The 57,671-nt window shown below is 53.0% G+C and carries 51 protein-coding genes, 3 tRNA genes and 3 rRNA genes (2 of these 57 running past the window's edge); 25 read left to right on the top strand and 32 right to left on the bottom strand.

The features are described from left to right. Window positions 1-302, top strand: the 3' portion of a protein-coding gene (gene yieH, locus LCS67_RS22500) for a 6-phosphogluconate phosphatase (RefSeq protein WP_000078081.1). The gene continues 364 nt to the left of window position 1, outside the view; the window shows 302 of its 666 coding nt (coding positions 365-666); the start codon falls outside the window, past its left edge; it ends in the stop codon at window positions 300-302. Between the two features lie 94 nt (window positions 303-396). Here the strand turns inward: yieH and phoU are convergent, their stop codons facing one another. The 7 genes from phoU to LCS67_RS22465 form a co-directional block, all read right to left on the bottom strand. After that, a complete protein-coding gene (phoU, locus tag LCS67_RS22495; protein ID WP_000377800.1) occupies window positions 397-1,122 on the bottom strand; it encodes a phosphate signaling complex protein PhoU in 726 nt (241 codons plus the stop codon). Between the two features lie 14 nt (window positions 1,123-1,136). After that, a complete protein-coding gene (gene pstB, locus LCS67_RS22490) occupies window positions 1,137-1,910 on the bottom strand; it encodes a phosphate ABC transporter ATP-binding protein PstB (RefSeq protein WP_000063118.1) in 774 nt (257 codons plus the stop codon). 110 nt (window positions 1,911-2,020) lie between these two features. Continuing rightward, on the bottom strand, window positions 2,021-2,911 hold the full coding sequence (gene pstA, locus LCS67_RS22485) for a phosphate ABC transporter permease PstA (RefSeq protein ID WP_000212196.1): 891 nt from the start codon (window positions 2,909-2,911) through the stop codon (window positions 2,021-2,023). Then, window positions 2,911-3,870: a phosphate ABC transporter permease PstC gene (gene pstC / locus LCS67_RS22480; RefSeq protein ID WP_000741630.1), complete on the bottom strand. Its 960-nt coding sequence runs from the start codon at window positions 3,868-3,870 to the stop codon at window positions 2,911-2,913. Before pstC ends, pstA begins: the two co-directional genes overlap by 1 nt. A 135-nt stretch (window positions 3,871-4,005) precedes the next feature. Continuing rightward, window positions 4,006-5,046 carry a phosphate ABC transporter substrate-binding protein PstS gene (pstS, locus tag LCS67_RS22475; protein ID WP_000867132.1) on the bottom strand — a complete coding sequence of 347 codons (1,041 nt, stop codon included), beginning with the start codon at window positions 5,044-5,046 and terminating at the stop codon, window positions 4,006-4,008. Between the two features lie 165 nt (window positions 5,047-5,211). Further along, window positions 5,212-6,585: a fructose-specific PTS transporter subunit EIIC gene (locus tag LCS67_RS22470; protein ID WP_000162546.1), complete on the bottom strand. Its 1,374-nt coding sequence runs from the start codon at window positions 6,583-6,585 to the stop codon at window positions 5,212-5,214. Between the two features lie 48 nt (window positions 6,586-6,633). Continuing rightward, window positions 6,634-7,452, bottom strand: a complete 819-nt coding sequence (locus tag LCS67_RS22465; protein ID WP_000166716.1) for a shikimate 5-dehydrogenase — start codon at window positions 7,450-7,452, stop codon at window positions 6,634-6,636. Window positions 7,453-7,546: 94 nt separating this feature from the next. Between LCS67_RS22465 and LCS67_RS22460 the strand changes: the two genes are divergently transcribed. Continuing rightward, on the top strand, window positions 7,547-9,304 hold the full coding sequence (locus LCS67_RS22460) for an SgrR family transcriptional regulator (RefSeq protein WP_000213157.1): 1,758 nt from the start codon (window positions 7,547-7,549) through the stop codon (window positions 9,302-9,304). 150 nt (window positions 9,305-9,454) lie between these two features. Here the strand turns inward: LCS67_RS22460 and glmS are convergent, their stop codons facing one another. The 16 genes from glmS to asnC all read right to left on the bottom strand — a co-directional run bounded on the left by glmS (window position 9,455) and on the right by asnC (window position 25,578). Continuing rightward, window positions 9,455-11,284 carry a glutamine--fructose-6-phosphate transaminase (isomerizing) gene (gene glmS, locus LCS67_RS22455; RefSeq protein WP_000334068.1) on the bottom strand — a complete coding sequence of 610 codons (1,830 nt, stop codon included), beginning with the start codon at window positions 11,282-11,284 and terminating at the stop codon, window positions 9,455-9,457. 188 nt (window positions 11,285-11,472) lie between these two features. Next, a complete protein-coding gene (gene glmU, locus LCS67_RS22450; protein ID WP_000934840.1) occupies window positions 11,473-12,843 on the bottom strand; it encodes a bifunctional UDP-N-acetylglucosamine diphosphorylase/glucosamine-1-phosphate N-acetyltransferase GlmU in 1,371 nt (456 codons plus the stop codon). A 320-nt stretch (window positions 12,844-13,163) separates the two neighbouring features. Continuing rightward, on the bottom strand, window positions 13,164-13,862 hold the full coding sequence (locus LCS67_RS22445; RefSeq protein ID WP_000009908.1) for a Bax inhibitor-1 family protein: 699 nt from the start codon (window positions 13,860-13,862) through the stop codon (window positions 13,164-13,166). A gap of 229 nt (window positions 13,863-14,091) precedes the next feature. Next, window positions 14,092-14,511, bottom strand: coding sequence for a F0F1 ATP synthase subunit epsilon (locus LCS67_RS22440; RefSeq protein ID WP_001251971.1), 420 nt, complete (start codon window positions 14,509-14,511; stop codon window positions 14,092-14,094). A 20-nt stretch (window positions 14,512-14,531) separates the two neighbouring features. Further along, window positions 14,532-15,914, bottom strand: coding sequence for a F0F1 ATP synthase subunit beta (atpD, locus tag LCS67_RS22435; RefSeq protein WP_000190499.1), 1,383 nt, complete (start codon window positions 15,912-15,914; stop codon window positions 14,532-14,534). A 26-nt stretch (window positions 15,915-15,940) separates the two neighbouring features. After that, window positions 15,941-16,804 (bottom strand): F0F1 ATP synthase subunit gamma, encoded by an 864-nt coding sequence (gene atpG, locus LCS67_RS22430; protein ID WP_000896506.1) that lies wholly within the window; start codon window positions 16,802-16,804, stop codon window positions 15,941-15,943. A gap of 50 nt (window positions 16,805-16,854) precedes the next feature. Then, window positions 16,855-18,396 (bottom strand): F0F1 ATP synthase subunit alpha, encoded by a 1,542-nt coding sequence (gene atpA / locus LCS67_RS22425; protein WP_001176751.1) that lies wholly within the window; start codon window positions 18,394-18,396, stop codon window positions 16,855-16,857. Between the two features lie 12 nt (window positions 18,397-18,408). Further along, window positions 18,409-18,942, bottom strand: coding sequence for a F0F1 ATP synthase subunit delta (atpH, locus tag LCS67_RS22420; protein ID WP_001288957.1), 534 nt, complete (start codon window positions 18,940-18,942; stop codon window positions 18,409-18,411). Between the two features lie 14 nt (window positions 18,943-18,956). Further along, window positions 18,957-19,427 (bottom strand): F0F1 ATP synthase subunit B, encoded by a 471-nt coding sequence (gene atpF / locus LCS67_RS22415; RefSeq protein ID WP_001052212.1) that lies wholly within the window; start codon window positions 19,425-19,427, stop codon window positions 18,957-18,959. A 59-nt stretch (window positions 19,428-19,486) separates the two neighbouring features. Beyond that, window positions 19,487-19,726 carry a F0F1 ATP synthase subunit C gene (gene atpE, locus LCS67_RS22410; RefSeq protein ID WP_000429386.1) on the bottom strand — a complete coding sequence of 80 codons (240 nt, stop codon included), beginning with the start codon at window positions 19,724-19,726 and terminating at the stop codon, window positions 19,487-19,489. Window positions 19,727-19,772: 46 nt separating this feature from the next. Beyond that, window positions 19,773-20,588: a F0F1 ATP synthase subunit A gene (gene atpB / locus LCS67_RS22405; RefSeq protein ID WP_000135632.1), complete on the bottom strand. Its 816-nt coding sequence runs from the start codon at window positions 20,586-20,588 to the stop codon at window positions 19,773-19,775. A gap of 8 nt (window positions 20,589-20,596) precedes the next feature. Beyond that, entirely contained in the window at window positions 20,597-20,977 is a 381-nt protein-coding gene (gene atpI / locus LCS67_RS22400; protein WP_000116685.1) for a F0F1 ATP synthase subunit I, read from the bottom strand. 615 nt (window positions 20,978-21,592) lie between these two features. Next, window positions 21,593-22,216, bottom strand: a complete 624-nt coding sequence (gene rsmG, locus LCS67_RS22395) for a 16S rRNA (guanine(527)-N(7))-methyltransferase RsmG (protein WP_001614677.1) — start codon at window positions 22,214-22,216, stop codon at window positions 21,593-21,595. Between the two features lie 102 nt (window positions 22,217-22,318). Next, window positions 22,319-24,208 carry a tRNA uridine-5-carboxymethylaminomethyl(34) synthesis enzyme MnmG gene (gene mnmG, locus LCS67_RS22390; protein ID WP_000499876.1) on the bottom strand — a complete coding sequence of 630 codons (1,890 nt, stop codon included), beginning with the start codon at window positions 24,206-24,208 and terminating at the stop codon, window positions 22,319-22,321. 378 nt (window positions 24,209-24,586) lie between these two features. After that, window positions 24,587-25,030 (bottom strand): FMN-binding protein MioC, encoded by a 444-nt coding sequence (gene mioC, locus LCS67_RS22385; protein WP_001518982.1) that lies wholly within the window; start codon window positions 25,028-25,030, stop codon window positions 24,587-24,589. A gap of 89 nt (window positions 25,031-25,119) precedes the next feature. Beyond that, window positions 25,120-25,578: a transcriptional regulator AsnC gene (asnC, locus tag LCS67_RS22380; RefSeq protein WP_000433016.1), complete on the bottom strand. Its 459-nt coding sequence runs from the start codon at window positions 25,576-25,578 to the stop codon at window positions 25,120-25,122. 150 nt (window positions 25,579-25,728) lie between these two features. On the opposite strand from asnC, the gene asnA reads away from it, so the two are divergent. Continuing rightward, a complete protein-coding gene (gene asnA, locus LCS67_RS22375; RefSeq protein WP_000845114.1) occupies window positions 25,729-26,721 on the top strand; it encodes an aspartate--ammonia ligase in 993 nt (330 codons plus the stop codon). A gap of 4 nt (window positions 26,722-26,725) precedes the next feature. Here the strand turns inward: asnA and viaA are convergent, their stop codons facing one another. Together viaA and ravA are read right to left on the bottom strand one after the other, a co-directional pair. Next, window positions 26,726-28,177 carry an ATPase RavA stimulator ViaA gene (gene viaA / locus LCS67_RS22370; RefSeq protein WP_000956580.1) on the bottom strand — a complete coding sequence of 484 codons (1,452 nt, stop codon included), beginning with the start codon at window positions 28,175-28,177 and terminating at the stop codon, window positions 26,726-26,728. Beyond that, complete coding sequence (gene ravA / locus LCS67_RS22365) at window positions 28,171-29,667, bottom strand: ATPase RavA (protein ID WP_000940987.1); 1,497 nt, start codon at window positions 29,665-29,667, stop codon at window positions 28,171-28,173. The genes viaA and ravA overlap by 7 nt, the downstream gene beginning before the upstream one ends. 348 nt (window positions 29,668-30,015) lie before the next feature. Between ravA and kup the strand changes: the two genes are divergently transcribed. From kup to rbsR, 7 genes are all read left to right on the top strand, one after another. Beyond that, window positions 30,016-31,884 carry a low affinity potassium transporter Kup gene (gene kup / locus LCS67_RS22360; protein ID WP_000102338.1) on the top strand — a complete coding sequence of 623 codons (1,869 nt, stop codon included), beginning with the start codon at window positions 30,016-30,018 and terminating at the stop codon, window positions 31,882-31,884. Window positions 31,885-32,080: 196 nt separating this feature from the next. Further along, the gene (gene rbsD / locus LCS67_RS22355) at window positions 32,081-32,500 is read left to right on the top strand and encodes a D-ribose pyranase (protein WP_000715944.1); all 420 of its coding nucleotides are present in this window, start codon (window positions 32,081-32,083) and stop codon (window positions 32,498-32,500) included. A 7-nt stretch (window positions 32,501-32,507) separates the two neighbouring features. Beyond that, window positions 32,508-34,013 carry a ribose ABC transporter ATP-binding protein RbsA gene (rbsA, locus tag LCS67_RS22350; protein ID WP_000339368.1) on the top strand — a complete coding sequence of 502 codons (1,506 nt, stop codon included), beginning with the start codon at window positions 32,508-32,510 and terminating at the stop codon, window positions 34,011-34,013. A gap of 5 nt (window positions 34,014-34,018) precedes the next feature. Continuing rightward, the gene (gene rbsC / locus LCS67_RS22345; protein WP_000211345.1) at window positions 34,019-34,984 is read left to right on the top strand and encodes a ribose ABC transporter permease; all 966 of its coding nucleotides are present in this window, start codon (window positions 34,019-34,021) and stop codon (window positions 34,982-34,984) included. 24 nt (window positions 34,985-35,008) lie between these two features. Next, window positions 35,009-35,899 carry a ribose ABC transporter substrate-binding protein RbsB gene (rbsB, locus tag LCS67_RS22340; protein WP_001056260.1) on the top strand — a complete coding sequence of 297 codons (891 nt, stop codon included), beginning with the start codon at window positions 35,009-35,011 and terminating at the stop codon, window positions 35,897-35,899. 133 nt (window positions 35,900-36,032) lie between these two features. Next, window positions 36,033-36,962: a ribokinase gene (gene rbsK, locus LCS67_RS22335; protein ID WP_000844733.1), complete on the top strand. Its 930-nt coding sequence runs from the start codon at window positions 36,033-36,035 to the stop codon at window positions 36,960-36,962. 3 nt (window positions 36,963-36,965) lie between these two features. Next, the gene (gene rbsR / locus LCS67_RS22330) at window positions 36,966-37,964 is read left to right on the top strand and encodes a ribose operon transcriptional repressor RbsR (protein ID WP_000224487.1); all 999 of its coding nucleotides are present in this window, start codon (window positions 36,966-36,968) and stop codon (window positions 37,962-37,964) included. Here the strand turns inward: rbsR and mdtD are convergent. Together mdtD and LCS67_RS22320 are read right to left on the bottom strand one after the other, a co-directional pair. Next, the gene (gene mdtD / locus LCS67_RS22325; RefSeq protein ID WP_000202071.1) at window positions 37,930-39,357 is read right to left on the bottom strand and encodes a multidrug transporter subunit MdtD; all 1,428 of its coding nucleotides are present in this window, start codon (window positions 39,355-39,357) and stop codon (window positions 37,930-37,932) included. The genes rbsR and mdtD overlap by 35 nt on opposite strands. An 11-nt stretch (window positions 39,358-39,368) precedes the next feature. Next, window positions 39,369-40,073 carry a FadR/GntR family transcriptional regulator gene (locus LCS67_RS22320; protein WP_001131144.1) on the bottom strand — a complete coding sequence of 235 codons (705 nt, stop codon included), beginning with the start codon at window positions 40,071-40,073 and terminating at the stop codon, window positions 39,369-39,371. A 480-nt stretch (window positions 40,074-40,553) separates the two neighbouring features. Here LCS67_RS22320 and LCS67_RS22315 point away from each other — a divergent pair. From LCS67_RS22315 to LCS67_RS22290, 6 genes are all read left to right on the top strand, one after another. Continuing rightward, window positions 40,554-42,095, top strand: a 16S ribosomal RNA gene (locus LCS67_RS22315). Between the two features lie 170 nt (window positions 42,096-42,265). Continuing rightward, window positions 42,266-42,341: transfer RNA gene (locus LCS67_RS22310), tRNA-Glu, on the top strand. A gap of 193 nt (window positions 42,342-42,534) precedes the next feature. Continuing rightward, window positions 42,535-45,539 (top strand): 23S ribosomal RNA (locus LCS67_RS22305). A 197-nt stretch (window positions 45,540-45,736) separates the two neighbouring features. Then, window positions 45,737-45,852 (top strand): 5S ribosomal RNA (rrf, locus tag LCS67_RS22300). Together the 16S, 23S and 5S rRNA genes with 3 tRNA genes alongside form the textbook arrangement of a ribosomal RNA operon. 53 nt (window positions 45,853-45,905) lie before the next feature. After that, window positions 45,906-45,982, top strand: a tRNA-Asp gene (locus LCS67_RS22295). Window positions 45,983-45,990: 8 nt separating this feature from the next. Further along, window positions 45,991-46,066, top strand: a tRNA-Trp gene (locus LCS67_RS22290). Between the two features lie 100 nt (window positions 46,067-46,166). Here LCS67_RS22290 and hdfR read toward each other — a convergent pair. Further along, window positions 46,167-47,015 carry an HTH-type transcriptional regulator HdfR gene (hdfR, locus tag LCS67_RS22285; RefSeq protein ID WP_001657826.1) on the bottom strand — a complete coding sequence of 283 codons (849 nt, stop codon included), beginning with the start codon at window positions 47,013-47,015 and terminating at the stop codon, window positions 46,167-46,169. Window positions 47,016-47,121: 106 nt separating this feature from the next. Here hdfR and maoP point away from each other — a divergent pair, with 106 nt between their 5' ends. Then, window positions 47,122-47,460, top strand: coding sequence for a macrodomain Ori organization protein MaoP (maoP, locus tag LCS67_RS22280; protein ID WP_000840996.1), 339 nt, complete (start codon window positions 47,122-47,124; stop codon window positions 47,458-47,460). Window positions 47,461-47,484: 24 nt separating this feature from the next. Here maoP and LCS67_RS22275 read toward each other — a convergent pair whose 3' ends face one another. After that, on the bottom strand, window positions 47,485-49,005 hold the full coding sequence (locus tag LCS67_RS22275; protein ID WP_000050215.1) for a YifB family Mg chelatase-like AAA ATPase: 1,521 nt from the start codon (window positions 49,003-49,005) through the stop codon (window positions 47,485-47,487). A gap of 351 nt (window positions 49,006-49,356) precedes the next feature. On the opposite strand from LCS67_RS22275, the gene ilvL reads away from it, so the two are divergent. From ilvL to LCS67_RS22235, 8 genes are all read left to right on the top strand, one after another. Continuing rightward, on the top strand, window positions 49,357-49,455 hold the full coding sequence (ilvL, locus tag LCS67_RS22270) for an ilv operon leader peptide (RefSeq protein ID WP_001311244.1): 99 nt from the start codon (window positions 49,357-49,359) through the stop codon (window positions 49,453-49,455). A gap of 86 nt (window positions 49,456-49,541) precedes the next feature. Then, window positions 49,542-49,592 carry a peptide IlvX gene (gene ilvX / locus LCS67_RS22265; RefSeq protein WP_192930503.1) on the top strand — a complete coding sequence of 17 codons (51 nt, stop codon included), beginning with the start codon at window positions 49,542-49,544 and terminating at the stop codon, window positions 49,590-49,592. 2 nt (window positions 49,593-49,594) lie between these two features. Continuing rightward, entirely contained in the window at window positions 49,595-51,241 is a 1,647-nt protein-coding gene (ilvG, locus tag LCS67_RS22260) for an acetolactate synthase 2 catalytic subunit (protein WP_001012553.1), read from the top strand. Further along, entirely contained in the window at window positions 51,238-51,501 is a 264-nt protein-coding gene (gene ilvM / locus LCS67_RS22255) for an acetolactate synthase 2 small subunit (protein WP_000983260.1), read from the top strand. Before ilvG ends, ilvM begins: the two co-directional genes overlap by 4 nt. 17 nt (window positions 51,502-51,518) lie before the next feature. Then, window positions 51,519-52,448 (top strand): branched-chain-amino-acid transaminase, encoded by a 930-nt coding sequence (ilvE, locus tag LCS67_RS22250; RefSeq protein ID WP_000208532.1) that lies wholly within the window; start codon window positions 51,519-51,521, stop codon window positions 52,446-52,448. A gap of 159 nt (window positions 52,449-52,607) precedes the next feature. Next, the gene (gene ilvD, locus LCS67_RS22245; RefSeq protein WP_031570762.1) at window positions 52,608-54,458 is read left to right on the top strand and encodes a dihydroxy-acid dehydratase; all 1,851 of its coding nucleotides are present in this window, start codon (window positions 52,608-52,610) and stop codon (window positions 54,456-54,458) included. Between the two features lie 2 nt (window positions 54,459-54,460). Beyond that, window positions 54,461-56,005, top strand: a complete 1,545-nt coding sequence (gene ilvA, locus LCS67_RS22240) for a threonine ammonia-lyase, biosynthetic (protein ID WP_023212407.1) — start codon at window positions 54,461-54,463, stop codon at window positions 56,003-56,005. Window positions 56,006-56,110: 105 nt separating this feature from the next. Then, complete coding sequence (locus tag LCS67_RS22235) at window positions 56,111-56,812, top strand: DUF2461 domain-containing protein (protein ID WP_001609033.1); 702 nt, start codon at window positions 56,111-56,113, stop codon at window positions 56,810-56,812. Window positions 56,813-56,822: 10 nt separating this feature from the next. Here the strand turns inward: LCS67_RS22235 and LCS67_RS22230 are convergent, their stop codons facing one another. The 3 genes in view from LCS67_RS22230 to ilvY are tightly spaced (at most 13 nt apart) and all read right to left on the bottom strand, a layout consistent with a single transcriptional unit that may run on beyond the window. Beyond that, entirely contained in the window at window positions 56,823-57,197 is a 375-nt protein-coding gene (locus LCS67_RS22230) for a hypothetical protein (RefSeq protein ID WP_000937045.1), read from the bottom strand. A gap of 13 nt (window positions 57,198-57,210) precedes the next feature. Next, entirely contained in the window at window positions 57,211-57,600 is a 390-nt protein-coding gene (locus LCS67_RS22225) for a hypothetical protein (protein WP_001259309.1), read from the bottom strand. Between the two features lie 12 nt (window positions 57,601-57,612). Next, on the bottom strand, window positions 57,613-57,671 hold the end of the coding sequence (ilvY, locus tag LCS67_RS22220; protein ID WP_001530887.1) for an HTH-type transcriptional activator IlvY. The gene runs 829 nt beyond the window's last position; 59 of the gene's 888 nt are visible here — the last part of the coding sequence; its start codon lies off the right edge, out of view; it ends in the stop codon at window positions 57,613-57,615.

Here is a 57,671-nt window from a genome sequence, read left to right as displayed (position 1 = left end):
TGGGCATGTTGCATCATTTTCCCGATTTGCTGTTTAGCGGTTACGATATTCAACGCTGGAAGCCCGATCCGGCGCTGATGCTCCATGCGGCGAACGCCATGAAGGTCAATGTTGAGAAGTGTATTCTGGTGGATGATTCCAGCGCAGGCGCGCAGTCAGGAATTGCAGCGGGAATGGAAGTGTTTTATTTCTGCGCCGATCCGCATAACAAGCCGATCGATCACCCTAACGTGACGACGTTTACCGATTTGGCGCAGTTGCCGGGATTGTGGAAAGCGCGCGGGTGGGAGATTACGCGTTAACTGAAATGCCGGATGGCGCTGACGCTTATCCGGCCTACAGCATCTGTACCTGTAGGCCCGGTAAGCGCAGCGCCACCGGGCAAAAGAATGAGATTTACTCTTTCGGATCTTTCCCCGCCAGCAGCTTATCCAGCTCATCTCCGCCCACGTGACGGAAATCCTGCCCCTTCACGAAGTAGAAGATGTATTCGCAAATATTCTGGCAACGGTCACCGATACGCTCGATAGAGCGCGCGCAGAATAACGCGGTCAGCACGCTGGGAATGGTGCGCGAGTCTTCCATCATGTAGGTCATCAGCTGACGCACGATGCCTTCATATTCCTGGTCAACTTTCTTGTCTTCACGGTAGATACGCACCGCTTCGTCGAGATCCATCCGCGCGAACGCATCCAGAACGTCGTGTAGCATCTGCACGGTGTGGCGACCCAGCGACTCCAGGCTGACCAGCAGTGGCTGGTGCTGCTGGGAGAATTTCTCCAGCGCGGTACGGCAGATTTTATCCGCCACGTCGCCAATGCGCTCCAGTTCGGCGATGGTTTTGATAATCGCCATTACCAGACGCAGGTCACTCGCCGTCGGCTGGCGCTTGGCGATAATACGCACACAGGCTTCATCGATGGCGACTTCCATCATATTAACCTGATGATCGCCTTCTACCACGCGCTTCGCCAGCTCGCTGTCCTGGTTGTGCATGGCGGTGATAGCGTCAGAAAGCTGCTGCTCCACCATGCCGCCCATGGTCATTACCTGAGTGCGGATGCTTTCCAGTTCTGCGTTGAACTGGCCGGAAATATGTTTATTAAGGTTCAGACTGTCCATTACGCACTCCTGAATTAACCGTAACGACCGGTGATATAGTCTTCTGTTTGTTTCTTCGCGGGCTTGGTGAACAGATCGTCCGTGTTGCTGAACTCAATCAACTCGCCCAGGTACATAAACGCCGTATGATCGGAGCAACGTGCCGCCTGCTGCATGTTGTGGGTCACGATCACCACGGTGTAATCCTGTTTCAGCTCGGTGATCAGCTCTTCAATACGCCCGGTGGAGATCGGATCCAGAGCTGAACATGGCTCATCCAGCAGCAACACTTCCGGGCGAATAGCGATACCACGCGCAATGCACAGGCGCTGCTGCTGACCACCGGAGAGAGAGTACCCGCTCTGGTGCAATTTATCTTTGGTTTCGTTCCATAATGCGGCTTTGGTCAACGCCCACTGCACGCGCTCGTCCATATCGGCGCGAGACAGCTTCTCAAACAGACGCACGCCAAAGGCGATATTGTCATAGATGGACATCGGGAACGGCGTCGGCTTCTGGAATACCATTCCCACTTTTGCGCGCAGCAGCGCGATATCCTGGGTGTTGGTGAGAATATTGTCGCCATCCAGCAGAATTTCACCTTCCGCGCGCTGCTCCGGATAAAGCGAATACATTTTATTGAAGGTACGCAGTAGCGTTGATTTACCGCAGCCGGATGGCCCGATAAATGCCGTTACCTGATTCTTCGCGATATCCAGATTAATGTTCTTCAGGGCATGGAATTTGCCGTAGTAGAAGTTCAAATCACGAACCTGAATCTTACTCGGGGCAGTTTCAACCATACTCATTTCACTCTTTTCCTCATCATGCCTGATGGCGCTTCGCTTATCAGGCCTACATATATGTCAACCGTAGGCCGGATAAGGCGTTTACGCCGCCATCCGGCAAGGTATTAAACTTAACCGTGTTTCTTCTTGGCGAAAATCACGCGCGCCAGAATATTCAGCAGCAGTACGCACAGGGTAATAATCAGCACGCCCGCCCAGGCTAATTGTTGCCATTCGGCAAACGGGCTCATCGCGAATTTAAAGATGGTCACCGGCAGGTTGGCGATCGGCTGCATCATGTCGGTGCTCCAGAACTGGTTCGAGAGCGCGGTAAACAACAATGGCGCCGTTTCCCCGGCGATACGGGCAATGGCCAGCAGAATACCGGTCATAATGCCGGAGATAGAGGCTTTCAGCGTAATCGCGGAGATCATCTTCCACTTCGGCGTACCCAGCGCGTAGGCGGCTTCACGCAGGCTATCCGGCACCAGCTTGAGCATGTTTTCAGTGGTACGGATAACGATCGGTACCTGCAACAGCGCCAGCGCAATCACCCCTGCCCAACCGGAGAAGTGCTGCATCTGCGCCACCACGATGGTGTAAACAAACAGCCCCACAACAATTGACGGCGCGGAAAGCAGAATGTCGTTAATAAAGCGAATGATTTCCGCCAGCCAGGATTTACGGCCATATTCCGCCAGATAGATCCCGGCCATAATCCCCAGCGGCGTACCCAATACGGTAGCCCAGAGAATCAATAATCCACTCCCTGCCAGGGCGTTCGCCAGCCCGCCGCCCGCCGTGTTCGGCGGCGGCGTCATTTCGGTAAACAGCGCCAGCGACATCCCGTCGATACCACGGGTGATGGTGGACATCAAAATCCAGATCAGCCAGAACAGGCCAAATGCCATTGTCGCCATTGAGAGCGTTAGTGCGATACGGTTCTTCATGCGGCGACGCGCCTGCATCTTGCGACGGGATTCCGCGAGCTGCGCGGTGTTCTGCATATCAAGCGTAGCCATTAACGTGCTCCCTCGTTCTTCGCCAGACGCATAATCATGAACTTAGACGCCGCCAGGACGATAAAGGTGATCACAAACAGGATCAGCCCCAGTTCCATCAACGCTGCCACGTGCAGACCCGATTCCGCCTCAGCGAATTCGTTCGCCAGCGCGGAAGTGATGCTGTTGCCCGGCATATACAGCGACGCGCTGTCGAGCTGGTAAGTGTTGCCGATGATAAAAGTGACCGCCATCGTTTCACCCAGAGCACGGCCCAACCCCAGCATAATGCCGCCGATCACGCCATTTTTGGTGAACGGTAGCACGATGCGCCAGATAACTTCCCAGGTAGTGCAGCCGATACCGTAAGCGGACTCTTTCATCATTACCGGCGTTTGCTCGAAGACGTCGCGCATAACCGCCGCAATGTAGGGGATGATCATGATGGCGAGGATGACGCCCGCCGCCAGAATGCCGATACCAAAGGCCGGGCCGGAGAACAGCGCGCCGACAAAAGGAATGTTGGAAAGAATATTGCCGACCGGCTCCTGGAAGTACGTCGCAAACAGCGGCGCGAAGATAAACAGCCCCCACATGCCGTACACGATACTGGGAATTGCCGCCAGCAGTTCAATGGCGATGCCGAGCGGACGCTTTAGCCAGCCTGGCGCCAGCTCGGTTAAAAACAGGGCAATGCCGAAACTGACCGGAACGGCGATCAGCAGTGCGATAAAGGAGGTCACCAGCGTGCCGTAAATGGGCACCAGTGCGCCGTAGATATCGTTTGGCGCGTCCCATTCCTTAGTCCAAAGAAATGAGAAACCAAATTTCTGAATACTTGGCCAGGAGGAGATGATCAATGAGACGATAATACCGCCCAACATCAATAGCACAATCAGCGCAGCCAGTTTTACCAGCGCGCTGAAAATCATGTCGCCTTTTTTACCCGGCGGGTTAAAAGCAGGCTTGGTTGCAGCCATAAATTACTCTTTCCATTAAACGCGTTTTACGACGTTGCCCCTGCCGGATGGCGCTACGCTTATCCGGCCTACAACGTGGGCCTGCGGTCGAAACCGTAGGGCGGATAAGCGTAGCGCCATCCGCCAATTCGTTAATTAATACAGCGCCTTACCGTTGCTGTCTTTTATACTGGTCTTCCAGGCGGTACGAACCTGCTCAACAACGTTATCCGGCAGGCTGGCGTAGTCCAGATCATTCGCCTGCTTAGCGCCATTTTTGTAGGCCCAGTCGAAGAACTTCAACACTTCAGCACCCTGCTCAGGTTTCTTCTGCGCTTTGTGGACCAGGATAAAGGTGGTGGAGGTGATTGGCCACACATCGTCACCTTTCTGGTTGGTCAGATCCTGCGCGAAGGTTTTGCTCCAGTCTGCGCCTTTCGCCGCATTAGAGAAGCTCTCTTCCGTCGGGCTTACCGGTTTGCCGTCGGCAGAAACCAGTTTGGTGTAGGCCAGGTTGTTCTGCTTGGCATACGCATACTCAACGTAGCCAATAGCGCCTGGCAGACGCTGTACAAATGCCGCGATACCGTCGTTACCTTTACCGCCCAGACCAGTCGGCCAGTTTACGGTAGAGCCCGCACCAATTTTGGATTTCCACTCTTCGTTGACTTTCGCCAGGTAACTGGTGAACACGAAGGAGGTACCGGAACCGTCAGCGCGACGCACCACAGCGATATTCTGAGAAGGCAGCTTCACGCCTGGGTTCAATTTGGTGATGGCTTCATCATCCCACTTCTTGATTTTACCGAGGTAGATGTCACCCAGCGTTTTACCATCCAGCACCAGTTCGCCGGATTTGAGGCCTGGAATATTCACCGCCAGCACCACGCCGCCGATCACAGTCGGAAACTGGAACAGGCCTTCCTGATTCAGTTTTTCGTCAGACAGCGGCGCATCGGAAGCGCCAAAATCAACGGTATTCGCGGTGATTTGTTTCACGCCGCCGGAAGAGCCTATCCCCTGGTAATTGACTTTGTTACCGGTTTCTTTCTGGTAGGTATCCGCCCATTTGGCATACACCGGTGCAGGAAACGTTGCACCGGCACCTGTCAGGCTTGCTGCTGCAAAGGCAGAGAACGCGCTCATCGATAAGGTCGCGGCGACAACAGTTGCGACAGTGGTACGCATAACTTTCATAATGTCTCCTGCACGGTTTCGGTAAATCATTGTTTGAGTTGCTACGATGAGCAAAATAGGACAAATTGATGACAGTTATATGTCTTGATTATGACGGTTTGATGACAATGGAAATAAAAAAGCTGGCCCGGGGAGACACCAGACCAGCCTGCAGGGGGAGATGAATTAAACTGTTTGCGCAACCACAGACGGTTTCAATAGCGCGTACATCAGGCCGCAGACAATCGTGCCCAGGGCAATCGAGAGCAGGTACTGCATCACATGTTCCACCGCATGCGGGATCGCCAGGACAAAGAGGCCGCCGTGTGGCGCCATCAGTGTACAACCGAAATACATGGATAGTCCCCCGGCGATTGCGCCACCGACCATCGTGGAAGGGATGACGCGCATCGGGTCTCGCGCGGCGAAGGGAATCGCCCCTTCAGAGATAAAGCACAGCCCCAGGATAAAAGATGCATTACCCGCTTCATGCTCAGCGGCATTGAATTTCGCTCTGGCCGCCCAGGTTGCGACGCCCATTCCTAATGCCGGTACCATCCCTGCCGCCATAATAGCCGCCATTGGCATATAAGAATGAGAAGCCAGTAAACCGACGCCGAAGGTATACGCAGCTTTATTCACCGGCCCGCCAAGGTCAAAACCTTGCATTGCGCCCAGCAACATTCCCAGCAAGATCGCATTCGTAGAGGTCATATTCCCCAGGAACGTCGTCAGCCCCTCCATCACCGCAGAAACGGGGCCACCCACCACGTAAATCATGATAAGGCCGGTAATCAGCGTAGACAGTAGCGGCAGAACCAGCACAGGTTTAAGCGCTTCCATCGACGCCGGCAGCTTAATATTTTGCGCCAGAAACCGTACGCTGTAACCGGCCAGAAAACCGGCCACAATCCCACCCAGGAAACCAGCGCCGCACAGGCTGGCCAACATCCCGCCAATAAGCCCCGGGGCCAGACCCGGACGATCGGCAATTGAGAAGGCAATAAACCCAGCCAGTACCGGCACCATCAGCGCAAAGGCCGCCTTACCGCCGATTTGAAATAACGCAGCCGCCAGCGTGCCCGGCTCGTTGAAGGCCTGGATACCGAAGACAAAAGAGAGTGCGATACACAATCCTCCCGCCACCACCAAAGGAAGCATATGGGATACGCCGGTCATTAAATGCTTATAAACGCCGGGTAGCTCTGTTTTACCAGCTGAAGAAGAGCGCCCGGCACTCCCCTGATAGACCTCGGCGCTATTGAAAGCATTATCCATTTCCTGCGCACTCTTTTTTAGCGCCGCGCCGGTACTGGTGCGATAGAGTCTTTTGCCAACAAAGCCTGACAGATCCAGCTCAATATCCGCCGCGATAATCACCACATCCGCCTGCGCTATCTCTTCCGCGGTCAGCGTGTTCTTCGCCCCGACGGAACCGCGGGTTTCAACCTTGATCCAGTCACCACGCTTGCGGGCTTCAATTTCCAGCGCTTCTGCCGCCATAAAGGTATGGGCGACGCCCGTCGGACAGGCCGTCACAGCAACAATTTTTTTAGTCATAGTAGGGTACCCTGTTCTTTTAATTTAAAGAAAAAGCGGGAAAAAATGTTACAGGCGTGACCAGGCCGCTGCTTTCTGGAACAGCGCGTCATCCGGGCGAATCCCGGTATAAAGGACAAATTGCTCCACGGCCTGAATAGCAAACACTTCGGAACCGGTAATCACGGTTTTACCGCGTTCACGGGCGTAGCGGATCAGCGGCGTGACGGGCGGTAGCGCCACCACATCAAAGATAACGCTCGCCTTATCCACTTCCTGTTCGGAATAAGAGAGTTTGTCGGCATCATTACCGCCAGCCATTCCGATAGGCGTGGCGTTAATTAACAAATCGGCTTCAATACCGTCGGTATCCGGGCGCCATTCATAGCCATAGAGTTCGGCCAGTTGTTTACCTGACGCTTCATCAATCGCGACAATATAACCACGGGTAAACCCCGCATCCTTCAGCGCGCAGGCCACCGCCTTTGCCATACCACCGCTGCCACGCAAAGCAAACACCAGGTCGGGAGAGACCTTGTAACTCGCCAGCAAGCGAGCTATTGCAATGTAATCGGTGTTGTACGCCTTCAGATGGCCATTGGTATTCACAATGGTATTAACTGAGTGAATGGCCTGAGCGGAAGCATCCAGTTCATCCACCAGCGGAATGCAGGCTTCCTTAAAAGGCATAGAGATCGCGCACCCACGGATCCCCAGACCGCGCACGCCGCTAATGGCCTGCGTAAGATCGGTCGGCGAAAAGGCTTTGTAGAGATAATTGAGATCCAGCGCTTCGTACAGATAGTTGTGAAAGCGTGTACCGAAGTTACTCGGGCGTGCCGCCAGGGACATGCAGACCTGAGTATCTTTATTAATGCGCTTTGTCATGATGAATCCTCATAGAAGTTGCGATAGAGAAAATCATCGGCTAAAAAGGGGATATTAAAAATTGCTCATTCCCGTTCGGGAAATTTCACCTTTTATGACAACCCGGCACACTGAACAAAAATACTTAAAGCTACTCCAGCACTATGGCGACAAGCCTGTTAGCGTGACATTACAGGAGCTGGCGGATGTGTTGTTCTGCACCCGGCGGCATATGCGTAATCTGTTGCTTCAGATGCAGGAGGCAAAGTGGCTCATCTGGCAATCACAGGCCGGACGTGGGCATCGCGCCCGGCTTCACCTGCGCTATAAACCAGAACAGCTGTTAAGCGAAAAGGCGGAGCAGTTACTGGAGTCTGGTCATATTGATCAGGCCATTCAGCTGCTGGGTAAAAATAAGCACCAGGTGGCGCAACTGCTGCGTTCAAAGCTGGGCTATAGCGTGCGGGCAGACTATCAGCGGCTGTGCATCCCCTATTATCGGACAATGCCGTCGCTGTGCCCCGGCATACCGTTGCGTCGCTCTGAGCAGCATCTGGTCAGGCAGATTTTTAGCGGCCTGACGCGCATAAATGAGGAAAAAGGTGAAATCGAAGCCGATCTTGCCCACCACTGGCGGCAGATTGATCCACTGCGCTGGCGTTTTTATCTGCGCCCCGCCGTCCTCTGGCATGATGGTCAGGAGCTGACGATCGACGCGGTTATCGCTTCACTGACCCGCAGCGCTAAGCTGCCGTTGTTCTCGCACTTGCAGACCATTCAGGCCACCGGGCCGCTGAGCCTTGAAATTACGCTGGCGCACCCGGATAACCGACTGCCGCTGCTGCTCAGCCATATTGATGCCATGATCCTACCGCCTGACCATACACAACGCGCTGATTTCCCGGCACATCCTGTGGGGACTGGCCCTTATGAGGTGGTGGAAAACAATGGCTTTCATCTGCAAATGAAGGCCTTTGACCACTACTTTGGTCTGCGCGGGCTGCTGGATGAAGTGGAGGTCTTCATCTGGCCGAATTTAACGGAGACAGACAACCTGGCGGAATCGCTGTCGGATAACGACACGGCAGCCTGGCTCAGCTCCAGCTTGAGCGATGAGGATTACGTTTCCGGACGGCTTAGCCAGGTATCAGGCAAACCATCTGACAGCCTGCGCGAGATGTTTCTTGAGCGTGGAGGATATTTTTTATTATGCGACAGCCGCTCCCCGCACTGGCATACCGCCGAACATCGCCGCTGGCTGCGGGAAACACTCAGCCCTTACGCCTTACTCCAGCATCTGAGTGAGGCAATTCGCCCCTTCTGGGTACCGGGCGGCAGCCTGCTGTCCTCCTGGTTTCATACTATTGAGGCTGGCCCGGCCTGTTCACCTTTTATCTCGTCGTCGCCCTACGCGAAACTGCGTCTGGCCTATCACGATCAGCACCCTGAATTTCCAATGCTTCTGGATATCATGCAAAAGATCATGCGCCAGCAGGGCATTTTACTTGAGGGCGTTGCACTGAATTATGATGACTGGGCAAGCGGCAAGGCCGAGGTTGATCTCTGGCTGGGGACAGTTAATTTCCCCATTCCCGAAGAGTGGAACGTCGGTACATGGCTGCTGGGCTCCCCTTTACTGCGCCACGCCATCAGCGGTGGGGATGATGCGCTGCTGGCCCAATGGGAAACCCAGTGGCATGCCGAAACAATCAGCGCGGAACAACTGGTCAGGGAAACCACCCGTTCAGGCTGGCTACAACCGCTTTTTCACCACTGGATGCGACTCAAAGGCCCCGACCGGGCCAGGGGGATCCACCTGAATAACCTGGGGTGGTTTGATTTCCGATCCACCTGGATTGAGCCAGGGCCTTAAAGAAGAGAATGTGACCGGGTGCCCGTAGCGCAGGCAGGCGTAGCACCTCTTAGTCGCTCTTCAGCCACCATAGAGAAAGAACAGCGCCTGTCACGGCGCACAAAAAAAGGCCGTCTATCGACGGCCTTCTGCCTGGTGCAACATTTGTACTTACTCTACGGTAACCGATTTCGCCAGGTTACGCGGCTGGTCAACGTCGGTGCCTTTAATCAGCGCCACGTGATACGCCAGCAGTTGCAGCGGAACGGTGTAGAAGATAGGCGCAATGACCTCTTCCACATGCGGCATCTCAATGATGTGCATGTTGTCACTGCTGACGAAACCCGCATCCTGATCGGCGAAGACGTACAACTGACCGCCACGCGCGCGAACTTCTTCGATGTTGGATTTCAGTTTCTCCAACAGTTCGTTGTTCGGCGCCACCACAATCACCGGCATATCGGCGTCAATCAGCGCCAACGGCCCGTGTTTCAGCTCGCCTGCAGCATAGGCTTCCGCGTGAATGTAAGAGATCTCTTTCAGCTTCAGCGCGCCTTCGAGCGCAATCGGATATTGATCGCCACGCCCCAGGAACAGCGCATGGTGTTTGTCAGAGAAATCTTCCGCCAGGGCTTCAATACGTTTGTCCTGCGACAGCATCTGCTCAATACGGCTCGGCAGCGCCTGCAGACCATGCACGATATCATGCTCAATGGACGCATCCAGACCTTTCAGGCGAGACAGTTTCGCCACCAGCATCAACAGCACGGTTAACTGGGTGGTGAAGGCTTTGGTAGATGCTACGCCAATTTCCGTACCCGCGTTGGTCATCAGCGCCAGATCGGATTCACGTACCAGCGAAGAGCCGGGCACGTTACAAATGGCGAGCGATCCGAGGTAGCCCAATTCTTTGGATAAACGCAGGCCCGCTAAGGTATCTGCCGTTTCGCCAGACTGGGAGAGTGTGATCATCAGGCTATTACGGCGCACGGCAGATTTGCGATAGCGGAATTCAGAGGCGATTTCAACGTCGCACGGAATACCTGCCAGCGATTCAAACCAGTAACGGGAAACCATACCGGAGTTGTAAGACGTACCGCAGGCGAGGATCTGAATATGCTCAACCTTCGACAGCAGTTCGTCGGCGTTCGGCCCCAGCTCGCTTAAATCCACCTGACCGTGGCTGATGCGCCCGGTAAGGGTGTTTTTGATCGCGTACGGCTGTTCGTAGATTTCTTTCTGCATGTAGTGGCGGTAAATACCTTTATCGCCCGCGTCATATTGCAGATTAGATTCGATATCCTGACGTTTTACTTCCGCGCCGGTGTTATCGAAGATATTTACCGAACGGCGAGTGATTTCAGCGATATCGCCCTCTTCAAGGAAGATAAAGCGACGAGTCACTGGCAACAGCGCCAGCTGGTCAGAAGCGATAAAGTTTTCGCCCATACCCAGGCCAATCACCAGCGGGCTACCAGAACGTGCCGCCAGTAGGGTATCCGGGTGACGGGTATCCATGATCACTGTACCGTACGCACCACGCAGTTGCGGGATAGCACGTAGAACAGCCTCACGCAGAGTACCACCCTGTTTCAGTTCCCAGTTTACCAGGTGTGCAATCACTTCGGTGTCGGTTTCAGAAACGAAGGTATAGCCACGCGCTTTTAACGCTTCACGCAGCGGTTCATGGTTTTCGATGATGCCGTTATGCACCACCACAATGTGTTCAGAAACATGCGGATGCGCGTTAGCTTCTGAAGGTTCACCGTGCGTCGCCCAGCGAGTGTGAGCAATACCTGTGCCGCCATGCAGAGGATGTTCTTCCGCTGCCTGAGCCAGCATCTGGACTTTACCGAGGCGACGCAGGCGGGTCATATGACCTTCTGCATCAACAACGGCCAGACCGGCAGAGTCATATCCGCGGTATTCCAAACGACGTAAACCTTCGAGAAGGATTTCAGCTACATCACGCTGCGCGATAGCGCCAACAATTCCACACATAGTTTTATTTCCTGATTATGGCATTACGCCATGCGTTGTCGCTGACCTGTATGCCCGTCGTTGCGGGCGCCCCGAGCCTTGTAGAGAGTGGGGTTATTTTTATAAGTACTGCTCATGGAGCGGAGGATTATTTTATCCTCTCATCTCCGGTCTGCCGGATGGCGCTGACGCTTATCCGGCTTACAAAATCACTTTTTCTTCACCGGACGCTGCCAGCCTTGCTTATGTACCTGTGGCACGCGGCTTAATACCAGTTCATTGTCGGCTACATTACGAGTGACGGTAGTCCCTGCGGCGATGGTAGCCCCTTTACCAACAGTAACCGGCGCCACCAGTTGGGTATCGGAGCCGACAAACACATCGTCGCCAATAACCGTTTTGAATTTGTTCGCGCCATCATAGTTACAGGTGATGGTCCCCGCGCCGATATTCACGTTGTCGCCAATTTCCGCATCGCCCAGATAGGTCAGATGACCGGCTTTAGAACCTTTACCCAGACGCGCTTTTTTCATTTCAACGAAATTGCCGACATGAGCGCCCGCTAACAGCTCCGCGCCGGGACGCAGGCGAGCAAACGGACCGATGGTGCAGGCCGCTTCCAGATGCGCATCTTCCACCACGCTGTATGGGCTAATTTCGCAGTCATCGCCAATAACGCTGTTTTTAATAATGCACCCCGCGCCGATCTTCACGCGGTGACCGAGCGTCACGTTACCTTCGATGATAACGTTAGCGTCAATTTCCACATCACGCCCGTGAGCCAGATTACCGCGCAGATCAAAACGAGCCGGATCGCGCAACATAACGCCGGATAACAGCAGTTTCTCCGCCTGTTCGGCCTGATAAATACGCTCCAGACGAGAAAGCTGTAGACGGTTATTCACGCCGTCCGTTTCGCTGATGCGAGCCGGATGCACCGCGGCGATTTCCCGTCCTTCCTGATAAGCCAGCGCAATGATATCTGTGATGTAATATTCACCCTGCGCATTATTGTTAGTCAGCTTAGACAACCAGCGTTTCAGGTCCGCGCCGTTGGCGATCAGAATACCGGTATTAATTTCCTGGATCTGACGCTGTTCATCAGTGGCGTCTTTATGTTCAACGATGCCGGTCACTTTACCGTTTTCACGCGTAATACGGCCATAGCCGCTCGGATCGTCCAGCTTCACGGTTAATAACCCAATACCACCCTGCGGTTTGGCATCACACAGGCGCTGTAAGGTTTCAACCGAAATCAGCGGCACGTCGCCGTAAAGCATTAAAATATCTTCATCGTCGCTAAAGAAGGGCGCGGCCTGCTGCATTGCGTGACCTGTTCCCAACTGTTCCGCCTGAAGCACCCAGTTCAGCTTGTCATCTTTCAGGGTCTTTTTTAACAACTCGCCACCGTGGCCATAGACCAGATGAACCTGTGCGGCCCCTAATTTAGTTGCTGCATCAATGACATGCTGCACCATGGGTTTACCCGCCAGCGTGTGCAGCACTTTAGGAATATCGGAATACATGCGCGTGCCTTTACCTGCGGCAAGGATCACTACGCTCATAGCACTATTTAACATACGCGTCCTGACTGTAATTTGAGAACGAATTTATACTGTTTCACGTTGAAAATACTACATTTTTTTCATCGTAAAATGGAAGAAGGATAAAACGCTCACCGGGATAACATCCCCGCCTGCTAATGAATCATTTTCGTTCATTACCGCGCCTCTTGTCTCCTGAAAAGTAAAAATACCCGCGTATTGGCAACGTAGTCCGATGTTTTTGCTGTTTTTTTACTCCATAAATAAAGAAGATAACGTAATAAAGCGCAGGGGAGCCAGAAAAGCAAAAACCAGCGACAGAGGCCGCTGGTTTTCCGTTGCGCGTATTTTTTTACTTAATTACGCGACATAAAAATCCGCAAAATATACCAGAACATGGTCGCGATAGAAGCGAACAGATGTAATGCCGCGCCAGCAGGGCGATCGGTAGGGTAATGGTGAATAATGTTAGAAGTATCGTAAAGTATAAACCCGGCGCACAGCAGTACCATTAGCGCAGAAAACCAGACACCCAGCGAGAAGCCGCAGATGACGCTGGCAATAATCGCGCCAAAAGCAATGAACCCAGCCATAGTCAGAAACGAGCGCAGAAAAGAAAAGTCTTTTTTTATGGAAAAAGCGGTAAACGTCAGACCGCCGACCAGCAACAGAGTCGTTATTGCCGCCGCGCCAATGCTCGACGGGTTAATATACGCCGCCACCGTTAACAGGGGGGCAAAAATCAGGGATTCTGCCAACACATAAATCCCCAGCCCGATAAGTTGCGTTTGATTAGTCCCCGCATTATCCGCCAGACGGGTCGCCAGCATTCCCACCAGCATAAAAGCGCCAAGAACAACCAACCAGCTATATCTTCCACCAGCCAGCAGCACATCAAGCGCATACTCCCCGACCCCTATAAAACTCCACGCTGCGCTCAACACGATAAAACCGACGATGGCGACGGCGAGATGAAGATAAGCGCGACGAATAAAGGTAGTACGATCAATCCTTGAGTCGGGTTGTGGACCCGCAAAGGATGGCTGAAATGACATAGTAATAATCCCTCATTTTATGCAATAAAAACGCATCCATTCCTTCCTTCTTCGCACAATGTGCAGATGCCAATGCCAGAAAGAAGGATTTAATGAAAACAGCGCTGTCGCTGAAAACGCATCGCCTTCAGCCGCTTGTTTTTGTCGTTGCTAGTTTATCGAATAAAAATTGAGAGGATAAAAAAAAACCAGTCCGCAATCAGACTGGTTTTATGCTTTCAAGCCGGTGTTACATCGCTTTTTTGGTCAACTCGATAACGCGCAGTTTAGCGATCGCTTTGGCCAGTTCCGCAGACGCCTGAGCGTAATCCACGTCACCGTGCGAGCTCTTAATGTGCTCTTCGGCTTTACGCTTCGCTTCCAGGGCTCGCGCTTCGTCGAGATCCTGACCGCGAATCGCGGTATCCGCCAGAACGGTCACGCTGCCAGGCTGCACTTCCAGAATGCCGCCGGACAGATAGATAAACTCTTCATGACCGTGCTGCTTAACGATGCGAATCATACCAGGCTTAATGGCGGTGAGCAGCGGCGCGTGCCCCGGGTAAATCCCCAGTTCGCCTTCGCTACCCGTAACCTGGATTTTCTCGACCAGACCGGAGAACATTTGTTGCTCCGCGCTGACGACATCCAGGTGGTAAGTCATTGCCATATCACCCTCCGATTAAGGCGTTAAAGTTTTTTGGCTTTTTCCACGGCTTCGTCGATGGAACCGACCATGTAGAACGCCTGCTCCGGCAGGTGATCGTATTCGCCTTCCATGATGCCTTTAAAGCCACGGATGGTGTCTTTCAGGGAGACGTATTTGCCCGGAGAACCGGTAAATACTTCCGCCACGAAGAACGGCTGGGACAGGAAGCGCTGAATTTTACGCGCGCGAGCTACCACCAGTTTATCTTCTTCAGACAGTTCATCCATACCGAGGATGGCGATGATGTCTTTCAGTTCCTGATAACGCTGCAGGATGGACTGAACGCCACGCGCGGTGTCGTAGTGTTCCTGACCAACAACCAGCGGATCCAGCTGACGGCTGGTGGAGTCCAGCGGGTCAACGGCCGGGTAGATACCCAGAGATGCGATCTGACGGCTCAGTACCACGGTTGCATCTAAGTGCGCAAAGGTGGTGGCTGGAGACGGGTCAGTCAAGTCATCCGCCGGTACGTATACCGCCTGTACGGAGGTGATAGAACCGGTTTTGGTGGAGGTGATACGTTCCTGCAGAACGCCCATCTCTTCCGCCAGAGTCGGCTGGTAACCTACCGCGGAAGGCATACGGCCCAGCAGTGCGGATACTTCCGTACCGGCCAGGGTGTAACGATAGATGTTATCGACGAACAGCAGTACGTCACGACCTTCGTCACGGAATTTCTCCGCCATGGTCAGGCCGGTCAGTGCAACACGCAGACGGTTTCCCGGCGGCTCGTTCATCTGGCCATACACCAGGGATACTTTATCGATAACGTTGGAGTCGGTCATTTCGTGGTAGAAGTCGTTACCCTCACGAGTACGTTCACCTACGCCCGCAAACACAGAGTAACCGGAGTGCTCGATCGCGATGTTACGGATAAGCTCCATCATGTTTACGGTTTTACCTACACCCGCACCACCGAACAGACCGACTTTACCGCCCTTCGCGAACGGACACATCAGGTCGATAACTTTGATACCGGTTTCCAGCAGTTCCTGAGAGTTTGACAACTCTTCGTAGGAAGGCGCTGCGCGGTGAATCGCCCAACGCTCTTCTTCGCCGATCTCGCCTTTCATGTCGACCGGTTCGCCCAGGACGTTCATGATACGACCCAGCGTGGCTTTACCTACCGGGACTTCGATCGGGTGTTCGAGATCTTTTACATCCAGACCGCGACGCAGACCGTCAGAAGACCCCATCGCGATGGTACGCACGATACCGCCGCCAAGCTGCTGCTGAACTTCCAGCACCAGCTTCTCATTACCATTCTGCACCTCAAGGGCATCGTACACGCGTGGTACGGCATCCTGAGGGAACTCGACGTCGACCACGGCGCCGATTACCTGGACAATCTTTCCAGTAGCCATCTTAAATCCTCTACGAAATAACCTGGTTAAACCGCGGCGGCCCCCGAGACGATCTCGGTGAGTTCCTGAGTAATGCTGGCCTGACGAGCTTTGTTGTATACCAACTGCAGCTCTTTAATCAGGCTGCCGCCATTATCGGTTGCGGCTTTCATCGCCACCATTCGTGCGGCCTGCTCGCTGGCCAGGTTTTCTACCACGCCCTGATAAACCTGAGACTCCACATAACGACGCAGGAGAGTATCCAGCAGCGCTTTCGGGTCTGGTTCATACAGGTAATCCCAGGCTTTACGCTTCAGATCATCATCTTCTGACGCCGGCAGCGGCAGCAGTTGAGTGATCGTCGGCACCTGAGACATGGTGTTAATAAATTTGTTGCTGACAATGTAAAGCTTGTCCAGACGGCCTTCGTCGTAGGCCTGCAACATCACTTTAACCGGACCGATCAGTTCGGACAGAGAAGGGTTATCCCCCATACCTGTCACCTGAGCGACAACGTTGCCGCCTACGGAATTAAAGAATGACACGCCCTTAGAGCCGATCATTGCGAGTTCGCACTGAACGCCTTTATCGGACCATGCCTTCATATCCGCCAGCAGCTTTTTGAACAGGTTAATGTTCAAGCCACCGCACAAACCACGGTCGGTCGACACTACCAGGTAGCCCACGCGTTTAACGTCGCGCTCTTCCAGGTAGGGGTGCTTATATTCCAGATTACCGTTCGCAAGGTGACCAATCACTTTGCGCATGGTCTCTGCATAAGGACGGCTGGCCGCCATGCGATCCTGCGATTTACGCATTTTGGAAGCGGCGACCATCTCCATCGCTTTAGTGATCTTTTGCGTGTTCTGGACGCTTGCGATCTTACTACGTATCTCTTTTGCGCCGGCCATGAGCTTCTCCTCAATGCCTTACGGCCTGCCCTAAGGCAAGCCGCCAGACGTTACCAGGACTGGGTTGCTTTGAAGGAATCGAGGATGCCTTTCAGCTTGCCTTCGATTTCGTCGTTATAGCCACCGGACTGGTTGATCTCTTGCATCAGCGGAGCGTGATCACGGTCGACGTAAGCCAGCAGTGCGGCTTCGAAGCTACCGATTTTCGCCAGTTCGACATCCGCCAGATAACCACGTTCTGCTGCGAACAGAACCAGAGACTGCTGCGCGACGGACATCGGCGCATACTGTTTCTGTTTCAGCAGTTCGGTCACTTTCTGACCGTGGTCAAGCTGTTTACGGGTGGCATCGTCAAGGTCGGATGCAAACTGAGAGAACGCCGCCAGTTCACGATACTGCGCCAGCGCGGTACGAATACCACCGGACAGTTTTTTCATGATCTTGGTCTGGGCTGCGCCACCTACACGGGATACCGAGATACCCGGGTTAACCGCAGGACGAATACCGGCGTTAAACAGGTTAGATTCCAGGAAGATCTGACCATCGGTAATGGAAATTACGTTGGTCGGAACGAACGCGGAAACGTCACCTGCCTGCGTTTCGATAATCGGCAGCGCGGTCAGAGAGCCGGTTTTCCCTTTCACTTCACCTTTGGTGAAGGCTTCGACGTAGTCGGCGTTAACACGCGCAGCACGCTCCAGCAGACGAGAGTGGAGGTAGAATACGTCGCCCGGGAATGCTTCACGTCCTGGCGGACGACGGAGCAGCAGGGAGATCTGACGGTAAGCAACAGCCTGTTTAGACAGGTCATCGTAAATGATCAGCGCATCTTCGCCGCGGTCGCGGAAGTATTCGCCCATTGCGCAACCGGCATACGGCGCCAGATATTGCAGCGCAGCGGATTCGGACGCGGTCGCCACCACAACGATGGTGTTAGCCAGCGCGCCGTGTTCTTCCAGTTTACGCACCACGTTAGAGATGGTGGACGCTTTCTGGCCGATTGCAACGTAAATACATTTAATGCCGGAGTCGCGCTGGTTGATGATGGCATCGATAGCCAGCGCGGTTTTACCGGTCTGACGGTCACCGATGATCAGTTCACGCTGACCACGACCGATTGGGATCATGGAGTCAACGGCTTTATAGCCGGTCTGCACCGGCTGATCGACAGACTGACGATCGATAACGCCCGGCGCAATCGCTTCAACGGCAGAGAAGCCGTCATTATCAACCGGACCTTTACCGTCGATTGGCGCACCCAGGGTGTTTACCACACGTCCCAGCAGGCCGCGGCCAACCGGAACTTCCAGAATACGACCCGTACATTTAACCTTCATGCCTTCGGCAAGGTCAGCGTATGGACCCATGACTACCGCACCCACGGAGTCGCGCTCCAGGTTCAGTGCGATAGCGTAACGGTTACCCGGCAGGGAGATCATTTCACCCTGCATACAATCGGCCAGGCCGTGAATGCGGATAACACCGTCACTGACAGAAACAATAGTACCTTCGTTGTGAGCTTCGCTCACCACATTGAACTGAGCAATGCGCTGCTTGATCAGTTCGCTGATTTCGGTGGAATTCAGTTGCATGCTCCAGTCCCCTTAAGACTGCAAGACGTCTGCAAGGCGCTCAAGACGGCCGCGTACGCTGCCATCAATGACCATATCACCCGCCCGGATGATAACGCCTGCCATTACAGACTTATCGATTTTGCAATTCAGCTTCACTTTGCGTGACAGACGTTTTTCCATCGCGGCGCTGATTTTCGAAAGCTGCTCTTCACTCAATGCGGTTGCCGACGTAACTTCTACCTCGGAGGTAGCTTCACTGGCGGCACGCAGATGAATAAACTGCTCCAGAACATCCGGGAGCGCGTTCAGACGATTATTTTCAGCCATCACCCGAATCAGGTTCTGACCGTTTTCGTCTAACTGCTCACCGCAGACTGCGATAAACGACTCAGCGAGCGTTTCCGGCGCCAGCGCGCCAGAGAGAAGCTCTGCCATTTGTTCGTTCTTGGTTACCTCGGCGGCAAACGCCAGCATATCCTGCCAGCGCTCTACACTTTGGTGTTCAACGGCAAAGTCAAAAGCTGCTTTGGCGTAGGGGCGAGCTACCGTAACAAATTCAGACATCAGCCCCTCCCTCCTTACAGTTCAGCGACAAGTTTATCCACGATGTCGCTGTTAGCAGCTTCATCCACGGAACGTTCGATGATCTTCTCGGCGCCAGCAACAGCCAGGATAGCAACTTGCTTACGCAGCTCTTCACGGGCGCGTTTACGCTCGGCTTCAATTTCCGCCTGCGCCTGCGCCACGATTTTAGTACGTTCCTGCTCTGCTTCAGTTTTGGCTTCGTCCAGGATCTGAGCGCGGCGTTTGTTTGCCTGCTCGATGATTACCTGAGCTTCCGCTTTCGCTTTTTTCAGCTGGTCGGTCGCGCTGGCCTTTGCAAGGTCAAGATCCTTATGTGCTCGTTCAGCAGAAGCGAGACCGTCAGCAATTTCTTTCTGACGTTTCTCGATGGCTGCCATTAACGGCGGCCATACGTACTTCATGCAAAACCAGACAAAGAGAATAAACGCGATGGCCTGGCCGAGGATTGTTGCGTTAAGATTCACAGCACAATGCCTCTATCTAGTTAACCTTCTGATATTGCTCTTAATTCAAGCAACGCTTACTACGCGACAGCGAACATCACGTACAGACCCAGACCTACAGCGATCATCGGGATAGCATCCACCAGACCCATAACGATAAAGAACTGAGTACGCAGCAGAGGAATCAGATCAGGTTGACGCGCCGCGCCTTCCAGGAATTTACCCCCGAGGATGCCGATACCGATCGCAGCACCGATTGCCGCCAGACCCATCATCACAGCGGCAGCCATGTACAGCAGATCCATATTCAGGTTTTCCATGACAGTCTCCAGTTTGTTTCAGTTAAAACGTAGTAGTGTTGGTAAATTAATGCTCTTCGGACGCCATCGACAGATAGACAATCGTCAGAACCATGAAAATGAAGGCTTGCAGCGTAATAATCAGGATGTGGAAAATGGCCCACGGCACATTCAGAATCCACTGTGACCACCACGGCAACAGACCAGCAATCAGAATGAAAATCAGCTCACCGGCATACATGTTGCCGAACAGTCGCAGACCGAGAGAAACCGGTTTGGACAGCAGACTTACCCCTTCAAGGATTAAGTTGACAGGAATGAACGCCCAGTGATTGAACGGCTGCAGCGTCAACTCTTTAGCGAAGCCGCCGATGCCTTTCATTTTGATGCTGTAGAACAGAATAAGGATGAATACGCCCAGCGCCATCGACAGGGTGATGTTGACGTCAGCAGACGGCACCACGCGCGTTGCCGGCAGACCCAGCCAATGCTCAGCGATATACGGCAGCAGGTCGATAGGCAGTAAGTCCATCAGGTTCATAAGGAATACCCAGACGAAAATCGTCAGGGCCAGCGGCGCAATCAGCTTGCTTTTGCCATGGTACATGTCTTTGACGCTGCCATGAACGAAGCCGACTATCAGCTCAATCGCGGTCTGAAACTTGCCTGGCACGCCGCTGGTCGCTTTTTTAGCAACGCTACGGAACATCACCAGAAACAACAGACCCAGCACCACCGAGAAGAACATGGAGTCAATATTGAGCGTCCAGAAGGTGGCTGGGGGGTTCTGCGGATCCACCAGCGAGAAAGTACGCAGGTCCAGCTGAAGGTTATTCAGATGGTGTCCTATGTATTCCTGCGGCGTCATATTTTCTGAAGCCATGATGCCTTTTACCCTTTGTTGTTAATTACAGCCGGCGCCAGTATCTGAACCACCAGCACCAAAACCCACGTAACGATCAGCGGCAAAAACACCGCCTTTAAAACCGCCAACGCCACCACCAGTAAAACCAGCATCGCTAACACCTTGAAGGCTTCACCGAAGGCGAAAGTCCAGGACACGCGGCCCTTAGCAGGTGTATGCGCCTGGTGACGCCAGGCAAATATCATAAACAACATATTAGGCAGTGCCACTGCCAATCCCCCACATACTGCGGAGATGCCCCAGAAGGGGTCTTTGAGGCAAAACAGCAATCCACTTGCTATTACCGCCAGAAACTGAATGAACAGAAGCTTACGAGCAACGTTTCGACTCACGAGCGACACAGACATCACGTTTTTACTCCTGCTCACTTCGAGGTATGCCGCGTGTCGTATAAAACGTTCTTTAAGACTTAGAGTCAAGCATCAAAAAGCGGTCAAATTATACGGTGCGCCCCCGTGATTTCAAACAATAAGTAGCCAAAAGGTGAATAAATGTTTAAATATTTTTCTCTGGCCCGCATTTTTAACTTTTAGCCAAAGTGTGAACGATCGTACAAAACTGCAAATAGCGCGAAAACACTGGCGATAAAGCGTGCACCAGATCACACATTAAACATATTCATGCTTACGCAATTCATTTACGTGTCAATTCATGCCTTTTCATCTTTTTGATATTTAAGCGTAAAACCAGGTACTGTTTTAAAAATACCAGCTTACACCTTAAAAACGCCCCATTGACATTTATAATAAAAATTTAACAAGCAAAAGTGATTTTTCGATTCGATTTTTAGCAGACTGATATTTACAAAGTTGATTACTCTCTGTTTTAACAAAAGAAGCGACGTTGTCATGTTGAAACGAAACCGTAAATCCAGAGTTAAATGTAACAACGCTGAAATGCGTTATACCTGTCGATTTTTAACACAAGCCGCGTCGTTTTTTTTCTATTTTTTTTGATAAAAATTAAACTTTGTTTGACTTAATAATCACCAGATGCCGCTCGCCTTCCAGATGCGGAACGCGTAATTTTTCAACAGATTCGACGCTAAAATCGTCAGGTAGTGAGGCAATTTCATCCCCTGGCAATTGCCCTTTTAAGGCATAAAAACGCCCTTTCTCTCCCGGCAGATGATGACACCAGCTCACCATATCATTCAACGATGCGAAAGCGCGGCTGATAACGCCATCAAACGGCGGTTCGGAGGGATAGGCTTCAACGCGGCTTTGAACCGGCGTGATGTTTTCCAGTTTCAGTTCGTGCTGGACCTGACGCAGAAAACGTACCCGCTTGCCCAGGCTGTCGAGTAAGGTGAAATGCGCGTCAGGGAGAACAATAGCCAGCGGGATGCCCGGCAGCCCCGGTCCTGTTCCTACATCGATAAAACGCTGTCCCTGAAGATACGGCGCAACGACTATGCTGTCGAGAATATGGCGTACCAACATTTCGTTGGGATCCCGCACTGACGTCAGGTTGTATGCTTTGTTCCATTTGTGCAGCATATCAACGTAGGCGACCAGCAGCGTTTTCTGGTGATCGGTAAGAGAAATACCGGCATCAGCCAGCAGACGAGAGAGTTTGTTGAGCACGGTCATTACCTGTTAATAATCAAATGCCCGATGCGCTTTCGCTTATCGGGCCTACAAATTTGTAGGGCGGGCAAGCGAAGCGCCCCCGCCAAATTAGTGTTATCAAGCGCTACGACGCAGCATACCTTGTTTTTTCAGCCATACCAGCAGAATGGAGATTGCCGCTGGCGTAACGCCGGAGATACGCGATGCCTGGCCGATAGACGCCGGTTTATGATCGTTCAGCTTGGCGATAACTTCGTTCGACAGACCGGAAACCTGACGATAATCCAGCGTGGCAGGCAGCAACGTATTCTCGTTACGTAGTTGTTTTTCAATCTCATCCTGCTGGCGAGCGATATACCCTTCGTATTTGACCTGGATTTCCACCTGCTCAGCGGCTTGCTCATCTTCAAGCGCAGGCGCGAATGCGGCAAGCGAAGTGAGCTGCGCGTAGGTCATTTCCGGACGACGCAACAGATCTTCGCCGCTGGCCTCACGGGAGAGAGGCGTGGTCAAATGCGCATTCACTTCATCGGCGGATTCCGCAGACGGCGTTACCCATGTCGATTTCAGCCGCTGACGTTCGCGTTCGATATTTTCCAGCTTCTCGTTGAAGCGCTCCCAGCGTTCATCATCCACCAGACCCAGCTCGCGGCCCATTTCGGTCAAACGCAGATCGGCGTTGTCCTCACGCAGCATCAGGCGATATTCGGCGCGGGAGGTAAACATGCGATACGGCTCTTTGGTGCCCAGCGTACAGAGATCGTCCACCAGCACGCCGAGATAAGCCTGAGAACGCGCAGGCGCCCAGCCCTCTTTGTCGGCGGAAAGACGCGCGGCATTCAGACCAGCGAGCAAGCCCTGCGCCGCAGCCTCTTCATAGCCGGTAGTACCGTTGATTTGACCAGCAAAGAACAGGCCGTGAATAAATTTACTTTCCAGTGTCGGTTTCAGATCGCGCGGGTCGAAGAAATCGTACTCAATCGCGTAACCAGGGCGAACGATCTTCGCGTTCTCCATACCCTGCATGGAACGGACAATCTGCATCTGCACGTCAAACGGCAGGCTGGTGGAGATACCGTTAGGGTAAATCTCGTTAGAGGTCAGTCCTTCCGGCTCAAGAAAGATCTGATGCTGGTTACGATCGGCAAAACGCATCACCTTGTCTTCGATCGAAGGACAGTAGCGTGGGCCGATCCCTTCGATCACGCCAGCGTACATTGGGCTACGATCGAGGTTATTACGAATCACGTCATGGGTTTTCTCATTGGTATGCGTGATGTAACACGGCACCTGTTGCGGATGCTGAGAAGCATTCCCCATAAACGAGAAAACCGGCATCGGGTTATCGCCATGCTGTTGAGCCAACACGCTGAAATCGATAGTACGCGCATCAATACGCGGCGGTGTGCCGGTTTTCAGGCGACTGACGCGTAGCGGAAGCTCACGCAGACGGCGAGATAGCGGGATGGATGGCGGATCGCCAGCACGACCGCCGCTGTAGTTATCCAGACCAATATGAATTTTGCCGTCCAGGAAGGTTCCGACGGTCAGCACCACCGCTTTCGCGCGGAATTTGAGCCCCATTTGGGTCACAGCGCCGACAACGCGATCGTTTTCGACAATCAGATCTTCAACCGCTTGCTGGAAGATCATCAGGTTCGGCTGGTTCTCCAGCGCGGTACGCACCGCCTGGCGATATAAGACTCGATCCGCCTGAGCCCGGGTAGCGCGAACGGCCGGACCTTTGCTGGCGTTTAGTATCCTAAACTGAATACCTGCCTGATCAATCGCTTTCGCCATCAGACCGCCGAGCGCATCCACCTCTTTTACCAGATGTCCCTTTCCAATACCGCCGATCGCCGGGTTGCAGCTCATCTGTCCCAACGTGTCAATATTGTGTGTCAAAAGCAGAGTCTGTTGACCCATACGCGCCGCGGCCATCGCGGCCTCAGTGCCTGCATGACCCCCGCCAATAATAATGACGTCAAAAGGATCCTGATAAAACATGGTAATTGCCTCGCATAACGCGGTGTGAAAATGGATTGAAGCCCGGGCGGTGGATTCTACTCAACTTTAGCCGATGGAGAAAGCCCCGGGATCCGGGCTATTAAAAAGAAGATCTTTTTATTTAGAGATCTGTTCTATTGTGATCTCTTATTAGGATCGCGCCAGGCTGTGGATAACCCGGATCCTGTAATAAAGATCAATGCGTTGGAAAGGATCACTAGCTGTGAATGATCGGTGATCGTGGTCCGTATAAGCTGGGATCAAAACGGGTGCTTATACACAACTCAAAAAGTGAACAACGGTTATTCTTTGGATAACTACCGGTTGATCCAAGCTTTCCACCAGATTTATCCACAATGGATCGCACGATCTTTACACTTATTTGAGTAAATTAATCCAGGATCCGAGCCAAATCTCCGCTGGATCTTCCGGAATCTCATGTTCAAGGATGTTGATCTTCAGTGTTTCCCCAACCTGTTTTGCGCCAGCGTCTTTCAGTTCCGCTTCTATTTTCTCAATCGCGCCGCAAAACGTGTCGTATTCTCGACTACCAATGCCAATTGCGCCGAAACGTACCGCGGAAAGATCGGGTTTCTGCGTCTGAAGGTCTTCATAGAAAGGGGTCAGGTTGTCCGGAATGTCTCCGGCACCGTGCGTTGAGCTGATTATCAGCCAGATCCCGGAAGTTGACAGATCCTCTAATAACGGACCGTGCACCGTTTCGGTTGAAAAACCGGCAGCTTCCAGCTTTTCCGCCAGATGTTCCGCGACGTATTCGGCGCCGCCCAGGGTGCTGCCGCTGATAAGAGTAATGTCTGCCATTGATCGCTCGCTCAGGTAAAGAGGCTGCATTGTACTCTGTGAACGAGCTGGGATCTACCTGTGGAAAAATGTGGGATTAAAAAAGCCGATCATGGCTTGATGGTGCGCATGATCGGGTTCTGCAAGACGATCAGTGTCTCAGTGGACTGAATTTCATCAATTGTTTGGATCTTGTTGATAAGTACGTGCTGAAGCGCGTCGATTGATTTGCACATCACTTTTATAAAGATGCTGTAGTGACCGGTGGTGTAATACGCTTCCGTCACTTCATCCAGGCTTTCCAGCCGGGCCAGTGCGGAGGGATAGTCTTTGGCGCTTTTGAGAATGATGCCAATAAAGCAGCCCACATCGTAGCCCAGCTGTTTGGGGCTGACGTCAATCCGTGCGCCAGTAATAATCCCGGCCTGCTTCATTTTCTCGACGCGAACGTGAATGGTTCCAGGGCTAACGCCAAATTGTTTGGCCAGTTCGGCGTAGGCGGTGCGGGCATTTTCCATTAAGGCGTCAAGTATGCCGCGGTCCAGATTGTCGATCTGATAATTTTCCATCGCTTTTTCTTATGCAGATTAATGATTATCTCTATTTTAGCCATTATTTTTAACGAATCAAAATCGAAGTTAGCTTTTTATCTGTTGATTATTGAATAGTGCTCTCGTTTTGTTGCTTAATCATAGGCAACAGGACGCAGGAGTAAAAAAATGAAAACCGCTTACATTGCCAAACAACGTCAAATTAGCTTCGTGAAATCACATTTCTCTCGCCAGCTGGAGGAGCGTCTGGGTCTGATTGAGGTCCAGGCGCCGATCCTGAGTCGCGTAGGGGATGGTACGCAGGATAATTTGTCCGGCTGTGAAAAAGCGGTGCAGGTAAAAGTGAAAGCGTTGCCTGACGCCCAGTTCGAAGTGGTGCATTCACTGGCGAAGTGGAAACGTCAAACCCTGGGGCAACATGACTTCAGCGCGGGCGAAGGGCTGTACACGCACATGAAAGCCCTTCGCCCCGATGAAGACCGACTCTCTCCGCTCCACTCGGTCTATGTGGATCAGTGGGACTGGGAGCGTGTCATGGGCGATGGCGAGCGCCAATTTTCCACCCTGAAAAGCACAGTAGAGGCTATATGGGCAGGAATTAAAGCTACCGAAGCCGCGGTCAGTAAAGAGTTTGGTCTGGCGCCGTTCCTGCCGGATCAGATCCATTTTGTTCACAGTCAGGAACTGCTGGCGCGTTTCCCGGATCTGGATGCGAAAGGGCGCGAACGCGCGATCGCCAAAGAACTTGGCGCCGTTTTCCTGGTGGGGATCGGCGGTAAACTGAGCGATGGCCACCGCCATGATGTACGCGCGCCGGATTATGATGACTGGAGCTCCGCATCTGAGCTGGGCTACGCCGGTCTGAACGGCGATATCCTGGTGTGGAACCCGGTGCTGGAAGATGCGTTTGAGCTTTCCTCTATGGGTATCCGCGTAGATGCCGATACGCTGATGCGCCAGCTGGCGTTGACCGGTGATGAAGATCGTCTGCAACTGGAGTGGCATCAGGCGCTGCTGCGCGGCGAAATGCCGCAGACCATCGGCGGCGGGATTGGGCAGTCGCGTCTGACGATGTTGCTGCTGCAATTGCCGCATATTGGTCAGGTGCAGTGCGGCGTATGGCCCGCGCAGGTTCGCGAAAGCATTCCTGCTATTTTATAAGCCGTTAGCGCCGCCAGCGTCTCAGCAGGCGGCTTCGCATCCCGGTGTCAAAGCGCCAGATATGATCGAAAATGCGCATGATGCCGGGTTTGCCGTGCGCCGACATCGCCACCGCATGGAATCGATGCTGGTGAAGACGCTGCAACTCTCCTACTTTGCTCACCACGTCATCCGGCAAGCGCTGGGCGATAAAATCTGAAATGACCACCGCATCGGCATCAAACCATTCCCGTCCCTGCATTCTTTCAATAATGGCGCGAAAACAGCTGGCGATATCCGTGCCGCCGCGAAAACGTTGACTTAAAAAGCGGATGGCTTGCTCAATACCTTCCGGGCCGGAGAGTTCATAACGCACAACGTCAGTGGAAAACAGCATAATAAAGCAGCGGCGGTTATCCGCCAGCGCAACGCGCATCAACGCCAGGCAGAACGCTTTTGCGCACTGCTCGTTAAATCCTCCCATCGAGCCTGAAGTATCGACGCAGACAATAAACGGTCCGCGCGGCTGCTCGTCGACATCCTGGTGTACTACCGGCCGTTCGGTCACTTTCTCACGCCACGCTTCGCCATGCAGGCGATAGGTGAGGAGCTGTTTTTCCACTAACCGGCGGTAAAATTCATATTCCAGCTCGGTGATGCCGAGCGTCGCCAGCTCTGGCGGCAACAGGCGCAGAATATCATCGCCTTGCTGAATACCGTCAACCTGCTCCGGCACCGTAGCGGGTTCGCGTACCAGTGTACGAAAGGTTTCCATCGGCGCGTCTTTTTTCGGTACCGATTTGGCTTCCCGCGAACGTCCCAGTTGTTCCGCCAGTTGCATTAGCTCCGGCTGGGCGGCGAGAAATTCGCCGTATTTGACGATCAGTTGATAATCACCACGTTTAAGCTGGCCCGCGCTCATATCCCACAGGCGGCCTGCGGCATTATCATTTTCCGCTAGCGTCGGTTCCAGTTGCCCGCTCAACGTCATCCGTTCCTGAACGTCACTCAGCAACTGCTCGCGCTCTTCTTCCAGTAGTTGCTGGTTTAACGTGGTGGCCTGCACCACCAGACTTAACCGCCAGCGTTGCAAAAAAAGCGTGTGTAGCGCAGGGGTAAAGGTACTGTTGCTCTCCGTCAACTGCTTCGCCTGCGCGGCATACGGTGAATGCAGGCGGTGAAGCAACGCCAGTATTTGCGGCAGTTGCACGATGAACTGTGGTGTAGAGAGAAGCTGGCTTTGCTGATAACACATGACCTCTTCCATGAGTTCCGGCGGAACGTGTGCGTCTTTAAGACGGCTGCGTAGCGCTTCCCGCCAGCGCGGGAGATCGGCGGTCACGGCGTTTTTTAAACGCGGAAACTTTTCAAAGAAAATGACCAGCTGTGGGGAAGCCAGTAGCGCAAGGATCATCTCTTCGACCATTCCCTCTTCGCTGACGGCCAGCATGGTATTTAGCGTATCCAGCGTCAGCATTGTTGCGCCTGGCGGATCTGTTCTCCTACATCCTGCAGGCTGGCCTCAATGCGCCCTAACCAGTCGCTGTGAATAAACAGGCAATGTTGCTGCTCGCTGAAGCGGGTATGCTGCTGGCGCCAGTCGTTTTCTAACGTTTCCAGCTGCTGTTTGATCTCCGCAGGCATACTGTCTTCAGCCGCTCCCGGTAACGCCAGACGGGTACCTTGTAGACTGATGTCGCGCACCACCAAATGTTGAGCGTTATCGACTTCCATATTCAACGTTTGGGCAAAGCCGATCCCGTTCAGTTTGCCGCGGATCTCGCCGCCTTTGGTCAGCCAAAGTTCCAGCGCGCTGCGGTCAAAGGTAATATGGATCACTTCCATATCATGCAGTTTTAGCGGTTTTTGTAGCAATAACGTCAACGTTGACGCGCTGGCTTCCGGCGGTAAAGTGTAATGCGGGCGGCGGCTGAACATACCGCCTTCTTTAATGACGGTGAAGGCGGTTTTATCGCTTTGCTGTTGCTGCAACTGGAGGCGACGCTGGACGATACCGCCGAGGCGAGTCAGCATGGCCTGCTGCTGCCAGGCGTGTCCGGTCATCAATATTTCCAGTTGCTGTTGCATGAGATTCAGACTCTGCGCGTCATACCACAAGCAATCTTTTAGCAGGATAAGGTCAATCGGCGCAACCGCGTCGCGTCCGCTAAAGAAGGCGCTGGCCTGTAACAGGCGGATGGCTTTCTTCCAGCGACGGTCGGAGACATAAGGCGCATTCGGCAAATTATCCAGCTGTTGGCGCAGAGTAAATATCAGCTCAAAGACCGGATCAGGGAGTGAAATCGCGCCGATATCTTTTTGCCACTGTTGATATTCTTCGTCGCTAACCTGTAACGAGGCGGGGACCGGGTTATCGCTCTCATCCTGCTGACTAACCAGCATGGAGCGGAAATTGGCTTTATCCTGAACTTTATCCAGCCACAGGCGAATCAACATTCGGTCGTACAAGGCTTCCAGGCTGCTGTCCGCTTCGGGCAGTTCGTTAGAGGCCGCCACCAGCAGCCGCATCGGAATTTTTTCCTCAAATGCGCCGTTGCGGAAATGGCGTTCGTTAATGGCGGTCAGCAATGTGTTCAGGATAGCGGGCCCGGCTTTCCAGATTTCATCCAGAAAAACGATTTCGGCTTCGGGAAGGTAGCCGGTCGTTAAGCGTTCATAGCGACCTTCATCTTTCAGCGCCTGAATAGAGAGCGGGCCAAAAACCTCTTCCGGCGTGGAAAAGCGTGTCATCAGATATTCAAAAGCGCGGGCGCGCTGGAAAGCAAACTTCAGGCGGCGGGCAATCAGACTCTTGGCGATACCGGGCGGGCCCAACAAAAAGACGCTTTCACCGCTTAACGCCGCCAGTAGGCAAAGGCGTATGGCGTGACTACGTTCATACAGCCCCTTCTCAAGGGCGCTGCTCAGACGGGAAATTCTTTCCGCTAATAAATGTGGGTGAGCCATAATAAAGAGGCGTCCTTTCGACAAATGGATCATGCTAATTGCGAGTATAGACGTTTCACCACCGGGGCTATAATCGTCTGATGCGCTGTTTATTTTTCTTTGAGCCAGGTTAATCTGGCTTCATTTAGGGGTACGATTTTATGATTAATCGTGCATACTGTGCGCTTTTTTGTGGGCCAAGGGACTAAGCACACATTTCATATCTATACACTCATTCATTCAAACTACATCAAGGCGGCAAAGGAGTGAATCCCCTGGCACTAACATTCAACGTGTGACTGGGGTAAGCGAATGCAGCCGACAAGGAGGTAGCGTGAAGGGTGACGTGTATAAACGAAAGATGAGTCTATGAGCACTGATAATAAGCAATCGTTGCCTGCGATTACCCTCGCAGCTATTGGGGTTGTCTACGGTGATATTGGTACCAGCCCGCTTTATACGCTTCGTGAATGTTTGTCCGGTCAGTTTGGTTTTGGCGTTGAACGAGATGCCGTGTTTGGTTTTCTGTCGCTGATCTTCTGGCTACTCATCTTTGTGGTTTCCATCAAATATCTCACCTTCGTGATGCGCGCCGATAACGCGGGTGAAGGTGGAATTTTGACGCTGATGTCGCTTGCCGGGCGTAATACCTCGGCGCGCACTACATCCATGTTAGTTATCATGGGACTGATAGGCGGCAGCTTTTTCTATGGCGAAGTGGTCATTACGCCGGCGATTTCGGTGATGTCGGCGATTGAAGGCCTGGAGATTGTCGCGCCGCAGCTGGATACCTGGATTGTCCCGCTCTCCATTATTGTGCTGACTCTGTTGTTTATGATTCAGAAGCACGGTACGGGAATGGTAGGGAAACTTTTTGCGCCGATTATGCTGACCTGGTTTTTAATCCTGGCGGTACTTGGCCTGCGCAGTATTATCGCCAATCCCGAAGTGTTACATGCGCTGAATCCTGTCTGGGCGGTACGTTTTTTCCTTGAATATAAAACCGTATCATTTATTGCGTTGGGCGCGGTGGTGCTGTCGATTACCGGCGTAGAGGCGTTGTACGCCGATATGGGACACTTCGGTAAGTTCCCGATTCGCCTGGCGTGGTTTACCGTGGTACTGCCGTCGTTAGTACTGAACTACTTTGGTCAGGGCGCATTGCTACTAAAGCATCCGGAAGCGATTAAAAATCCCTTCTTCCTGTTGGCGCCGGACTGGGCGTTAATTCCGCTGCTGATTCTGGCCGCGCTGGCGACGGTGATCGCCTCCCAGGCGGTCATTTCCGGCGTCTTTTCGCTGACGCGTCAGGCCGTGCGTCTTGGCTATTTGTCGCCAATGCGCATTATCCATACCTCCGAGATGGAGTCCGGTCAGATCTATATCCCTTTCGTTAACTGGCTGCTTTATTTCGCGGTCGTGGTTGTTATTGTTAGCTTTGAGCACTCCAGCAACCTGGCGGCGGCCTATGGTATCGCCGTGACCGGCACGATGGTGCTGACGTCTATTCTTTCTACGACCGTGGCGCGTAAGAACTGGCACTGGAACAAATATTTTGTCGCGCTGATCCTCATCGCGTTCCTGTGCGTGGATATCCCGCTGTTCTCGGCTAACCTCGACAAATTGTTGTCCGGCGGTTGGCTGCCGCTGAGCCTGGGTCTGATCATGTTCACGATCATGACCACCTGGAAGAGCGAGCGTTTCCGTCTGTTGCGTCGTATGCATGAACACGGTAATTCGCTGGAAGCGATGATTGCTTCACTGGAGAAGTCACCGCCGGTTCGGGTGCCGGGTACTGCCGTATACATGTCGCGCGCGCTCAGTGTGATCCCTTTTGCTTTATTGCATAACCTGAAGCACAACAAAGTGTTGCATGAGCGCGTAATCTTATTGACGTTGCGTACGGAAGATGCGCCTTATGTGCATAACGTTCGCCGGGTGCAGATTGAGCAGTTGTCTCCGACATTCTGGCGCGTGGTGGCCAGCTACGGCTGGCGCGAAACGCCAAACGTTGAAGAGGTGTTCCACCGCTGCGGTCTGGAAGGGCTTAGCTGTCGGATGATGGAAACGTCGTTCTTTATGTCGCACGAGTCGTTGATTGTCGGCAAACGCCCGTGGTATTTGCGTTTGCGCGGTAAACTGTATTTGTTGCTGCAACGTAACGCTCTGCGCGCGCCGGATCAGTTCGAGATCCCGCCTAACCGCGTGATTGAGTTAGGAACGCAGGTCGAGATTTAACCTCCCATCACCATGCCGGGGGCCGCGTTGGCTTACCCGGCCTGGCCAATCCGTAGATTCCCACACGATAATCGCCTGATTTCCGCTAGCGAAACGTTTCGACGGCGATCACAATTCTGTTACGTCATGATGGTTTTATGAACACATCCAGGGTTACAATGCGGCCAGCGAAACGTTTCGCTAGTGGAGCAGAAAAATGAAGAAAGGCACCGTACTCAACTCTGAAATCTCGTCGGTCATTTCCCGTCTGGGGCATACTGATACTCTGGTGGTCTGTGATGCGGGTTTACCTATCCCGAATAGCACCGCGCGTATCGATATGGCACTAACCCAGGGCGTACCTTCTTTTATGCAGGTGGTGGATGTTGTGACCCGGGAAATGCAGGTTGAGGCGGCGATTCTTGCAACGGAAATCAAACAACAGAATCCGCAGCTCCACGAAACGTTGCTCACTCACCTTGAGCAACTGCAGCAACACCAGGGAAACACCATAAAAATTAGTTATACGACACACGAACAATTCAAAAAATTGACTGCAGACAGTCAGGCGGTGATTCGCAGCGGGGAGTGTTCCCCGTATGCGAACGTCATTCTTTGCGCTGGCGTCACTTTCTGAGGCCGCTATGGACGCATTACTGCAACTCAAAGGGATCGATAAAGCGTTCCCCGGCGTGAAGGCTCTCTCCGGCGCCGCGTTAAACGTTTATCCTGGCCGCGTTATGGCGCTGGTGGGGGAAAACGGCGCCGGAAAATCCACCATGATGAAAGTATTAACCGGCATCTATACGCGAGATGCGGGATCGTTGTTATGGCTGGGTAAAGAGACCACCTTTAACGGGCCTAAATCGTCTCAGGAAGCCGGGATCGGCATTATTCATCAGGAACTGAACCTGATTCCGCAGTTGACCATTGCGGAAAATATCTTCCTGGGCCGTGAATTTGTGAATCGCTTTGGCAAAATCGACTGGAAAAAGATGTATGCCGAAGCCGACCAGCTCTTAGCCAAACTCAATCTGCGCTTTAAGAGCGATAAGCTGGTGGGCGAACTCTCTATCGGCGATCAGCAAATGGTGGAAATCGCCAAAGTGCTGAGCTTCGAATCCAAAGTCATCATTATGGATGAACCGACCGATGCGCTGACCGACACTGAAACCGAATCTCTGTTCCGCGTTATCCGCGAATTAAAATCGCAGGGGCGCGGCATTGTCTATATCTCTCACCGTATGAAAGAGATTTTCGAAATTTGCGATGACGTGACGGTCTTCCGCGATGGGCAATTTATCGCCGAGCGTGAAGTGGCCACGTTGACCGAAGATTCTCTTATCGAAATGATGGTGGGACGTAAGCTGGAAGATCAGTACCCGCATCTGGATAACGCGCCGGGTGAGATTCGCCTCAAGGTCGATAATCTGTGCGGACCGGGCGTGAATGATGTCTCTTTTGTGCTGCGAAAAGGCGAGATTCTTGGCATCTCCGGCCTGATGGGCGCCGGTCGCACCGAGCTGATGAAAGTATTGTACGGCGCGATGCCGCGAACCAGCGGTTACGTGACGCTTGATGGACACGAAGTGGTGACGCGTTCTCCGCAGGACGGACTGGCCAATGGCATCGTTTATATCTCTGAAGACCGTAAGCGCGATGGACTGGTGCTCGGCATGTCAGTTAAAGAGAATATGTCGCTGACGGCGCTGGACTATTTCAGCCGCGCTGGCGGAAGCCTGAAACACAAAGATGAGCAACAGGCGGTGGGGGATTTTATCCGTCTGTTCAACGTCAAGACACCGTCAATGGAACAGGCGATAGGCCTGCTTTCTGGCGGTAATCAGCAAAAAGTGGCGATTGCCCGCGGGTTGATGACGCGCCCGAAAGTGCTCATTCTCGACGAGCCGACCCGCGGTGTGGACGTCGGCGCCAAGAAAGAGATTTATCAGCTTATCAACCAGTTTAAGGCCGACGGCCTGAGCATCATTCTGGTCTCATCTGAGATGCCAGAAGTATTAGGCATGAGCGATCGCATCATCGTCATGCATGAAGGGCATCTCAGCGGTGAATTTACTCGCGAGCAGGCCACCCAGGAAGTGTTAATGGCTGCCGCAGTGGGCAAGCTTAATCGCGTGAATCAGGAGTAAAAAAGATGACAACCCAGGCTGTTTCTGGTCGCCGTTATTTCACTAAAGCGTGGCTTCTTGAGCAGAAGTCGCTCATTGCCCTGCTGGTGTTGATCGCGATTGTTTCGACGTTGAGCCCCAACTTTTTTACCGTTAATAATCTGTTCAATATTCTTCAACAGACCTCCGTCAACGCCATTATGGCGGTAGGGATGACGTTGGTGATTCTGACATCGGGGATCGATCTGTCCGTCGGTTCCCTGCTGGCGCTCACCGGCGCGGTTGCCGCTTCAATCGTCGGCGTTGAAGTGAATGCGCTGGTCGCGGTTGCCGCCGCGCTGGCACTGGGCGCTGCGATTGGCGCCGTTACTGGCGTTATCGTCGCGAAAGGCCGCGTACAGGCGTTTATCGCTACGCTGGTGATGATGCTGCTACTGCGCGGCGTGACGATGGTTTACACAGACGGTAGCCCGGTCAACACCGGCTTTACCGATAACGCCGATCTGTTTGGCTGGTTCGGTATCGGCCGTCCGCTGGGCGTTCCTACGCCAGTCTGGATCATGGCTATCGTCTTTATCGCCGCCTGGTATATGCTGCATCACACCCGTCTGGGACGCTATATCTACGCGCTGGGCGGTAACGAAGCGGCGACGCGCCTGTCTGGCATTAGCGTGAGCAAAGTGAAAATTATCGTCTATTCACTTTGCGGCCTGACAGCGTCGCTGGCGGGCATCATTGAAGTGGCGCGCCTCTCTTCCGCGCAGCCGACGGCGGGTACCGGCTATGAGCTGGATGCTATTGCCGCCGTGGTGCTGGGCGGCACCAGCCTTGCTGGCGGTAAAGGACGCATTGTTGGGACATTGATCGGCGCATTGATTCTCGGCTTCCTTAATAATGGTTTGAATTTGTTAGGTGTTTCCTCCTATTACCAGATGATCGTCAAAGCGGTGGTGATTTTGCTGGCGGTACTGGTAGACAACAAAAAGCAGTAACAACGACTACAGGACATCTGAAATATGAACATGAAAAAACTGGCTACCCTGGTATCTGCTGTTGCGCTGAGCGCCACCGTGAGCGCGAATGCAATGGCGAAAGACACCATTGCGCTGGTGATCTCTACCCTCAATAACCCCTTCTTCGTGTCGTTAAAAGACGGGGCGCAAAAAGAGGCGGATAAACTGGGTTATAACCTGGTGGTGCTGGACTCCCAGAACAACCCTGCCAAAGAGCTGGCGAACGTGCAGGATTTAACCGTTCGCGGGACCAAAATTCTGCTGATCAACCCGACTGACTCCGATGCGGTGGGTAACGCGGTGAAGATGGCGAACCAGGCGAAGATTCCGGTTATCACGCTTGACCGCCAGGCAACCAAAGGCGATGTCGTCAGCCATATCGCGTCTGATAACGTGCTGGGCGGTAAGATCGCTGGCGACTATATCGCGAAAAAAGCTGGCGAAGGCGCTAAAGTGATTGAGTTGCAAGGCATTGCCGGAACATCTGCGGCGCGTGAGCGTGGCGAAGGTTTCCAGCAGGCGGTAGCCGCTCACAAATTTAATGTCCTGGCCAGCCAGCCTGCCGATTTCGACCGTACTAAGGGTCTGAACGTCATGCAGAACCTGTTGACCGCGCATCCGGATGTTCAGGCTGTCTTCGCCCAGAACGATGAAATGGCGCTGGGCGCACTGCGCGCGCTGCAAACTGCCGGTAAAGCAGATGTGATGGTGGTTGGATTTGACGGTACGCCGGATGGCGAAAAGGCCGTAAAAGATGGCAAACTGGCAGCGACTATCGCTCAGTTACCGGATCAAATCGGCGCCAAAGGCGTTGAGGTGGCGGATAAGGTGCTGAAAGGCGAAAAAGTTCAGGCCAAATATCCGGTTGACCTGAAACTGGTCATCAAGCAGTAATAAACGACACGGGTCAACTATGGCCTGATGGCGACAGAAATACGCGAGCCTCCGCTGAGGTGAACGTAAAAAAAAGAAAAGCAGGGCACGCGCCACCCTAACCGGTGGCGCACTTTGACGTGGAACCCCGAATATGAAAACCGCAGGTAATCTCATCGTCCTTGGCAGCATTAATGCCGATCATATCCTTAATCTTGAGTCCTTCCCTACCCCGGGTGAAACGGTAACCGGTAGCCATTATCAGGTCGCGTTTGGCGGGAAAGGCGCGAATCAGGCGGTTGCTGCGGGACGTAGCGGGGCAAATATTGCGTTTATCGCCTGCACGGGCGATGACGATATTGGCGACAGTATTCGTAAACAATTAGTCAGCGATCGTATTGATATCGCGCCAGTTAGCGTCATTAAAGGCGAGTCTACCGGGGTGGCGCTGATTTTCGTTAATGGCGAAGGCGAGAATGTCATCGGTATTCATGCCGGAGCGAATGCCGCGTTATCGCCGGCGTTGGTTGATGCGCAACGTGAACGTATCGCGCAGGCGGATGCGTTACTGATGCAGCTGGAATCGCCGCTGGAAAGCGTACTGGCGGCGGCGAAAATCGCCCATCAACATCATACTACTGTTGCGCTTAACCCGGCGCCTGCCCGTGAGCTACCGGATGAACTGCTGGCGCTGGTGGACATCATCACGCCAAATGAAACGGAAGCTGAAAAGCTGACGGGCGTGCGTGTGGAAAATGACAACGATGCCGCGAAAGCTGCGCAGGTTTTGCATGATAAAGGCATTCGAACCGTATTAATTACCTTAGGAAGCCGTGGCGTCTGGGCCAGCGTAGACGGCGAGGGCCGCCGCGTTCCTGGATTTAGCGTTGAGGCTGTCGATACCATTGCCGCCGGAGATACGTTTAACGGCGCCTTTATCACCGCGATACTGGAGGAGACGCCGTTGCCGGAAGCGATTCGCTTTGCCCATGCCGCCGCCGCGATTGCCGTAACGCGTAAAGGCGCTCAACCTTCCGTTCCGTGGCGCGAAGAGATAGAAGCGTTTTTACATCAGCAGGGGTAACGCTTGGCTACTATGAAAGATGTTGCCCGCCTGGCGGGAGTCTCTACATCGACGGTCTCTCACGTTATTAACAAAGATCGCTTTGTGAGTGAGACGATAACCGAAAAAGTTGAAGCGGCGATTAAATCACTTAACTATGCGCCTTCCGCGCTGGCGCGAAGCCTCAAGTTAAACCAGACCCGCACGATTGGTATGCTAATTACCGCCAGTACCAACCCTTTTTATTCCGAACTGGTGCGCGGCGTTGAGCGAAGCTGTTTTGAGCGCGGTTATAGTCTGGTGCTGTGCAATACCGAAGGCGACGAGCAACGGATGAACCGTAACCTGGAGACGCTGATGCAAAAACGGGTAGACGGTTTACTGCTGCTGTGTACCGAAACGCATCAGCCTTCTCGGGAAATCATGGAGCGTTATCCGTCTATTCCTACCGTCATGATGGACTGGTCGCCGTTTGATGGTGAGGGCGATAGCGATCTCATTCAGGATAATTCGTTGTTAGGCGGCGATCTTGCGACCCAACACCTTATCGATAAAGGATTTACCCGAATAGCCTGTATTACAGGCCCGCTGGACAAAACGCCAGCGCGTTTGCGGCTGGAAGGGTATCGGGCGGCGATGAAACGCGCAGGGCTGGCTATTCCGCAAGGCTATGAGATCACCGGCGATTTTGAATTTGGCGGCGGCTTTGACGCCATGCAGGCGTTACTCGCTCATCAACAGCGACCGCAAGCGGTTTTTACCGGAAACGATGCGATGGCTGTCGGTGCCTATCAGGCGCTATATCAGGCGGGGCTTCGTATTCCGCAGGATATGGCGGTCATTGGCTATGATGATATTGAGCTGGCGCGCTATATGACGCCGCCGCTGACGACTATCCATCAGCCGAAAGATGAATTGGGCGAGCTGGCTATTGATGTGTTGATTCATCGGATGGCGCAGCCCGCCTTGCAACAACAGCGACTTCAGCTTACTCCGGTTTTGACGGTGCGTGGGTCGGTTTAGATTTATGCCGTTCTTTAATCAGATTGTTGCCGTCTTTGGCTCTTAGCAGCATAAACATCAGCGCGGACACGATAGTGATCGCCCCCATCGTGATAAAGGTATAGTGGAACTGTTCTACGGTACTGGTGCCCGCAAAACCTTCATAAATACGTAGCACCGCCGCGCTGATCGCCACGCCTAAACTGATAGACAATTGCTGCGTAACCGCCAGAACGCTGTTGCCGCTGCTGGCATTATCGTCCGTCAGATCCGCAAGAGTAATCGTATTCATTGCCGTAAATTGAGTGGACATCGCCATTCCAAGAATGAATAGCGGCAGCACGAGCATCCAGATCGGCATGGCGGGAGATTGAAACGAAAACTGGGCAATCATCAGACCGATAAATACCGTAATGCCGACCAGAGTCTTCCGGTATCCCAAACGTCGCAAAACCTGCGTTACGGTCGATTTCGCGATAATAGAACCCAAAGCCGTCGGCGCCATCATGCAGCCGGCGATCAGAGCCGGGTAGCCAAAACCAACCTGTAGCATTAACGGCATCAAAAAAGGTACGCAGCCTGTCCCCAGACGCGTGGCGAGGTTGCCGGCAATACCGACGGAAAATGTGCGTGTCTTAAACAGCGATAGTGATATTAACGGTGTCGGATGACGGCGGGCGTGGCGGATATAAGCCAATAGTAGAACGATACTGCAAAAAATAATGGCGGATGCGATCCATGTCGCCACAATCTTTTCGCCAAACAGTTCCATTCCGCTGGAAAATAAAACCAGACTTAACCCAAAAAGAAAGAAGCCGGTCATGTCAAACTTGCGACGCGGCGTGGTGAAGTTGGGCATATATTTGCGGGCATACAGAATGCCTGCAACACCAATGGGAATATTAATCAGGAAGATCCAGTGCCAGCTTGCCCAGGTCACCAGTACGCCGCCTAATACCGGCCCCAGAATCGGACCTACCAGCCCCGGCATAGTGACAAAGTTAAGAACAGGCAGCAGCTCACTACGCGGATAGGCTCGCAATAACGCAAGCCGCGCCACTGGCATCATCATCGCTCCGCCGACGCCTTGTACGACGCGAAAAATAACCAATTCAGATAGTGAACTGGAGAGCGCGCAGGCCAGCGAGCCTAACGTAAACAGACTTACGGCAACCATAAAGACGCGACGCGTACCGAAGCGGTCAGCCAGCCAGCCGCTTACCGGAATTAACATAGCTACTGTCAGGGTATAACTGATAATAGCGGACTGCATGGCGAGTGGTGAACGGTTAAGGCTATGCGCAATAGCCGGTAAAGCGGTATTCAAAATGGTGGCGTCTAGCGCCTGCATAAAGAAGGCCATCGCCGCGATCCACGGCAGGCCAGCCATACTGCGCGCTTTTTTGCTGGTCATTCAATATCCTGTTAATTATCTGGTCTCTCATTAGGCGCTATTAACAACGCCTGGCAGGCCTGGAAAGCGCGTTCGCCGTCGCCATCAGCGATGGCATCAACAATGGCCTGGTGCAAATCCAGCTTTACCACCTCGTTATAGGTGATTGAGGTAAAGTAAGTGTGATAAACCGAATGAAATAGCGTCGCAAAAGAGATTAGAAAGGGATTGGCGCTCATTTCGTAGATATGCTCGTGCCACGCCATATCCACTTCAATCCATCGTTCACGCTTAAAATGCTTTTTCAGCGCGACCATCTCTTCCATTAAGGCATTAAGCCGCGCTTTCTGCTCCGGTGTGCCAAGAGTCGCCGCCAGCAGGCAGGCTTGCGGCTCCAGGCTAATACGCATCACCAGAAAATGATCTACCACCTGATGAAAATTTTCTTCCGTCATCCACCAGGTCAGCAGCTCTTGATCCAGAAAGTTCCAGTTTCCCTGCGGCATCACCCGCGTACCAATGCGCGGACGGGGTAGCACCATACCTTTAGCCGTCAACGTTTTCACCGCTTCGCGAACTGCCGTTCGACTTACGCCGTACTGCTCGCCCAGTTCTATTTCGCCGGGAAGAATCGTACCGGGGGCGTAGTCACCCTTTAATATCCGCTGCGCCAGCTTTTCAGCCAGAACATAGGATAGATTTTTCTGTGCGGCTAATTGTTGTGCGCTTAAAGGCATGAATGTTCTTCCTTTCTCTTTCGTTTGGTTATTAGTATGCCACCTGGAAGTGTGATTGCAGTTGCAATAACGGCAATTTGCTTATTTTATGGCACGTTAAGCACGCCATTGATGAAAAAAGAGACACTCAGAAAATTATTTTAAATTTCCTCTTGTCAGGCAGAAATAAGTCCCTATAATGCGCCACCACTGACACGGAACAACGGCACACAGGCCGCCGGGTCAGCGGGGTTCAGACCAGAACCTCACGGAGAAAAGCGAAAATAAACGCTTGACTCTGAAGCGGGAAAGCGTAATATGCACACCCCGCGCCGCTGAGAAAAAGCGAAGCGGCACTGCTCTTTAACAATTTATCAGACAATCTGTGTGGGCACTCGAAGATACGGATTCTTAACGTCCTAGGACGAAAAATGAATACCAAGTCTCAAGAGTGAACACGTAATTCATTACGAAGTTTAATTCATTGAGCATCAAACTTTTAAATTGAAGAGTTTGATCATGGCTCAGATTGAACGCTGGCGGCAGGCCTAACACATGCAAGTCGAACGGTAACAGGAAGCAGCTTGCTGCTTTGCTGACGAGTGGCGGACGGGTGAGTAATGTCTGGGAAACTGCCTGATGGAGGGGGATAACTACTGGAAACGGTGGCTAATACCGCATAACGTCGCAAGACCAAAGAGGGGGACCTTCGGGCCTCTTGCCATCAGATGTGCCCAGATGGGATTAGCTTGTTGGTGAGGTAACGGCTCACCAAGGCGACGATCCCTAGCTGGTCTGAGAGGATGACCAGCCACACTGGAACTGAGACACGGTCCAGACTCCTACGGGAGGCAGCAGTGGGGAATATTGCACAATGGGCGCAAGCCTGATGCAGCCATGCCGCGTGTATGAAGAAGGCCTTCGGGTTGTAAAGTACTTTCAGCGGGGAGGAAGGTGTTGTGGTTAATAACCGCAGCAATTGACGTTACCCGCAGAAGAAGCACCGGCTAACTCCGTGCCAGCAGCCGCGGTAATACGGAGGGTGCAAGCGTTAATCGGAATTACTGGGCGTAAAGCGCACGCAGGCGGTCTGTCAAGTCGGATGTGAAATCCCCGGGCTCAACCTGGGAACTGCATTCGAAACTGGCAGGCTTGAGTCTTGTAGAGGGGGGTAGAATTCCAGGTGTAGCGGTGAAATGCGTAGAGATCTGGAGGAATACCGGTGGCGAAGGCGGCCCCCTGGACAAAGACTGACGCTCAGGTGCGAAAGCGTGGGGAGCAAACAGGATTAGATACCCTGGTAGTCCACGCCGTAAACGATGTCTACTTGGAGGTTGTGCCCTTGAGGCGTGGCTTCCGGAGCTAACGCGTTAAGTAGACCGCCTGGGGAGTACGGCCGCAAGGTTAAAACTCAAATGAATTGACGGGGGCCCGCACAAGCGGTGGAGCATGTGGTTTAATTCGATGCAACGCGAAGAACCTTACCTGGTCTTGACATCCACAGAACTTTCCAGAGATGGATTGGTGCCTTCGGGAACTGTGAGACAGGTGCTGCATGGCTGTCGTCAGCTCGTGTTGTGAAATGTTGGGTTAAGTCCCGCAACGAGCGCAACCCTTATCCTTTGTTGCCAGCGGTCCGGCCGGGAACTCAAAGGAGACTGCCAGTGATAAACTGGAGGAAGGTGGGGATGACGTCAAGTCATCATGGCCCTTACGACCAGGGCTACACACGTGCTACAATGGCGCATACAAAGAGAAGCGACCTCGCGAGAGCAAGCGGACCTCATAAAGTGCGTCGTAGTCCGGATTGGAGTCTGCAACTCGACTCCATGAAGTCGGAATCGCTAGTAATCGTGGATCAGAATGCCACGGTGAATACGTTCCCGGGCCTTGTACACACCGCCCGTCACACCATGGGAGTGGGTTGCAAAAGAAGTAGGTAGCTTAACCTTCGGGAGGGCGCTTACCACTTTGTGATTCATGACTGGGGTGAAGTCGTAACAAGGTAACCGTAGGGGAACCTGCGGTTGGATCACCTCCTTACCTGAAAGAAGCGTACTTTGCAGTGCTCACACAGATTGTCTGATGAAAAGTGAATAGCAAGGCGTTTACGCGTTGGGAGTGAGGCTGAAGAAATAAGGCCGTTCGCTTTCTATTAATGAAAGCTCACCCTACACGAAAATATCACGCAGCGCGTGATAAGCAATTTTCGTGTCCCCTTCGTCTAGAGGCCCAGGACACCGCCCTTTCACGGCGGTAACAGGGGTTCGAATCCCCTAGGGGACGCCACTTGCTGGTTTGTGAGTGAAAGTCACCTGCCTTAATATCTCAAAACTGACTTACGAGTCATGTTTGAGATATTTGCTCTTTAAAAATCTGGATCAAGCTGAAAATTGAAACACAGAACAACAAAAGTTGTTCGTGAGTCTCTCAAATTTTCGCAACACGATGATGAATCGTAAGAAACATCTTCGGGTTGTGAGGTTAAGCGACTAAGCGTACACGGTGGATGCCCTGGCAGTCAGAGGCGATGAAGGACGTGCTAATCTGCGATAAGCGCCGGTAAGGTGATATGAACCGTTATAACCGGCGATTTCCGAATGGGGAAACCCAGTGTGACTCGTCACACTATCATTAACTGAATCCATAGGTTAATGAGGCGAACCGGGGGAACTGAAACATCTAAGTACCCCGAGGAAAAGAAATCAACCGAGATTCCCCCAGTAGCGGCGAGCGAACGGGGAGGAGCCCAGAGCCTGAATCAGCATGTGTGTTAGTGGAAGCGTCTGGAAAGGCGCGCGATACAGGGTGACAGCCCCGTACACAAAAGCGCATGTGCTGTGAGCTCGATGAGTAGGGCGGGACACGTGGTATCCTGTCTGAATATGGGGGGACCATCCTCCAAGGCTAAATACTCCTGACTGACCGATAGTGAACCAGTACCGTGAGGGAAAGGCGAAAAGAACCCCGGCGAGGGGAGTGAAAAAGAACCTGAAACCGTGTACGTACAAGCAGTGGGAGCCCCACCACTAAGCCAGTGGTGAACTCCACATACGCATCCTTTGCTGAGGATACGGTTAACGGAGCGAAAGCGACGTTCAACCTCAAAAGAAGCAGAGGGGGCTTAGTGGTGGGGTGACTGCGTACCTTTTGTATAATGGGTCAGCGACTTATATTCTGTAGCAAGGTTAACCGAATAGGGGAGCCGGAGGGAAACCGAGTCTTAACCGGGCGTTAAGTTGCAGGGTATAGACCCGAAACCCGGTGATCTAGCCATGGGCAGGTTGAAGGTTGGGTAACACTAACTGGAGGACCGAACCGACTAATGTTGAAAAATTAGCGGATGACCTGTGGCTGGGGGTGAAAGGCCAATCAAACCGGGAGATAGCTGGTTCTCCCCGAAAGCTATTTAGGTAGCGCCTCGTGAATTCATCTCCGGGGGTAGAGCACTGTTTCGGCTAGGGGGCCATCCCGGCTTACCAACCCGATGCAAACTGCGAATACCGGAGAATGTTATCACGGGAGACACACGGCGGGTGCTAACGTCCGTCGTGAAGAGGGAAACAACCCAGACCGCCAGCTAAGGTCCCAAAGTCATGGTTAAGTGGGAAACGATGTGGGAAGGCCCAGACAGCCAGGATGTTGGCTTAGAAGCAGCCATCATTTAAAGAAAGCGTAATAGCTCACTGGTCGAGTCGGCCTGCGCGGAAGATGTAACGGGGCTAAACCATGCACCGAAGCTGCGGCAGCGACACTCAGGTGTTGTTGGGTAGGGGAGCGTTCTGTAAGCCTGCGAAGGTGGCCTGTGAGGGTTGCTGGAGGTATCAGAAGTGCGAATGCTGACATAAGTAACGATAAAGCGGGTGAAAAGCCCGCTCGCCGGAAGACCAAGGGTTCCTGTCCAACGTTAATCGGGGCAGGGTGAGTCGACCCCTAAGGCGAGGCCGAAAGGCGTAGTCGATGGGAAACGGGTTAATATTCCCGTACTTGGTGTTACTGCGAAGGGGGGACGGAGAAGGCTATGTTGGCCGGGCGACGGTTGTCCCGGTTTAAGCGTGTAGGCTGGTTTTCCAGGCAAATCCGGAAAATCAAGGCTGAGGCGTGACGACGAGGCACTACGGTGCTGAAGCAACAAATGCCCTGCTTCCAGGAAAAGCCTCTAAGCATCAGGTAACATCAAATCGTACCCCAAACCGACACAGGTGGTCAGGTAGAGAATACCAAGGCGCTTGAGAGAACTCGGGTGAAGGAACTAGGCAAAATGGTGCCGTAACTTCGGGAGAAGGCACGCTGACACGTAGGTGAAGTGATTTACTCATGGAGCTGAAGTCAGTCGAAGATACCAGCTGGCTGCAACTGTTTATTAAAAACACAGCACTGTGCAAACACGAAAGTGGACGTATACGGTGTGACGCCTGCCCGGTGCCGGAAGGTTAATTGATGGGGTCAGCGCAAGCGAAGCTCCTGATCGAAGCCCCGGTAAACGGCGGCCGTAACTATAACGGTCCTAAGGTAGCGAAATTCCTTGTCGGGTAAGTTCCGACCTGCACGAATGGCGTAATGATGGCCAGGCTGTCTCCACCCGAGACTCAGTGAAATTGAACTCGCTGTGAAGATGCAGTGTACCCGCGGCAAGACGGAAAGACCCCGTGAACCTTTACTATAGCTTGACACTGAACATTGAGCCTTGATGTGTAGGATAGGTGGGAGGCTTTGAAGTGTGGACGCCAGTCTGCATGGAGCCGACCTTGAAATACCACCCTTTAATGTTTGATGTTCTAACGTGGACCCGTGATCCGGGTTGCGGACAGTGTCTGGTGGGTAGTTTGACTGGGGCGGTCTCCTCCTAAAGAGTAACGGAGGAGCACGAAGGTTGGCTAATCCTGGTCGGACATCAGGAGGTTAGTGCAATGGCATAAGCCAGCTTGACTGCGAGCGTGACGGCGCGAGCAGGTGCGAAAGCAGGTCATAGTGATCCGGTGGTTCTGAATGGAAGGGCCATCGCTCAACGGATAAAAGGTACTCCGGGGATAACAGGCTGATACCGCCCAAGAGTTCATATCGACGGCGGTGTTTGGCACCTCGATGTCGGCTCATCACATCCTGGGGCTGAAGTAGGTCCCAAGGGTATGGCTGTTCGCCATTTAAAGTGGTACGCGAGCTGGGTTTAGAACGTCGTGAGACAGTTCGGTCCCTATCTGCCGTGGGCGCTGGAGAACTGAGGGGGGCTGCTCCTAGTACGAGAGGACCGGAGTGGACGCATCACTGGTGTTCGGGTTGTCATGCCAATGGCACTGCCCGGTAGCTAAATGCGGAAGAGATAAGTGCTGAAAGCATCTAAGCACGAAACTTGCCCCGAGATGAGTTCTCCCTGAGACTTAAAGTCTCCTGAAGGAACGTTGAAGACGACGACGTTGATAGGCCGGGTGTGTAAGCGCAGCGATGCGTTGAGCTAACCGGTACTAATGAACCGTGAGGCTTAACCTTACAACGCCGAAGATGTTTTGGCGGTTGAGAGACGATTTTCAGCACTGATTCAGAGTTGAGTACGCAATAATTTGCGCAGCAGCAAGGCGGCAAGCGAAGGAAAGGAAGGAGCATACAGAAGTATGTGACTGACTTTACGAGCGCAGGCAACGCCGCTGATGCGATAAAGAATTGCGTACAGAGCACAAAAGAATTTGCCTGGCGGCAGTAGCGCGGTGGTCCCACCTGACCCCATGCCGAACTCAGAAGTGAAACGCCGTAGCGCCGATGGTAGTGTGGGGTCTCCCCATGCGAGAGTAGGGAACTGCCAGGCATCAAATTAAGCAGTAAGCCGGTCATAAACCGGTGGTTGTAAAAGAATTCGGTGGAGCGGTAGTTCAGTTGGTTAGAATACCTGCCTGTCACGCAGGGGGTCGCGGGTTCGAGTCCCGTCCGTTCCGCCACCCTAATTAGGGGCGTAGTTCAATTGGTAGAGCACCGGTCTCCAAAACCGGGTGTTGGGAGTTCGAGTCTCTCCGCCCCTGCCAGAAATAATCCTTAGCATCTGCTAAGGATTTTTTTTGCCTGAAATTACCTGATTACCTGGTCAGGTAATCGTAAGTTCCCTTCTTTTTCTTTTCATCATTTTCATTGGTCATCCAGCACATCCGTTTTTAACAGATCGCAGATCAGCGAGTATTTATCGCTATTTTGCAGCCAAATGGCGTATAGCGGCCGTGAAAGCGTTGCGCTGTCTGCAACGGTATGTAATCCGCCCTTTTCATTTACCCAGTTTACAGGAAGCCAGCTACAGCCATTTAATGCGCTAAGCTGCTGTCGGGCGAGTTCGGCTGAGCTGGTTGTTAATACCGGCACTTCATCTGCTGCGATCAGCCCTGTTTCATGCTGTTGGAAGTCTGGTCCCCACTCCAGCCGCAGATAATTGAGTTCTGATTTCTTACGGGCAGGGCTGCTGCAATATAACGCCAAAGTGAAGTGCCCTAACAGCTGACTGCTGAACTCATCCATTTTGGGCGCTTCGGTAGTAATGAGGAGATCAAGCTGGCGTTCATGAAGTTGCTTCACAAGCGATTGCCGTTGAGCGATTCTGGCTTCGAACTGCAGGCCGCTTTGCGGCTCCTGTAGTTGGTACAGTCGCCCCAGCCAGGCGTTAAGCATACACTCCCATAAAGACGCGCTGGCGCCGATGGAAAACTCGTTATGGCGTGAGGTATGCGCCACCTCTTTACGTGCCGCCTGCCACGTATTCATCAGCGTTTCCGCATACGGTAAAAGTTTTTCGCCAGCCGTGGTTAAACGGATATTGTTTCTGTGCCGCGTAAAAAGGTTTACGCCCAGTTGATTCTCCAGTTGCCTGATACGAAAGCTCACCGCGGATTGCGTCAGGTAAAGTGCTTCTGCGGCCCGCCCGAAATGGCGTGTCCGGCTAACTTCCAGGAAAGTTTTTAACAATTCCGTATCCACTGTGCTCTCCACAAAATTATTTGTCGTTATGATTTAAATGTTTTGTTTTACACTCTGTCAAGCGTAACTAATACTCCGCGCCATAAATAGCTCAGACAAAGAATTAGGAGCGTGCAGGATGGCGGAAAGCTTTACGACGACTAATCGATATTTTGACAATAAACATTATCCACGTGGATTCTCTCGTCACGGTGATTTCACGATTAAAGAGGCACAACTGCTTGAGCGTCATGGTCATGCCTTTAATGATCTGGATCTTGGCAAGCGTGAGCCTGTGACTGAAGAAGAGAAGCTGTTTGTAGCGGTATGTCGCGGTGAACGCGAGCCGGTAACGGATGCAGAACGCGTCTGGTCCAAGTATATGACGCGTATCAAGCGTCCAAAACGCTTCCACACCTTGTCTGGCGGCAAGCCGCAAGTTGAAGGCGCAGAAGACTACACCGAAGCTGATGATTAATAAAAAGGGCGTAATGCCCTTTTTTTACGCCAGCAGCTTTTGCAAATGAATTAACAACCTGTCTATCGCCCGATAGCTTACCGCCTCCTGCAAATGCTGACGCGAGATCTGGTCAGCCAGTTCTATGTCGGCAATGGTTCTGGCCACTTTTAGTAAACGCTGCCAGGCGCGAATGGATAAACCAAGATGCACCAGCGTGTCTTCAAGCCAGCGGGCGTCATCGTGATGCAAAACACAATATTTTTGGATTTCGCGACCCTCCAGACGCGCATTTAACTTCTTCTGGCGTCGGTACTGCCGTTCATGGGCGGCGATGACCCGCTTTTTTACCGTAGCGCTGCTCTCACCCTTTGAGGCGTGTTGGCTAAGAATCCCGGGCGGAGGAAGCGGTATCTCAAGCGAAAGGTCAAAACGATCAAGAAACGGGCCTGACAACCTATTAAGGTAACGTAGTGTCTGTTCTGGCGTGCAGCGATTATGGTTTCCCTGATAATGTCCGGTCGGGCTGGGATTCATTGCGGCGATTAACTGGAACCTGGCAGGGTACGTTATTTTCGCTCTGGTACGGGATAAATGAATTTGACCGGATTCTATAGGTTCACGTAGCGCATCCAGTGTGCGTCGTTCAAATTCAGGCAATTCATCAAGGAACAAAATTCCGTTGTGCGCCAGCGATATCTCTCCTGGGGCGGGTATTGCGCCGCCGCCGACCATAGCAGTAAGTGAGGCGCTATGATGAGGTGAGCGAAAGGGGCGTTGCTGCCATCGTTTTTGTACCGTATCGGCATTAACCAGACTGAGGATCGCGGCGCTTTCCAACGCCTCTTCATTGCTTAATGGTGGAAGAATCCCGCTCAGTCGACTGGCCAGCATGGTTTTACCCGTACCCGGCGGGCCGATCAATAGCAGATTATGTCCCCCTGCCGCTGTAATCTCCAGGCCGCGTTTACCCTGCTCCTGACCGATCACATCGCGAAGATCGGCAGTTGCGGTAGGCGATGCCATATCCTGAGCTAAAGGTCTTTCCAGGGCGTGTTTCCCTTCCAGAAAGGCGCAGACGGTTTGTAGATGATCGGCGATAAAACAACCTTCTTTGCTGATAAGCCCAACCTCCGCCGCGTTCTCTGTTGCGACGATAATATTTCTGCCGGCCCTGATGGCTTCCGTTGCACTTGATATTGCGCCAGGAACGCCACGTAATGCGCCTGTAAGCGCTAACTCACCCACCAGCTCATATGCCTCAAGATTCGACGCTGTAAGCTGCTCAGACGCGGCCAGAAGCGCAACAGCAATAGGCAGGTCATACCTTCCGCCCTCTTTCGGTAGATCGGCTGGAGCAAGGTTAATGGTTATTTTTTTAGCCGGAAATTCATATCCGCTATTAATGATCGCACTACGTACCCGGTCACGCGCCTCTTTTACCGTGGTTTCCGGTAGGCCAACCATGGTTAATCCCGGTAATCCATTACTGATATGCACCTCTATAGTGATAGGCGGCGCATTGACGCCAAGTGCGGCGCGGGTATGAACAATCGCCAGTGACATAATCCCTCCTGTTACGTGGATTATGCGGAATAAAAGAGAAAATCGAATTACTGATTTTTGGTTTTTTAGCGGCTGATTCCTGAATTTTGGCGTCATTTTCAGGTAAGAAACATCAAACTGGAAGAACGCTCGCAGAAGCGAAAAGAAGGAAAACAGGGTGTAGAGTGCGCCAAAAGGGGGAGGAAAACGTGAAAATTTTTCAGTTGCTAATTTTTCTTATAAAAAACAAAGCACTTTTAGGCATTCACCTGCATTATCTGAAACGTGGTTAAAAAAATATCTTGTGCTATTGGCAAAACCTATGGTAACTCTTTAGGTATTCCTTCGAACAAGATGCAAGAATAGACAAAAATGACAGCCCTTCTACGAGTGATTAGCCTGGTCGTGATTAGCGTGGTGGTTATTATTATCCCACCGTGCGGGGCTGCACTTGGACGAGGAAAGGCTTAGAAATCAAGCCTTAACGAACTAAGACCCCCGCACCGAAAGGTCCGGGGGTTTTTTTTGGCCTGAAAAACTTAAGCGAGGAGCAGAGCGTGAATAACAGCATAAAATTCTGTTTCTCAAGATTTACGACGGGGATGTAACTATGAACGGGGCACAGTGGGTGGTACATGCTTTGCGAGCGCAGGGGGTGAAAACCGTATTTGGTTATCCTGGTGGCGCAATTATGCCGGTTTACGACGCGTTGTATGACGGTGGTGTGGAGCATTTGTTGTGCCGACACGAGCAGGGTGCCGCAATGGCGGCAATCGGTTATGCCCGTTCTACCGGCAAAACCGGTGTTTGTATCGCCACTTCCGGCCCTGGCGCCACTAACCTGATCACTGGCCTGGCGGATGCGTTGTTAGATTCGGTCCCCGTCGTCGCGATCACGGGTCAGGTTTCCGCCCCGTTCATCGGCACCGATGCGTTCCAGGAGGTGGATGTGTTAGGGCTGTCGCTGGCTTGTACCAAACACAGCTTCCTGGTGCAGTCGCTGGCAGAGCTGCCTCGTATCATGGCGGAGGCTTTTGAAGTCGCCAACGCTGGTCGTCCTGGCCCGGTTCTGGTGGATATCCCGAAAGATATCCAGTTAGCCAGCGGAGCGCTGGAGCCCTGGTTCACTACCGTTGCTAACGAAGCGACATTCCCGCAGGCTGATGTGGAACAGGCGCGCCAGATGCTGGAACAGGCGAAAAAACCCATGCTGTACGTCGGCGGTGGAGTTGGTATGGCGCAGGCGGTTCCGGCGCTGCGTAAATTTATCGCGGTAACGCAAATGCCAGTTACCTGCACGCTGAAAGGGCTGGGGGCTGTTGAAGCTGATTATCCGTACTATCTGGGCATGCTGGGAATGCACGGTACTAAAGCGGCTAATTTCGCGGTGCAAGAGTGTGATTTACTGATCGCCGTTGGTGCACGTTTTGATGACCGGGTGACCGGTAAGCTGAATACGTTTGCGCCGAACGCCAGCGTAATCCATATGGATATCGACCCGGCGGAAATGAACAAACTGCGTCAGGCACACGTCGCGTTGCAGGGAGATTTAAATTCGCTGTTGCCGGCATTACAGCAACCGCTGAAGATCGACGCATGGCGTCAGTCCTGTGCAGAGCTGCGCGCAGAACACGCCTGGCGCTATGACCATCCTGGCGAGACTATCTATGCGCCGTTGTTGTTGAAGCAATTGTCGGAACGCAAACCCGCAGACAGCGTGGTGACGACGGATGTGGGGCAGCATCAGATGTGGTCAGCCCAGCATATGACTTACACCCGCCCGGAGAACTTCATCACTTCCAGCGGTCTGGGGACGATGGGATTCGGCTTACCGGCGGCCGTTGGCGCGCAGGTAGCGCGACCGAATGATACCGTTATCTGTATCTCCGGTGACGGCTCCTTCATGATGAATGTTCAGGAGTTGGGCACCGTAAAACGCAAGCAGTTACCGTTGAAGATAGTCTTACTCGACAACCAGCGGTTAGGGATGGTTCGACAATGGCAGCAACTGTTTTTCCAGGAGCGATATAGCGAAACCACCCTGACCGATAACCCCGATTTCCTCATGCTGGCCAGCGCCTTCGGCATTCCAGGCCAGCACATTACTCGTAAAGACCAGGTTGAAGCGGCACTCGACACGATGTTGGCAAGCGAAGGGCCGTACCTGCTTCACGTCTCAATCGACGAACTTGAAAATGTCTGGCCGTTGGTGCCGCCTGGCGCCAGTAACTCTGAAATGCTGGAGAAATTATCATGATGCAACATCAGGTCAATGTATCGGCACGCTTTAATCCAGAAACCTTAGAACGTGTTTTACGCGTGGTGCGCCATCGTGGTTTTCAGGTGTGCTCCATGAATATGGAAGCCGCGACCGATGCGCAGAATATAAATATTGAATTGACCGTTGCCAGTCCCCGGTCGGTCGACTTACTGTTTAGTCAGTTAAGTAAACTGGTAGATGTTGCGCATGTCGCGATCTGCCAGAGCGCTGCCACATCACAACAAATCCGCGCCTGAGCGCAAAAGGAAGAAAAATGACGACGAAAAAAGCTGATTACATTTGGTTCAATGGCGAGATGGTGCGCTGGGAAGACGCGAAGGTTCACGTAATGTCCCACGCGCTGCACTACGGTACGTCGGTATTTGAAGGGATTCGGTGCTACGACTCTCACAAAGGCCCGGTAGTGTTTCGTCATCGTGAACATATGCAGCGTCTGCGCGACTCAGCAAAAATTTATCGTTTTCCGGTTTCCCAGAGTATTGATGAGCTGATGGAAGCCTGCCGCGAAGTGATCCGCAAAAACAACCTGACCAGCGCCTATATCCGTCCGTTGGTATTTGTCGGCGATGTCGGTATGGGCGTTAACCCGCCCCCGGGATACACCACTGACGTCATCATCGCCGCGTTCCCGTGGGGGGCATACCTGGGCGCCGAAGCGCTGGATCAGGGGATCGATGCGATGGTTTCTTCCTGGAATCGCGCTGCGCCGAACACCATTCCAACCGCCGCGAAAGCGGGCGGTAACTATCTTTCCTCACTGCTGGTGGGTAGCGAAGCGCGCCGCCACGGCTATCAGGAAGGCATCGCCCTGGATGTAAACGGCTATATCTCCGAAGGCGCAGGCGAAAACCTGTTTGAGGTAAAAGATGGCGTGCTGTTTACTCCGCCGTTTACCTCTTCCGCGCTGCCAGGCATTACTCGCGACGCGATCATCAAACTGGCGAAAGAGCTGGGTATTGAAGTGCGCGAGCAGGTGCTGTCCCGTGAATCGCTGTATCTGGCCGACGAAGTGTTTATGTCCGGAACCGCGGCAGAAATTACTCCGGTACGCAGCGTTGATGGTATCCAGGTAGGTGAAGGCCGTTGCGGCCCTGTTACCAAGCGTATTCAACAAGCCTTCTTTGGTCTCTTTACTGGAGAAACCGAGGATAAATGGGGCTGGTTGGATCCGGTAAATTCATAATAAATAAAATTAATATTTTCCCAAAATAATTTGCGTCACAGGAAGGCGGTAACGCAGCGAATCCCCAGGACTTACTGTAGTAAGTGACTGGGGTGAGTGAGGCAGCCAACGCACCTGTGGCGTGAAGTATGAAGGGAAAAGATGGGGAGTAAATAAAGCATGCCTAAGTACCGTTCCGCCACCACCACCCATGGTCGTAATATGGCGGGTGCCCGCGCGTTGTGGCGCGCCACCGGAATGACCGACAGTGATTTTGGCAAACCGATTATCGCCGTGGTGAACTCATTCACTCAATTTGTGCCGGGTCACGTTCATCTGCGCGATCTCGGTAAGCTGGTCGCCGAACAGATTGAAGCTTCCGGCGGTGTGGCGAAAGAGTTCAACACTATTGCCGTGGATGACGGGATCGCCATGGGGCACGGGGGTATGCTCTATTCACTGCCGTCGCGCGAGCTGATCGCCGACTCCGTGGAGTACATGGTGAACGCTCACTGCGCTGACGCGATGGTGTGTATCTCTAACTGCGACAAAATCACCCCAGGGATGCTCATGGCCTCGCTGCGCCTGAATATTCCGGTGATCTTTGTTTCCGGCGGACCGATGGAAGCCGGGAAAACCAAACTGTCCGATCAGATCATCAAGCTCGATCTGGTTGATGCCATGATTCAGGGAGCGGACCCGAAAGTCTCTGACGATCAAAGTAACCAGGTGGAGCGCTCCGCCTGTCCAACCTGCGGCTCCTGCTCCGGCATGTTTACCGCTAACTCCATGAATTGCCTGACCGAAGCGCTGGGCCTGTCGCAGCCGGGCAACGGTTCGCTGCTGGCGACCCATGCTGACCGGAAGCAGTTGTTCCTCAATGCCGGTAAGCGGATTGTTGAACTGACTAAACGCTATTACGAGCAGGATGACGAAAGCGCACTGCCACGAAGCATTGCCAACAAGGCGGCGTTTGAGAATGCGATGACGCTGGATATTGCGATGGGCGGTTCGACCAATACCGTTCTGCATCTACTGGCGGCGGCGCAGGAAGCGGAAATCGACTTCACCATGAGTGATATCGACAAGCTGTCCCGCAAGGTGCCGCAGCTGTGTAAAGTGGCGCCAAGTACCCAGAAATACCATATGGAAGACGTTCACCGTGCCGGCGGTGTGCTGGGTATTTTAGGCGAGCTGGATCGCGCCGGGCTGCTGAACCGCAACGTGAAAAACGTATTAGGCCTGACGCTGCCACAAACGCTGGAACAGTACGACATCACGGTTACGCAGGACGAAGCGGTTAAAAAAATGTTCCGTGCTGGCCCTGCCGGTATCCGTACTACCCAGGCATTCTCGCAGGATTGTCGCTGGGATTCGCTGGATGACGACCGCGCAGCGGGTTGCATCCGCTCGCTGGAATATGCCTATAGCAAAGACGGCGGTCTGGCGGTGCTGTATGGCAACTTCGCCGAAAACGGCTGCATCGTTAAAACCGCGGGCGTCGATGACAGCATCCTTAAATTCACCGGCCCGGCGAAAGTTTACGAAAGCCAGGACGACGCGGTAGAGGCGATTCTCGGCGGTAAAGTAGTGGAAGGCGATGTAGTCGTGATCCGCTACGAAGGGCCGAAAGGCGGGCCGGGAATGCAGGAAATGCTCTATCCGACCAGTTTCCTGAAGTCGATGGGGCTGGGCAAAGCCTGCGCGCTCATCACCGATGGGCGATTCTCCGGCGGTACTTCGGGTCTTTCCATCGGCCACGTTTCGCCGGAAGCGGCCAGCGGCGGCACTATTGCGCTGATTGAAGATGGCGACACCATTGCGATTGATATCCCGAACCGCAGCATTCAGTTGCAGTTGAGCGAGGCTGAAATCGCCGCACGCCGCGAGGCGCAGGAAGCTCGCGGCGATAAAGCCTGGACGCCGAAAAATCGTCAGCGTCAGGTTTCGTTTGCCCTGCGTGCCTACGCCAGCCTGGCGACCAGCGCCGATAAAGGCGCGGTGCGCGATAAATCGAAACTGGGAGGTTGATGATGGCGGAATCTCAACCTCTGTCAGTCGCGCCGGAAGGGGCGGAGTATCTGCGCGCGGTGCTACGCGCGCCAGTATACGAAGCGGCGCAGGTGACGCCGCTGCAAAAAATGGAAAAGCTCTCGTCACGTCTGGATAACGTTATTCTCGTCAAACGCGAAGACCGGCAGCCGGTACATAGCTTTAAGCTGCGCGGCGCTTACGCGATGATGGCCGGATTGACCGAAGAACAAAAAGCCCACGGCGTGATTACCGCGTCGGCGGGGAACCATGCACAGGGCGTGGCGTTCTCCTCCGCGCGGCTTGGCGTGAAGTCGCTAATCGTCATGCCAAAAGCAACGGCGGATATTAAAGTCGATGCGGTACGCGGTTTTGGCGGCGAAGTGCTGTTGCACGGCGCTAATTTTGATGAAGCGAAAGCGAAAGCTATTGAACTGGCGCAGCAGCAGGGTTTTACCTGGGTGCCGCCGTTTGATCACCCAATGGTGATCGCCGGGCAGGGCACGCTGGCGCTGGAGCTGCTTCAGCAGGATTCGCATCTCGATCGTGTCTTTGTGCCGGTTGGTGGTGGCGGCCTGGCTGCTGGCGTAGCGGTACTGATCAAACAACTGATGCCGCAAATCAAAGTGATTGCCGTCGAAGCGGAGGATTCCGCCTGCCTGAAAGCGGCGTTGGAAGCCGGTCATCCAGTGGATCTCCCGCGCGTTGGGTTGTTTGCTGAAGGCGTGGCGGTAAAACGCATCGGCGACGAAACCTTCCGCCTGTGCCAGGAATATCTCGACGACATTATTACAGTCGATAGCGACGCGATCTGCGCGGCGATGAAAGATCTGTTTGAAGATGTGCGTGCGGTGGCGGAGCCGTCCGGCGCGCTGGCGCTGGCTGGGATGAAAAAATATATCGCTCAGCACAATATTCGCGGCGAACGCCTGGCGCACGTCCTTTCCGGCGCCAACGTCAACTTCCACGGCTTGCGCTATGTGTCTGAACGCTGCGAGCTGGGGGAACAGCGCGAAGCGTTACTGGCGGTGACCATTCCGGAAGAAAAGGGGAGCTTCCTCAAATTCTGCCAGTTGCTTGGCGGGCGTATGGTCACTGAATTTAACTACCGTTTTGCCGACGCGAAAAATGCCTGTATTTTTGTCGGCGTCCGCGTCAGTCAGGGGCTGGAGGAGCGAAAAGAGATTATCACCCAACTGTGCGACGGCGGTTATAGCGTAGTGGATCTCTCCGACGATGAAATGGCGAAGCTGCATGTGCGCTATATGGTCGGCGGACGCCCCTCCAAGCCATTACAGGAGCGTTTGTTCAGCTTTGAGTTTCCGGAATCGCCCGGTGCCTTGCTGAAGTTCCTGCATACGTTGGGTACCCACTGGAATATTTCGTTATTCCATTACCGCAGCCACGGTACCGATTATGGCCGCGTGCTGGCGGCGTTCGAGTTAGGCGATCATGAGCCGGATTTCGAAACCCGGCTGCATGAGCTGGGCTATGAATGCCATGATGAGAGCAATAACCCGGCGTTCCGGTTCTTTCTGGCGGGGTAGGAATAGTGATGACCGGAAGAAATGTCTCCTTCCGGTCATCTGCATAGACGGCGCGTCAGGGAGTGGGATAATAAACTGACGATCGCTATGAGTAAGGGCAAAAAGATGGCTGGACGCTTTCAGGGATTTGCACAAGAAGGGCTCAATTTTCTTCAGCAGGTTTGTATTGAGAACGACAAAGCCTGGTTCGATGAGCACCGCTTTATCTACGAAAGAAGCCTTCTGACTCCATTCCGCGCGCTGGTGGACGACCTTGCTCCAGCGATGCTGGAAATCGATCCACTGCTGGAAACCCGACCCGCCATCGGTAAAACCCTGTCGCGTATTCACCGCGATACCCGTTTCTCGCACGACAAATCGCTGTACCGCAGCCGGATGTGGCTGACCTTTAAGCGTTCAGCTAAAAACTGGATCGATGCGCCAGCCTACTTTTTTGAAATCAGCCCCGATACTCTACGCTATGGGTTGGGTTACTACAGCGCCAGCAAATCTACGATGGATCTGTTTCGCCATACGTTGAGGAAGCGGCCTGATGCGTTTTTACAGGTTGCCGAATGCTGCAGCCCGCCGTTTGAGCTGGTGGGGGAAAGCTATAAGCGGCTGCTGGCCAAAGATCTCGACCCGGCGATACCCGACTGGTATCAGCGTAAAACGTTTGCCGTGATGGTGACGGATAATGACGTAGAAAAACTCTTCCATGCCGATCTGGTCACACGGCTGGCCGAGAGTTTCCAACAGTTGGAGCCGCTGTACCAGTGGCTGATGACGGTGGAAACCATGAAGCAGGTGAACCCGGCGGATTTATAAAAGATTGCCGTTATGTATTAACATTTTTCGGGATAAAGTGTATTTCCAGGAATCGCCCTTTACCTACCTGGTGAGGCCCTTCCATTATAACAAATAACTGATTTTCCCTGATCTGGAGATAATGCTCATCATTGAATGTGAAAGCCAGGCTAACAATGAAAGGGAAATCAAAAAGTTCAATTTCTCCTTCGACAAAGGTGATGCCCCAATATTCATCCGTGAGGGACGGTATGACAATGTCGGGTCGATACCCTTTTATCGGTAAGAGTTTTCGCTTCGTAGAATCAAATTCTACTTCTGCACGGACATAGTTGCCTGAATTTCCGCCCATAGCAGCATGGGGCTCCTTAAGGATACGCGCAGTCTTACTGTTTTTTGGGAGCATAAGCCGACTCTTGTTATTTCATCACTGTCTCTCGAACGTATTTATCTAATTTGTCCGATTCATAAAATGCCATACACCGCTCCAGCACGTTATTAGCGTCTTTAGCGCTATCGGGGTGGAGCGCCATCGTTAAGCGGTCAAAGCCTTCTGTTTCTTTGGCGACGAATTTAAGGAATGGTTTCCATTTCCCGGCATTATCTAACGCGTAGGTTTTAACTAAAAACGACATATCATGGCCTGGAGCATAAAAAGCATCCGGCGGAATGCGTTTATGATAGTTATCAACAAGGCACTGCTTTAACGCCAGATGCTTTACATCCTGTACGGTAATGCCCGTCGGTTTAGCCTGTACGCTGAAGCATATCGCTACCAGTGCAGATAACAGCATTATTTTTGTGCGCATTTTATTACCTTATCAACCCTGAACAATTTTCCAGAACGCATCAATTAGCGGCTCATGCAGCCGCTTTTTTT

Origin of the sequence: Salmonella sp. A7 (genome assembly GCF_020181675.1) — a bacterium.
Lineage (GTDB): Bacteria > Pseudomonadota > Gammaproteobacteria > Enterobacterales > Enterobacteriaceae > Salmonella > Salmonella enterica.
Note: the sequence above shows the minus strand (reverse complement) of the source record. Positions and strands in the feature narration are given on the sequence as shown.

Bases quoted from the DNA above. Each gene is read 5' to 3' on its own strand.
- rbsA (WP_000339368.1), top strand. From the start codon at position 32,508: ATGGACGCATTACTGCAACTCAAAGGGATCGATAAAGCGTTCCCCGGC.
- pstA (WP_000212196.1), bottom strand. From the start codon at position 2,911: ATGGCTACGCTTGATATGCAGAACACCGCGCAGCTCGCGGAATCCCGT.
- rbsK (WP_000844733.1), top strand. From the start codon at position 36,033: ATGAAAACCGCAGGTAATCTCATCGTCCTTGGCAGCATTAATGCCGAT.
- mioC (WP_001518982.1), bottom strand. From the start codon at position 25,030: ATGGCAGACATTACTCTTATCAGCGGCAGCACCCTGGGCGGCGCCGAA.
- ilvD (WP_031570762.1), top strand. From the start codon at position 52,608: ATGCCTAAGTACCGTTCCGCCACCACCACCCATGGTCGTAATATGGCG.
- atpB (WP_000135632.1), bottom strand. From the start codon at position 20,588: ATGGCTTCAGAAAATATGACGCCGCAGGAATACATAGGACACCATCTG.
- rbsC (WP_000211345.1), top strand. From the start codon at position 34,019: ATGACAACCCAGGCTGTTTCTGGTCGCCGTTATTTCACTAAAGCGTGG.
- asnC (WP_000433016.1), bottom strand. From the start codon at position 25,578: ATGGAAAATTATCAGATCGACAATCTGGACCGCGGCATACTTGACGCC.
- ilvL (WP_001311244.1), top strand. From the start codon at position 49,357: ATGACAGCCCTTCTACGAGTGATTAGCCTGGTCGTGATTAGCGTGGTG.
- pstC (WP_000741630.1), bottom strand. From the start codon at position 3,870: ATGGCTGCAACCAAGCCTGCTTTTAACCCGCCGGGTAAAAAAGGCGAC.
- ilvG (WP_001012553.1), top strand. From the start codon at position 49,595: ATGAACGGGGCACAGTGGGTGGTACATGCTTTGCGAGCGCAGGGGGTG.
- LCS67_RS22230 (WP_000937045.1), bottom strand. From the start codon at position 57,197: ATGCTCCCAAAAAACAGTAAGACTGCGCGTATCCTTAAGGAGCCCCAT.
- mnmG (WP_000499876.1), bottom strand. From the start codon at position 24,208: ATGTTTTATCAGGATCCTTTTGACGTCATTATTATTGGCGGGGGTCAT.
- LCS67_RS22225 (WP_001259309.1), bottom strand. From the start codon at position 57,600: ATGCGCACAAAAATAATGCTGTTATCTGCACTGGTAGCGATATGCTTC.
- asnA (WP_000845114.1), top strand. From the start codon at position 25,729: ATGAAAACCGCTTACATTGCCAAACAACGTCAAATTAGCTTCGTGAAA.
- atpI (WP_000116685.1), bottom strand. From the start codon at position 20,977: ATGTCTGTGTCGCTCGTGAGTCGAAACGTTGCTCGTAAGCTTCTGTTC.
- rbsD (WP_000715944.1), top strand. From the start codon at position 32,081: ATGAAGAAAGGCACCGTACTCAACTCTGAAATCTCGTCGGTCATTTCC.
- viaA (WP_000956580.1), bottom strand. From the start codon at position 28,177: ATGCTGACGCTGGATACGCTAAATACCATGCTGGCCGTCAGCGAAGAG.
- LCS67_RS22235 (WP_001609033.1), top strand. From the start codon at position 56,111: ATGGCTGGACGCTTTCAGGGATTTGCACAAGAAGGGCTCAATTTTCTT.
- ilvE (WP_000208532.1), top strand. From the start codon at position 51,519: ATGACGACGAAAAAAGCTGATTACATTTGGTTCAATGGCGAGATGGTG.
- atpH (WP_001288957.1), bottom strand. From the start codon at position 18,942: ATGTCTGAATTTGTTACGGTAGCTCGCCCCTACGCCAAAGCAGCTTTT.
- rbsB (WP_001056260.1), top strand. From the start codon at position 35,009: ATGAACATGAAAAAACTGGCTACCCTGGTATCTGCTGTTGCGCTGAGC.
- ilvM (WP_000983260.1), top strand. From the start codon at position 51,238: ATGATGCAACATCAGGTCAATGTATCGGCACGCTTTAATCCAGAAACC.
- LCS67_RS22465 (WP_000166716.1), bottom strand. From the start codon at position 7,452: ATGACAAAGCGCATTAATAAAGATACTCAGGTCTGCATGTCCCTGGCG.
- pstS (WP_000867132.1), bottom strand. From the start codon at position 5,046: ATGAAAGTTATGCGTACCACTGTCGCAACTGTTGTCGCCGCGACCTTA.
- LCS67_RS22445 (WP_000009908.1), bottom strand. From the start codon at position 13,862: ATGTCATTTCAGCCATCCTTTGCGGGTCCACAACCCGACTCAAGGATT.
- ravA (WP_000940987.1), bottom strand. From the start codon at position 29,667: ATGGCTCACCCACATTTATTAGCGGAAAGAATTTCCCGTCTGAGCAGC.
- pstB (WP_000063118.1), bottom strand. From the start codon at position 1,910: ATGAGTATGGTTGAAACTGCCCCGAGTAAGATTCAGGTTCGTGATTTG.
- atpD (WP_000190499.1), bottom strand. From the start codon at position 15,914: ATGGCTACTGGAAAGATTGTCCAGGTAATCGGCGCCGTGGTCGACGTC.
- atpE (WP_000429386.1), bottom strand. From the start codon at position 19,726: ATGGAAAACCTGAATATGGATCTGCTGTACATGGCTGCCGCTGTGATG.
- maoP (WP_000840996.1), top strand. From the start codon at position 47,122: ATGGCGGAAAGCTTTACGACGACTAATCGATATTTTGACAATAAACAT.
- LCS67_RS22275 (WP_000050215.1), bottom strand. From the start codon at position 49,005: ATGTCACTGGCGATTGTTCATACCCGCGCCGCACTTGGCGTCAATGCG.
- mdtD (WP_000202071.1), bottom strand. From the start codon at position 39,357: ATGACCAGCAAAAAAGCGCGCAGTATGGCTGGCCTGCCGTGGATCGCG.
- glmU (WP_000934840.1), bottom strand. From the start codon at position 12,843: ATGTTAAATAGTGCTATGAGCGTAGTGATCCTTGCCGCAGGTAAAGGC.
- LCS67_RS22460 (WP_000213157.1), top strand. From the start codon at position 7,547: ATGACAACCCGGCACACTGAACAAAAATACTTAAAGCTACTCCAGCAC.
- LCS67_RS22440 (WP_001251971.1), bottom strand. From the start codon at position 14,511: ATGGCAATGACTTACCACCTGGATGTCGTCAGCGCGGAGCAACAAATG.
- LCS67_RS22470 (WP_000162546.1), bottom strand. From the start codon at position 6,585: ATGACTAAAAAAATTGTTGCTGTGACGGCCTGTCCGACGGGCGTCGCC.
- atpG (WP_000896506.1), bottom strand. From the start codon at position 16,804: ATGGCCGGCGCAAAAGAGATACGTAGTAAGATCGCAAGCGTCCAGAAC.
- LCS67_RS22320 (WP_001131144.1), bottom strand. From the start codon at position 40,073: ATGCCTTTAAGCGCACAACAATTAGCCGCACAGAAAAATCTATCCTAT.
- kup (WP_000102338.1), top strand. From the start codon at position 30,016: ATGAGCACTGATAATAAGCAATCGTTGCCTGCGATTACCCTCGCAGCT.
- glmS (WP_000334068.1), bottom strand. From the start codon at position 11,284: ATGTGTGGAATTGTTGGCGCTATCGCGCAGCGTGATGTAGCTGAAATC.
- atpA (WP_001176751.1), bottom strand. From the start codon at position 18,396: ATGCAACTGAATTCCACCGAAATCAGCGAACTGATCAAGCAGCGCATT.
- phoU (WP_000377800.1), bottom strand. From the start codon at position 1,122: ATGGACAGTCTGAACCTTAATAAACATATTTCCGGCCAGTTCAACGCA.
- ilvA (WP_023212407.1), top strand. From the start codon at position 54,461: ATGGCGGAATCTCAACCTCTGTCAGTCGCGCCGGAAGGGGCGGAGTAT.